54 protein-coding genes (1 of these 54 only partly in view) are annotated in these 57507 nt (G+C 64.2%); 25 read left to right on the top strand and 29 right to left on the bottom strand.

Annotated features, from left to right (window positions below; translation table 11 throughout):
• The 5 genes from WG907_RS00270 to WG907_RS00250 form a co-directional block, all read right to left on the bottom strand.
• Positions 1-1228: the 5' portion of a transglycosylase domain-containing protein gene (locus WG907_RS00270; protein ID WP_340230521.1), read on the bottom strand. 860 nt of this gene lie to the left of the window's left edge; 1228 of the gene's 2088 nt are visible here — the first part of the coding sequence; its start codon is at positions 1226-1228; the stop codon falls past the left edge of the window.
• Between the two features lie 225 nt (positions 1229-1453).
• The gene (gene holA, locus WG907_RS00265; RefSeq protein WP_340230520.1) at positions 1454-2491 is read right to left on the bottom strand and encodes a DNA polymerase III subunit delta; all 1038 of its coding nucleotides are present in this window, start codon (positions 2489-2491) and stop codon (positions 1454-1456) included.
• Complete coding sequence (lptE, locus tag WG907_RS00260; RefSeq protein WP_340230519.1) at positions 2488-3012, bottom strand: LPS assembly lipoprotein LptE; 525 nt, start codon at positions 3010-3012, stop codon at positions 2488-2490. The genes holA and lptE overlap by 4 nt, the downstream gene beginning before the upstream one ends.
• A gap of 106 nt (positions 3013-3118) precedes the next feature.
• A complete protein-coding gene (leuS, locus tag WG907_RS00255; RefSeq protein ID WP_340230518.1) occupies positions 3119-5647 on the bottom strand; it encodes a leucine--tRNA ligase in 2529 nt (842 codons plus the stop codon).
• 80 nt (positions 5648-5727) lie between these two features.
• The gene (locus WG907_RS00250) at positions 5728-6177 is read right to left on the bottom strand and encodes a DUF3576 domain-containing protein (protein WP_340230517.1); all 450 of its coding nucleotides are present in this window, start codon (positions 6175-6177) and stop codon (positions 5728-5730) included.
• Positions 6178-6422: 245 nt separating this feature from the next.
• Here WG907_RS00250 and WG907_RS00245 point away from each other — a divergent pair, with 245 nt between their 5' ends.
• Positions 6423-7154, top strand: coding sequence for a hypothetical protein (locus WG907_RS00245; RefSeq protein WP_340230515.1), 732 nt, complete (start codon positions 6423-6425; stop codon positions 7152-7154).
• Positions 7155-7328: 174 nt separating this feature from the next.
• Here the strand turns inward: WG907_RS00245 and WG907_RS00240 are convergent, their stop codons facing one another.
• Together WG907_RS00240 and WG907_RS00235 are read right to left on the bottom strand one after the other, a co-directional pair.
• Positions 7329-8039 carry an alpha/beta fold hydrolase gene (locus tag WG907_RS00240; RefSeq protein ID WP_340230514.1) on the bottom strand — a complete coding sequence of 237 codons (711 nt, stop codon included), beginning with the start codon at positions 8037-8039 and terminating at the stop codon, positions 7329-7331.
• 156 nt (positions 8040-8195) lie between these two features.
• Positions 8196-8750 carry a thiamine phosphate synthase gene (locus WG907_RS00235; RefSeq protein ID WP_340230513.1) on the bottom strand — a complete coding sequence of 185 codons (555 nt, stop codon included), beginning with the start codon at positions 8748-8750 and terminating at the stop codon, positions 8196-8198.
• A 23-nt stretch (positions 8751-8773) separates the two neighbouring features.
• Between WG907_RS00235 and WG907_RS00230 the strand changes: the two genes are divergently transcribed.
• Positions 8774-9508 carry a YggS family pyridoxal phosphate-dependent enzyme gene (locus WG907_RS00230; RefSeq protein ID WP_340230512.1) on the top strand — a complete coding sequence of 245 codons (735 nt, stop codon included), beginning with the start codon at positions 8774-8776 and terminating at the stop codon, positions 9506-9508.
• Here WG907_RS00230 and WG907_RS00225 read toward each other — a convergent pair.
• A complete protein-coding gene (locus tag WG907_RS00225; protein WP_340230511.1) occupies positions 9486-12320 on the bottom strand; it encodes a TonB-dependent receptor in 2835 nt (944 codons plus the stop codon). The two genes, WG907_RS00230 and WG907_RS00225, sit on opposite strands and share 23 nt — an antisense overlap.
• Positions 12321-12511: 191 nt before the next feature.
• On the bottom strand, positions 12512-13171 hold the full coding sequence (gene pdeM / locus WG907_RS00220) for a ligase-associated DNA damage response endonuclease PdeM (RefSeq protein ID WP_340230509.1): 660 nt from the start codon (positions 13169-13171) through the stop codon (positions 12512-12514).
• 64 nt (positions 13172-13235) lie between these two features.
• Between pdeM and trhO the strand changes: the two genes are divergently transcribed.
• Positions 13236-14087, top strand: coding sequence for an oxygen-dependent tRNA uridine(34) hydroxylase TrhO (gene trhO / locus WG907_RS00215; RefSeq protein ID WP_340230508.1), 852 nt, complete (start codon positions 13236-13238; stop codon positions 14085-14087).
• Here trhO and WG907_RS00210 read toward each other — a convergent pair.
• The 3 genes from WG907_RS00210 to WG907_RS00200 form a co-directional block, all read right to left on the bottom strand.
• Entirely contained in the window at positions 14084-14791 is a 708-nt protein-coding gene (locus tag WG907_RS00210; RefSeq protein ID WP_340230507.1) for a M48 family metallopeptidase, read from the bottom strand. The two genes, trhO and WG907_RS00210, sit on opposite strands and share 4 nt — an antisense overlap.
• 126 nt (positions 14792-14917) lie before the next feature.
• On the bottom strand, positions 14918-15343 hold the full coding sequence (locus WG907_RS00205) for a YcgN family cysteine cluster protein (RefSeq protein ID WP_340230506.1): 426 nt from the start codon (positions 15341-15343) through the stop codon (positions 14918-14920).
• Between the two features lie 3 nt (positions 15344-15346).
• A complete protein-coding gene (locus WG907_RS00200) occupies positions 15347-15997 on the bottom strand; it encodes an SCO family protein (protein WP_340230505.1) in 651 nt (216 codons plus the stop codon).
• A gap of 44 nt (positions 15998-16041) precedes the next feature.
• On the opposite strand from WG907_RS00200, the gene WG907_RS00195 reads away from it, so the two are divergent.
• On the top strand, positions 16042-16650 hold the full coding sequence (locus WG907_RS00195) for an ankyrin repeat domain-containing protein (protein WP_340231776.1): 609 nt from the start codon (positions 16042-16044) through the stop codon (positions 16648-16650).
• A 211-nt stretch (positions 16651-16861) separates the two neighbouring features.
• On the opposite strand, the gene WG907_RS00190 is transcribed toward WG907_RS00195, so the two are convergent.
• The 11 genes from WG907_RS00190 to WG907_RS00140 form a co-directional block, all read right to left on the bottom strand.
• Positions 16862-17356, bottom strand: coding sequence for an MmcB family DNA repair protein (locus WG907_RS00190; protein ID WP_340230504.1), 495 nt, complete (start codon positions 17354-17356; stop codon positions 16862-16864).
• A 97-nt stretch (positions 17357-17453) separates the two neighbouring features.
• On the bottom strand, positions 17454-18137 hold the full coding sequence (locus WG907_RS00185; RefSeq protein WP_340230503.1) for a cell wall hydrolase: 684 nt from the start codon (positions 18135-18137) through the stop codon (positions 17454-17456).
• 177 nt (positions 18138-18314) lie between these two features.
• Positions 18315-18665 (bottom strand): DUF1491 family protein, encoded by a 351-nt coding sequence (locus WG907_RS00180; RefSeq protein ID WP_340230502.1) that lies wholly within the window; start codon positions 18663-18665, stop codon positions 18315-18317.
• Positions 18655-19125 carry a PaaI family thioesterase gene (locus WG907_RS00175; RefSeq protein WP_340230501.1) on the bottom strand — a complete coding sequence of 157 codons (471 nt, stop codon included), beginning with the start codon at positions 19123-19125 and terminating at the stop codon, positions 18655-18657. Before WG907_RS00175 ends, WG907_RS00180 begins: the two co-directional genes overlap by 11 nt.
• Positions 19112-19579 (bottom strand): PTS sugar transporter subunit IIA, encoded by a 468-nt coding sequence (locus WG907_RS00170; RefSeq protein WP_340230500.1) that lies wholly within the window; start codon positions 19577-19579, stop codon positions 19112-19114. Before WG907_RS00170 ends, WG907_RS00175 begins: the two co-directional genes overlap by 14 nt.
• Positions 19580-19780: 201 nt before the next feature.
• Complete coding sequence (gene hpf / locus WG907_RS00165; RefSeq protein WP_340230499.1) at positions 19781-20374, bottom strand: ribosome hibernation-promoting factor, HPF/YfiA family; 594 nt, start codon at positions 20372-20374, stop codon at positions 19781-19783.
• Between the two features lie 73 nt (positions 20375-20447).
• Complete coding sequence (dnaQ, locus tag WG907_RS00160; RefSeq protein ID WP_340230498.1) at positions 20448-21149, bottom strand: DNA polymerase III subunit epsilon; 702 nt, start codon at positions 21147-21149, stop codon at positions 20448-20450.
• 35 nt (positions 21150-21184) lie between these two features.
• A complete protein-coding gene (coaE, locus tag WG907_RS00155; RefSeq protein ID WP_340230497.1) occupies positions 21185-21778 on the bottom strand; it encodes a dephospho-CoA kinase in 594 nt (197 codons plus the stop codon).
• A 4-nt stretch (positions 21779-21782) separates the two neighbouring features.
• On the bottom strand, positions 21783-22604 hold the full coding sequence (aroE, locus tag WG907_RS00150) for a shikimate dehydrogenase (protein ID WP_340230496.1): 822 nt from the start codon (positions 22602-22604) through the stop codon (positions 21783-21785).
• Positions 22601-23194: a Maf family protein gene (locus WG907_RS00145; protein WP_340230495.1), complete on the bottom strand. Its 594-nt coding sequence runs from the start codon at positions 23192-23194 to the stop codon at positions 22601-22603. The genes aroE and WG907_RS00145 overlap by 4 nt, the downstream gene beginning before the upstream one ends.
• Positions 23191-24018: a pyruvate, water dikinase regulatory protein gene (locus WG907_RS00140; RefSeq protein ID WP_340230494.1), complete on the bottom strand. Its 828-nt coding sequence runs from the start codon at positions 24016-24018 to the stop codon at positions 23191-23193. Before WG907_RS00140 ends, WG907_RS00145 begins: the two co-directional genes overlap by 4 nt.
• Positions 24019-24312: 294 nt before the next feature.
• Between WG907_RS00140 and hemE the strand changes: the two genes are divergently transcribed.
• Both hemE and WG907_RS00130 read left to right on the top strand, forming a co-directional pair.
• Positions 24313-25389, top strand: a complete 1077-nt coding sequence (gene hemE, locus WG907_RS00135; RefSeq protein WP_340230493.1) for a uroporphyrinogen decarboxylase — start codon at positions 24313-24315, stop codon at positions 25387-25389.
• A complete protein-coding gene (locus WG907_RS00130; protein WP_340230492.1) occupies positions 25389-25829 on the top strand; it encodes a CopD family protein in 441 nt (146 codons plus the stop codon). The genes hemE and WG907_RS00130 overlap by 1 nt, the downstream gene beginning before the upstream one ends.
• Before the next feature lie 320 nt (positions 25830-26149).
• Here WG907_RS00130 and panC read toward each other — a convergent pair whose 3' ends face one another.
• Positions 26150-26995 carry a pantoate--beta-alanine ligase gene (panC, locus tag WG907_RS00125; protein WP_340230490.1) on the bottom strand — a complete coding sequence of 282 codons (846 nt, stop codon included), beginning with the start codon at positions 26993-26995 and terminating at the stop codon, positions 26150-26152.
• Positions 26996-27104: 109 nt separating this feature from the next.
• On the opposite strand from panC, the gene WG907_RS00120 reads away from it, so the two are divergent.
• The 13 genes from WG907_RS00120 to WG907_RS00060 all read left to right on the top strand — a co-directional run bounded on the left by WG907_RS00120 (position 27105) and on the right by WG907_RS00060 (position 39249).
• A complete protein-coding gene (locus WG907_RS00120; protein ID WP_340230489.1) occupies positions 27105-27911 on the top strand; it encodes a division plane positioning ATPase MipZ in 807 nt (268 codons plus the stop codon).
• Positions 27911-28342: a J domain-containing protein gene (locus tag WG907_RS00115; protein WP_340230487.1), complete on the top strand. Its 432-nt coding sequence runs from the start codon at positions 27911-27913 to the stop codon at positions 28340-28342. The genes WG907_RS00120 and WG907_RS00115 overlap by 1 nt, the downstream gene beginning before the upstream one ends.
• Positions 28343-28344: 2 nt before the next feature.
• Positions 28345-29709: a phosphoglucomutase/phosphomannomutase PgmG gene (gene pgmG / locus WG907_RS00110; protein WP_340230485.1), complete on the top strand. Its 1365-nt coding sequence runs from the start codon at positions 28345-28347 to the stop codon at positions 29707-29709.
• 297 nt (positions 29710-30006) lie between these two features.
• The gene (gene ispG / locus WG907_RS00105) at positions 30007-31167 is read left to right on the top strand and encodes a flavodoxin-dependent (E)-4-hydroxy-3-methylbut-2-enyl-diphosphate synthase (protein WP_340230483.1); all 1161 of its coding nucleotides are present in this window, start codon (positions 30007-30009) and stop codon (positions 31165-31167) included.
• 10 nt (positions 31168-31177) lie between these two features.
• The gene (locus WG907_RS00100; RefSeq protein WP_340230482.1) at positions 31178-32074 is read left to right on the top strand and encodes a DMT family transporter; all 897 of its coding nucleotides are present in this window, start codon (positions 31178-31180) and stop codon (positions 32072-32074) included.
• Between the two features lie 8 nt (positions 32075-32082).
• The gene (locus WG907_RS00095; RefSeq protein WP_340230481.1) at positions 32083-32562 is read left to right on the top strand and encodes a GNAT family N-acetyltransferase; all 480 of its coding nucleotides are present in this window, start codon (positions 32083-32085) and stop codon (positions 32560-32562) included.
• Between the two features lie 86 nt (positions 32563-32648).
• Entirely contained in the window at positions 32649-34958 is a 2310-nt protein-coding gene (locus WG907_RS00090) for an FtsK/SpoIIIE family DNA translocase (RefSeq protein WP_340230480.1), read from the top strand.
• A 99-nt stretch (positions 34959-35057) separates the two neighbouring features.
• Positions 35058-35306 carry a hypothetical protein gene (locus tag WG907_RS00085; protein WP_340230479.1) on the top strand — a complete coding sequence of 83 codons (249 nt, stop codon included), beginning with the start codon at positions 35058-35060 and terminating at the stop codon, positions 35304-35306.
• Positions 35260-35703: an aspartyl protease family protein gene (locus WG907_RS00080; RefSeq protein ID WP_340230477.1), complete on the top strand. Its 444-nt coding sequence runs from the start codon at positions 35260-35262 to the stop codon at positions 35701-35703. The genes WG907_RS00085 and WG907_RS00080 overlap by 47 nt, the downstream gene beginning before the upstream one ends.
• Positions 35704-35970: 267 nt before the next feature.
• The gene (locus tag WG907_RS00075; RefSeq protein ID WP_340230475.1) at positions 35971-36609 is read left to right on the top strand and encodes a LolA family protein; all 639 of its coding nucleotides are present in this window, start codon (positions 35971-35973) and stop codon (positions 36607-36609) included.
• 272 nt (positions 36610-36881) lie between these two features.
• A complete protein-coding gene (locus tag WG907_RS00070; RefSeq protein WP_340230474.1) occupies positions 36882-37679 on the top strand; it encodes an exodeoxyribonuclease III in 798 nt (265 codons plus the stop codon).
• 11 nt (positions 37680-37690) lie between these two features.
• Positions 37691-38752: a GTP cyclohydrolase II gene (gene ribA, locus WG907_RS00065; protein ID WP_340230473.1), complete on the top strand. Its 1062-nt coding sequence runs from the start codon at positions 37691-37693 to the stop codon at positions 38750-38752.
• Positions 38749-39249 (top strand): L,D-transpeptidase family protein, encoded by a 501-nt coding sequence (locus tag WG907_RS00060; RefSeq protein WP_340230472.1) that lies wholly within the window; start codon positions 38749-38751, stop codon positions 39247-39249. The genes ribA and WG907_RS00060 overlap by 4 nt, the downstream gene beginning before the upstream one ends.
• A gap of 2 nt (positions 39250-39251) precedes the next feature.
• On the opposite strand, the gene WG907_RS00055 is transcribed toward WG907_RS00060, so the two are convergent.
• The gene (locus tag WG907_RS00055; RefSeq protein WP_340230471.1) at positions 39252-42014 is read right to left on the bottom strand and encodes a [protein-PII] uridylyltransferase; all 2763 of its coding nucleotides are present in this window, start codon (positions 42012-42014) and stop codon (positions 39252-39254) included.
• 9 nt (positions 42015-42023) lie between these two features.
• Positions 42024-44660, bottom strand: a complete 2637-nt coding sequence (mutS, locus tag WG907_RS00050; RefSeq protein ID WP_340230470.1) for a DNA mismatch repair protein MutS — start codon at positions 44658-44660, stop codon at positions 42024-42026.
• Positions 44661-44786: 126 nt separating this feature from the next.
• Here mutS and WG907_RS00045 point away from each other — a divergent pair, with 126 nt between their 5' ends.
• The 5 genes from WG907_RS00045 to WG907_RS00025 all read left to right on the top strand — a co-directional run bounded on the left by WG907_RS00045 (position 44787) and on the right by WG907_RS00025 (position 51689).
• Positions 44787-47048, top strand: coding sequence for an NADP-dependent malic enzyme (locus WG907_RS00045; RefSeq protein ID WP_340230469.1), 2262 nt, complete (start codon positions 44787-44789; stop codon positions 47046-47048).
• A 91-nt stretch (positions 47049-47139) separates the two neighbouring features.
• Entirely contained in the window at positions 47140-48831 is a 1692-nt protein-coding gene (locus WG907_RS00040) for an acyl-CoA dehydrogenase family protein (RefSeq protein WP_340230468.1), read from the top strand.
• 62 nt (positions 48832-48893) lie between these two features.
• Positions 48894-49397, top strand: a complete 504-nt coding sequence (locus WG907_RS00035; protein ID WP_340230467.1) for a flavin reductase family protein — start codon at positions 48894-48896, stop codon at positions 49395-49397.
• A gap of 91 nt (positions 49398-49488) precedes the next feature.
• Positions 49489-50481: a polysaccharide deacetylase family protein gene (locus WG907_RS00030; protein WP_340230466.1), complete on the top strand. Its 993-nt coding sequence runs from the start codon at positions 49489-49491 to the stop codon at positions 50479-50481.
• Positions 50478-51689: a carboxylate--amine ligase gene (locus WG907_RS00025; protein WP_340231775.1), complete on the top strand. Its 1212-nt coding sequence runs from the start codon at positions 50478-50480 to the stop codon at positions 51687-51689. Before WG907_RS00030 ends, WG907_RS00025 begins: the two co-directional genes overlap by 4 nt.
• On the opposite strand, the gene WG907_RS00020 is transcribed toward WG907_RS00025, so the two are convergent.
• On the bottom strand, positions 51610-52209 hold the full coding sequence (locus WG907_RS00020) for an arsenate reductase/protein-tyrosine-phosphatase family protein (protein ID WP_340230465.1): 600 nt from the start codon (positions 52207-52209) through the stop codon (positions 51610-51612). The genes WG907_RS00025 and WG907_RS00020 overlap by 80 nt on opposite strands.
• Before the next feature lie 299 nt (positions 52210-52508).
• Between WG907_RS00020 and WG907_RS00015 the strand changes: the two genes are divergently transcribed.
• A complete protein-coding gene (locus tag WG907_RS00015) occupies positions 52509-54629 on the top strand; it encodes a TonB-dependent receptor (protein ID WP_340230464.1) in 2121 nt (706 codons plus the stop codon).
• A gap of 521 nt (positions 54630-55150) precedes the next feature.
• Here the strand turns inward: WG907_RS00015 and WG907_RS00010 are convergent.
• Positions 55151-57160 carry a TonB-dependent receptor gene (locus WG907_RS00010; protein ID WP_340230463.1) on the bottom strand — a complete coding sequence of 670 codons (2010 nt, stop codon included), beginning with the start codon at positions 57158-57160 and terminating at the stop codon, positions 55151-55153.
• Positions 57161-57302: 142 nt separating this feature from the next.
• On the bottom strand, positions 57303-57507 hold a 205-nt coding region (locus WG907_RS00005; protein ID WP_522012755.1), incomplete at its 5' end, for a HupE/UreJ family protein.

Genomic DNA, 57507 nt, shown 5'->3' with positions numbered 1-57507 from the left:
GCACATCGATATCGCCCGAAAAATGCCCCGAACTGTTGCGCGGGCTCCAACCGTTGATGGTGACCGGCTTGTCCGTAACGCCGGTATCGGGCGTGTAGCCCGCCTCCAGCGCCGCCATATAGACGAACAGCTTCCACGCCGATCCCGGCTGGCGCGTGGCCGTTGTGGCGCGATTATAGTTGGACGTCACATAGTCGAGGCCGCCGACCATCGCCCGCACCGCCCCATCCCGATCGAGGCTGACGAGCGCGCCCTGCGTGCCGGCCGGGACATTGGCCTGGATCGCCGCCGTCGCCGCCTTCTGCATGCCAAGGTCGATGGTAGTGTAGACCTCCAGCGGCTCGTTAGGCTCGTCGATCAGCACATCGAGCTGGGGCAACGCCCAGTCGGTGAAATAACGCACGCTGTTCTGCGGCGGCTCGGGTGCCAGCTTGACGCTCGCCAGATCGGCGGATTGATGCTCGCTGGCGCTGATGACGCCATTGTCCTGCATCAGGTCGAGCACTACGCCCGCGCGCCCGATCGCGGCGTCGGCGTCGGCGGTCGGCGAATAGCTCGACGGGGCCTTGACCAGTCCCGCAACGATTGCCGCCTCGGGCAGATCAAGGCCGGTAGCGGGATGGCCGAAGAATTTACGGCTCGCGGCATCGATGCCATAGGCGCCGCCGCCGAAATAAACCTTGTTGAGGTAGAGTTCGAGGATCTGGCGCTTGGTGAATTTCCGCTCCAGCGCCATCGCCAGCACCATCTCGCGGACCTTGCGGCCCCAGCTATAGCTGTTGTTGAGGAAGATGTTGCGCGTCACCTGCTGCGTGATGGTTGACGCGCCCTGCATCCTTCGACCGCTGCCCCGATTATGGATCGCCACCCAGGCCGCGCGCGCCATGCCGATCGGATCGACACCGGGATGAAGATAGAATCGCTTGTCCTCGGTCGACACCATCGCGTCGATCATCACCTGCGGAATCTGGTCGTAGCTCAGCCACTGGCCGAAACTGGGCCCGAGCGACACGATCACCGATCCGTCGGCGGCGTGCACGCGGATCATCTGGCCATTGGGCGAGGATTTGAGGCTGTGATAGTCGGGCAGCGACTGCATCGCGACGACCACCGCGATGACGATGGCGATGACGCTCACCAGCGCGCCAAGCAACGCGGTCTTGAGGATGCGCCCCAGCCACAACCGGGCCTTGCCCGGCGGCTCCTTGCTCTTGCCCGATTTTGCCATGCAGTCTGTGCCGCCCCGAAAATGCGCCTCGATCCCGGCCTACAAGCCGATCGCGGCTTTATCACCCATGAATGATGCAGGATTTAAATGCAAAGGACGCAGAGAAGCACCGCAAAGGCTGTTTTTAACGCTCGCTCTCCACCATGGGCGGTAGCGGGCATGCGCGCTTGCGCCACCTTTATGCGCTCAGCGTCCTCTGCGCCAAATATTCGCGCGCGCCAACGCCTATCGCTCCCGCGCCGCCTGCCGCGCGATCGCCAGAAGCTCGTGCCGCACGAGCAGGTCGCCCATAGTACGCCCCGAACGGCTGGCCCGCTCGGCATGGGCAAGGCGCTGGATCACGCGCGCGATGCCGCTGGCATCCCACAACCGCACCTGCCGCGACACCAGCCCCTTTTCCTTCCAGAACACCGCCTTGCCCGCCGACTCCATGGCCGCTTCCAGCCTTCCGCTCCGATCGGCCTCCACCCGGATATGGGCCAGCAGCATCGCCCGTGTCAGCAGCGGCCGCAGCACCGATGCCATGCTCACGCCTGTCTGAGTCAACTGCCCCAGTTCGCGATGCATCGCGCCAAGGTCGCCGCCCAGCACCGCATTCACCAGCAGTGCAGCATCGCTGTCGGGATTGTCGGCGGACAGCGCATCCAGCGCCTCGCCGGTCGCTTCGGCCGGTCGCTCCGGCGCGGCGTCGAGATAAAGGATCAACTTCTCGATCTCGCCCGCCATCAAGGCCCGGTCACCATTGGCGAGCGCGACGATCCGCCGCGCAAGCTCGGGGGCCAGCCGCAGCCCGCCTTCCCGCGCGATGGCGATGGCGATCTGCTCGGCCTCGCGCGCGTCCGGCTGGTACGAGATGCAGGCCATCGCCGCGCGATGCTCCAGCGCGAGCTTAACCAGCTTGGACGTTGCCTTGAGCGCCCCCGCGACGGCGAGCACCGGATTGCCCGCCACTTCCGCCTCCAGCAATGCGCTCAGCGCCGGCACCGACTCCTCGCCCATACCGCTGACCCTGATCCAGCGCTTGTCCCCAAACATCGAAAAAGACGCGGCCTCGTCCGACAGCCTTGCCGGATCGTCGCGCAGCGTCCCGCCATCCAGGTCGACGCGCTCGGCGTCCGGTCCCATCGCCCGCTCCAGCCGTTTCGCGAGCGCTGCGCTGCCCGCCTCATCGGGTCCGTAAAGCAGGAAGAAACGAACATCGGCGGCCGATGCCTGTCCCGCCGCATCCAGCGCCTTTTCGATCTGGCCGCGATTGGCTTTCACGGCGCCGTCGTTTTCGGGACAGCCGTTTTTTGGCTATCCCGGCGCGCGAACAAGGCTAGGCGGGTGACGATCTGGTCCGCGACCGTCTGCGCGAGTCGTTCGAGCGCCGTATCCTCCGCCGCGATCGTCGCATATTCGCTCGACACCACGTCGATGCCAGCGTCGGACCCGGCCGTGTCGTCCAGCACCTGCGCGCCGGTCGTCTGGTCGATCAACTGATAACGCGCGCGCAGCGAGCGCCGCTCGCGCGTGATCGCGGCATCGGACCGCAGGCCGAAACCGCTGATCTGGTCGTCGAGCTTCACCACCAGCCGATAGCGCTTGCCACCACCGCCGTTCAGCGGCGCCAGCCGATCGTTGAGCGCATTGCGCACCAGCCAGCCGCCCTTCCCCTGAATCGCCACCACCTCGACATCGCCGAGCGCCTGCGCGACCACGCCATGACTGCCCCCGCCATAGACGGGCCGCAGCCCGCAGGCGGTGAGGGAGGCGAGAAGGATCAGAGGCAGAGCGGGCTTCATATGCTTCCTTTATCCCCTGTCGTTCTCCTGCGAAAGCAGGAGCCTAGGGTGAGGGGTAACTTGCCTTGACCCTAGGCTACTGCTTTCGCAGCAGCACCGAGATACGTCAAATCACCAGATTGACCAGCCGGTCCGGCACGACAATCACCTTCTTGGGCGTCGCTCCGTCCAGTATCCGTGCGACATTGGGCGCAGCCAGCGCCAGCCGCTCCAGTTCCTCTTTCGCCGTCCCCTTGGGCACGGTGATCGTATCGCGCAGCTTGCCCATCACCTGGCAAGCGATCGTCACCTCGTCATCGACCAGCAACGCCGGGTCGACCGGCGGCCAGGGGGCATCGGCGATAAGCCCGGTTTCGCCCATATCGGCCCAGGCCTCCTCCGCCAGATGCGGAGTCATCGGCGCGACCAGCAGCGCGAGCGCACGGATCGCCGCATTGCGGCTGACGGATGGAGCAGCTTTTTCGACCGCATTGGCCAGCTCATAGATCTTGGCGACCGCCTTGTTGAACGACAGCGCCTCGATATCGCGCGCAACGCCGTCGATCGTCTGGTGCAGCTTGCGGTCGAGCGCCCGATCCTGACCGGAAGCGTCCTGCCCCTGCGCGTCCGCTTCGATCTGACCGAACAACCGCCACAGCCGGTTCACGAATCGCCACGATCCCTCGATCCCGCTTTCGGTCCATGGCAGGTCGCGCTCGGGCGGACTGTCCGACAGCATGAACCAGCGCACCGCATCCGCACCATATTGCGCGATGATATCATCGGGATCGACGACATTCTTCTTGGACTTGGACATTTTCTCGACGCGACCGACAGAAACCGGCGCGCCGCTTTCGATGTGGACATAATCGTCGCCCGACTTCTTCACCTCGCCGGGGCTCAGCCAACTGCCATCGCCGGCCTTGTACGTTTCGTGCGTCACCATCCCCTGCGTGAAGAGTCCGGTGAAAGGCTCGGCAAAGCCCAGTTGCCCCATATGCTGGAGCGCGCGGGTCCAGAAGCGGGCGTAGAGCAGATGCAGGATCGCATGTTCCACGCCGCCGATATATTGGCCGACCGGCAGCCATTTCTCCACCGTCTCGCGGTCGAACGGCTTGTCCTGGGGCTGGCTGGCGAAGCGGATGAAATACCAGCTCGAATCGGCGAAAGTATCGAGCGTATCGGTCTCGCGCACCGCCGGCTTGCCGCAACTCGGACAATCGACATGCTTCCACGTCGGATGCCGGTCCAGCGGGTTGCCCGGAATATCGAAGCTGACATCTTCGGGCAGAACCACCGGCAAATCCGCCTTGGGCACGCCCACAACGCCGCAGCCTTCGCAATGGATGACGGGGATCGGCGTCCCCCAATAGCGCTGCCGCGACACGCCCCAGTCGCGCAGGCGGAACACGGTCTTGCCCGCACCCCAGCCGTCCGCCTCGGCACGCGCAATGACAGCGGCCTTGGCCTCCTCGATCCCCAACCCGTCGAGAAAACGCGAATTGACCAGCCGACCGGACCCGACATAGGCCTCGTCATGGATCGGCTTGCCCTCGTCCCCTTCGGCTGCAACCACGCGCTCGACTGGCAGCATATATTTGCGCGCGAAATCGAGGTCGCGCTGGTCATGCGCCGGCACGCCCATGACCGCGCCTGTGCCATAATCCATCAGCACGAAATTGGCGATGAAGACGGGCAGATGCCAGTCGGGATCGAACGGATGGACCATCGACAGGCCGGTATCGAAGCCCAGCTTTTCCGCCGTCTCCAGTTCCGCCGCCGTCGTACCGCCCGCCTTGCACTGCTCGATAAAAGCCGCTGCTTGCGGATTATCCGCCGCCACCGCCTGCGCCACGGGGTGATCGGCGGCGATCGCCACGAAACTCGCGCCGAAAATCGTATCGGGCCGGGTCGAATAGACGTCGATCGCCTGATCGAAGGGCGCGACCGGCTTGAACCCGAACTGCAGGCCCACCGACTTGCCGATCCAGTTTTCCTGCATCGTCCGCACCTTGTCGGGCCACTGGTCGAGGCCGTTCAGCCCCTCCAGCAGATCGTCGGCGAACTGGGTGATCTTGAGGAACCATTGGGAAAGCTTGCGCTTCTCGACCGTCGCGCCCGATCGCCAGCCCTTGCCGTCGATCACCTGTTCGTTGGCCAGCACGGTCATGTCGACCGGGTCCCAATTGACCGCCGACTCCTTGCGATAAACAAGGCCCGCTTCCAGCATGTCCAGGAACAAGGCCTGCTCATGGCCATAATAGTCCGGCTCGCAGGTCGCCAGTTCGCGGCTCCAGTCGATCGCGAATCCCAGCTTCTTCAACTGCGCGCGCATATTGGCGATATTCTCGCGGGTCCAGGTGCCCGGATGCACCTTCTTTTCCATCGCCGCATTTTCGGCGGGCATGCCAAAGGCGTCCCAGCCCATCGGATGGAGCACTTCATGCCCGGTCATCCGGCGAAACCGCGCCAGGACATCGCCCATCGAATAGTTGCGGACATGGCCGATATGGATGCGCCCCGACGGATAGGGAAACATCTCCAGCACATAGGATCGCGGCTTGGACGAAGCGTCGTCAGCCCGAAAGCTCTGCTTCTCGTCCCACACCGCCTGCCAGCGGGCGTCGGCCTCAAACGGGTTGAAGCGCCTTTGCATGTCACATCCTTACAAATGCATGCGGGCTGAGCTTTTCCAAGCCCAGCCCTTCATGCGAACCTAAAATGAAGACGCAGAACTTATCCGGCGATCGCCATGCGGCGCAGATCGCGCGCCTTGGTCAGGATCACTTCCTCCAGCTTCTGCACCGTCGCCGCCGCCACCGGCGCGTCGAGCCACTGACCGCCCTGCAACACCTGGCGGCTCGCCGCGACACGCAACGCATCGGCGCGCAGATCCTGATCGAGGATCGTCACGGTCAGCTTCATCCGCTCATTGGGGCTGTTGGGATTGGCATACCAGTCGGTGACGATCACGCCGCCGTTCGAATCGGTCTGCACCAGCGGCATGAACGAGATCGAATCGAGGCTCGCGCGCCACAAATAGCTGTTGACGCCGATCGTGGTGATCTTGGACGCGGCGAGATCCGCCTTGGGCCGCTCCTTGGCCCCGCCGCCGCAGGCGGCCAGCGGTAGGATCGCGGCCAGCGCGAGGCCGGCGGAAAAAGAGGCGGAAAAACGGCGGACCATCAGGCTATGTCCTGTTCGAAAATCGGGAAAACGCCCCGCTTCTATAATCGACCCGCGCCAATGGGCAAGGGGGACCGGCGGCGCGCGTCAGCGACGCTGCCAGTGCCCTTCCCAGTGACCGTGATCAGAAACCTGTGTGTTCCATGCAACAGCCCCCGACAAAACACCGATCCGCTCTAGCCAGTGGAGCATTTGCCAGTGTAGAACGTCCTGCAAATACAGGTGGGTGGGCGAGAGTCGGTATCATGCGTGTGAATAGGGGATTTTGGGCAGTATCAGGCGGGGCGCTTGCCGTCGCCGGTTTCCTGCTGTCCCCCGCCATCGGTGCCGCGACGGATCTGGTCCGGCTCCGCAGCGAAGCGCCGGTTTCATTGGGTGCGCTCGGCAGCATTTCCTCCTTCACCCCCACGACCAAGGACCCGCGTCTCGCGGCGGCCTATGCGAAGATCGCGCTGACGGCGAGTCGCCAGAATTTCCGCTTCACGCCCACCAGCGGCTCGCTCAGCGGCAAACGCTCGGTCACCGTCATGGTGCGCGCGGGCGACGATGATCGCGTGACGATCAGCCGTACGCTGGCGCCGGTCGCCATCGCGCCCGTCGGTTTCAGCCTGAATGGCGGTGCCCATGGCTGGCGCAAGTTCGCCCTGCCCGAATCGCTCGGCCGCAAGGCGCTTGATCCGGTCCCGGTCGAAACCATGGTCGACGCGAAGAATTTCTCGCTGGATCAGGGGCACAAGGATCGCTTCAGCACGAAGGTGCTGATCGAAAGCCGCCGCGACGCTGCGGTCGCCCTGCGGAATCCCTCGGCGGACAAGGATTACTCGCTGGATCTTGCCAGCTCCTACGCCCTTACGCGTAACCTCAACGTGACGGCTGGCGTGCGCTACAATAACAGCGCCGCTGGCCGCCTGACCCCGATGACCGACGATCGCGCCGATGCCCAGGCCGTCTATCTGGGCACGATCTTCAAATTCTGATCGGTTGAGGGCGGGGGCCTTATGGTGCCCATCCTCACTCTCGCGCAGTCAGGCCATCTTCTTAAGCGTCATTGAATGGCAAAAACGGCCAGGCAGCCATTTATCAGATTGATGTCATGCTCCAAAGCGCACGTTGACGGAAAACACCTGTTTTTCGACGAAGGACCGAAAGATCTAGGCGCAAAACTGCCGGGCAATTTGATCGATGTGACGAGCGAGTAATTTCGGTGCCGACAAGAATGGCGAATGATCGCCAGCCATTGTGACGACCGGATTGCATGGCAAAGCTGCCTGCATTCTCCGCTGAATAGACAGAGGCACGATGCCGTCATCGTCGCACTCGATATAGGCACGCGGAATGCGGCCATAATTCTCATCAGTAATCACGAGCGGCACGCTGACGACGCGCTCCGGTTGGGGTCTCAGTCGTTCGATTGCCTTGGCAGCAAGCTCGGGCGGCGTGTGTCCATAGAAGAGACGGATGGCGGCAGCGGCCGGATCGGGTGTCTCTTGCGCGGTCTTCCCGGCGATCTCCAATATCTCGGGGCACGCGGACAAGATCGTCTCGCCAGCGGGGATCATGATGGCGCTGATGTAGATAATGGCCTGCACCCGGTCGGACACGCGCTCCGCGGCTTGAGAAACGGCTGTACCGCCCAGGCTGTGGCCCACCAAGATCACGGAATTTTCGGCTGATCGCACAGCCGATGCGACTGCTTCGGCCCAATCATCAGCCGTCACTTCGTCCGCTGGCGTGGTGTCCGCGCCTTGCCCGGGTAGATCGATTGCCCGGGCTACATGCCCTAAATCGGCGAGCAGCGGAACCACAAGGTCCCAGCACCAGGCACCATGCATAGACCCGTGAACGAGAACAAGTTCAGCCATATCTCACCCCATCCGTTTAAGGGATCTTAGCATATTACTTATGGGAAGATCGGCATATCGGTTTCTGCACCTCACCTCACAGATGGCCTTTCCTTCACCGAACAACGACATGCCAGCGGGCGTGCCAGCCGTGAGTCGCCCGCCCGCCCGAAATCCTCAATCCACCAGCCCATCGACCGCCGCCCATCCATCAGCGCCGATCAAGCACAGCCCATGCCGATACGACGCCCTTAGCCCTCCCAAGGCGATCACGGGTGCCTCCGCCCTCCTTGCCAGTGCCGAAAACCGCACCCGCCCCAAAGCCGCCGCGCCCGGATGCGAACGCGTGGCAAACAGCGGCGACAGAAACATCAGGTCCACCCGCATCCTCCCGGCATTTACCACCTCCCGCGCATCATGCGCCGGCGCACTATGCAGCAGCGGCCGCCCAGCACGCCGCGCATGACGCCCGTGCCAGCCATCCGCGCCCCACGCCGCCGCCGCCCGCGCTGTCCCGCCCAGCATCAGCACCAACCGCCGCCGCCGTGCGATCCGCGCCACTGCCGCGAACAAAGCCCGCCGCGCTGCAGGCTCGGTGCGATAATGGCGAAACACGATACCCGCGCGGCCCTTCGGCAAGCATGCCGCCGCCGCCAGCAGCGCGTCGTCGCTTACCCGTTCGTCGGTCATCAGCCAGATCGTGGGCCGTTTTTTGGCATAGCGGCGGGTCATCGCCCTCGCCTATAGCAGCGCCCATGACTGACGACAGCATTCACGCCGCACAGCGGCTCACCAGCGTGCGCGCGGCGATCGATCGCGTCGCGCGACTCACCGACCGCAACGGCGATGCGATCAATCTGATCGCCATTTCGAAAACGCAGGATGCCGCCGCTATCCGGCCCCTGATCGCGGCGGGCCAGCGCGTCTTCGGCGAAAATCGCGTGCAGGAAGCGCAGGACAAATGGCCTGCGCTGCGCGAGGCGCATGCCGATATCGCGCTTCATCATGTCGGCCAGTTGCAATCAAACAAGGCCACCGAAGCCGTCGCGCTGTTCGATGTCATCCACGGCCTCGACCGCCCCTCGCTGCTGACCGCGCTCGCCCGCGCGATGGACGCCGCCGGCCGGCGCATCCCCTGCTATATTCAGGTCAATATCGGCGCGGAGCCGCAAAAGGGCGGCTGTGCCATTGCAGACACCCCGGCGCTGATCGCGGTGGCACGCAGCGCCGACATCCCGCTGCTCGGCCTGATGTGCGTGCCGCCCGCAGACGTCGAACCGGCCCCCTATTTCGCCCTGCTCGCCAAGATGGCGCGGGAGCAAGGCCTGCCTCGCCTGTCCATGGGCATGTCGGGCGATTTCGAAACCGCGATCATGCTGGGGGCCACCGATGTCCGCATCGGCACCGCCCTGTTCGGCGAGCGTCAGGCCCCGGCCCGCCCGGTCCCGGGCAGCGGTCGGGGCATGATCAGAAACGCCCCCGCAAGGTGATGCCATAGGTACGCGGTTCGGCGAGGTAGGAGGAGATCAATTGATTTGCCATCACCGCGCCGCTGGCGAACTGGCCGGTCGTCGATGTCGCCGGGCTGCTCGATTGCAGCGGGCTGCTGAACGACACCTGGGTATAATTCTGGTTGAAGATATTCTGGCCCCAGAACTCCACCGCCCAGCGCTGGTCGGGCCCGCGAATGCCGACGCGGGCATTGATGACCGCATAGCCATCCTGTCGCTTTTCGGGGAACAGGTCGGACCCGGTATTATAATCGCTGGTCATGCGTCCATCGACATAGAAGAGCGCCGACAGGCCGCTTGATCCGATGTCCGGTGTCCACGCCACGCTGGCGGTCTCCACCAGTTGCGGCGCATTGCTGTTGATCGATCCGGGGAGCAGGAACAGCGCTGGGTCGAGCGGCACCGCGCCACTGCTGCTGCCGACCAGCCGCTTGGCGAATTTCGCCCGCGCATAGGTCAGCCCGCCCGACACGCGGAAATTGCGCGCCGGCGCGGCGGTCAATTCCAGTTCGACGCCCTGGCTGATCAGCCCGGCGGACACATCATCCTTGGCGCACCGACCGCCGCCCGCCGCCAAAGAGCCGGGCGTCAGCGCTCCGTCGCACCCGTTGATATTCTGCACGACGAAGCTGGTGCCGTTGAAGGTATTGAGCTGAAAATTCTTGAACGCCTGATGGAAGACAGCGACGTTCGCGCTCCATTTGGGCTGGCTATATTTCAGGCCGATTTCGAACGCATCGACCTTTTCGGCGGCAAAGCGCAGGCTCGCGACATCGGCATTGCTGCGCGGCGAAAACACGGCGGGAACCAGATTCGTGCCCGTGCTGCCGAGCTGGAAGCGATCGAGATTATAGCCGCCCGCTTTATAGCCCTTCGAATAGCTGCCATAGAGCAGCAGTTCGTCGACCGGCTTCCACGACAGCACCGCTGTCCCGGAAAATTCGCCGTCGCTCATCTTGTCGTTGAGATCCAGCGCGTTCAGCGTGGTTGAGCCATTGCCCAGGCAGCCCAGTGTCAGGATACCGCCAGCCAGCGTAGCGGCGCTGCCGAGCGCCGGATTGGTGGCGAGCGGCGCGAGGCCGGGCTGCAACGCGGCGCAGGTCGCATTATTATTGTTGAGGTCGGCCGAAAAACGCTTCGATTCATGGGTGTAGCGAACCCCGACCGTCAGATCGAGCTGGCGCGTAATATGAATGATATTATGCGTGAACAGCGCCCAGTTCTTGCTCTTCTGATAATAGAGGGAGGCGACGTCGCCCGTGCCGGACGGCAGTCCCGCCAGCGCACGCAGCCCGTTGCCAAGGCCCGTCGAGATCGCGCCTGCCTGACCCGCCGCCACCGGCGCGGATAATCCGGCATTGAGAAAAGCCGTATTCAACCGGCCGTTCAACAGTCCCTGAAATCCCGTGATGAGCGGTTGGGTAGCGGCCCCGCTGCCGCATGCGCCAAGCTGCGCCGCCGAGAAATTGCTGTTCACATCCGCCCCAGCCATCAGGCGACAGGCCGCGAACCGTCCATAATCCGCGCCAAAGCGGATATTATCTTCCAGCGTCAGCTTTTCATTGGCGTAATAGCCGCCGACCAGCCAGTCGAGCACCCCGCCGAATGCAGACCCTTGCGCCCGCAATTCCTGGGTGAAGGTCTTGAACTGGCGGTAGGTGTTGGGATCACGATAGAGGAGGTCAGCACCCGAATAATCATAATCGCCATAATCCTGGCTCTTATAATTGCGATAGGCGGTGATGCTGGTCAGCTTGGCGTCGCCCAGATCATAATTGATCTCGCCCGACACACCCCAATCCTTGAGCTTGCTCACATAATTGCGGCCCGGCGTGATCGTCAGTTCGCGGTCATAGGGGTCGGCCGGAAAGACGCTGCCCTGACCCGCCAATATCGCGGCGATACGATTGAACGGCGCGGTCGAATAGCCGCCGCCGGGCAAGGGCCGGCGCTCGCGGCTTTCGGTATAGGTAGCGCCGCAACAGCTTTCGTCGCGATGGGTATAATCGCCGATCAGCCGGATCGACAGCGCGTCGTTGGGTTCGATCAGCGCCTGCCCGCGCAGGAAATAGCGGTCGCGATCATTGGTGTCGCCGACTTTGGCGCCAGTCCGGTCGACCAGCTTGTAAAAGCCGTCGCGCTTGCTCCACACGCCGTCGAGGCTGAGCGCCACGCCTTGCGCGATCGGGCCGGTGACTCGGCCCGACAGGCGCCAATAGTCATAATTGCCATAGGTGACCTCACCCTTCGCGCCAAAGGTGAATTCGGGCGCTTTGCTGATGATGTTGATCAGGCCAGCCGACGCATTGCGGCCAAACAGCGTGCCCTGCGGCCCGCGCAGCACCTCGACCCGCTCGATCTCGCCAAGATCGGTCAGGCCAGCGCCGGTGCGCGAGCGATAGACGCCATCGATGAACACCGCGACCGAGCTTTCAAGGCCCGGGTTATCGCCGACCGTGCCGATGCCCCGGATGCGCGCCGACGCATTCGCTTCCGTTCCGCTCGACGACACGAGCAGGGACGGGGCAAGCTGGTTGAGCGTGCGGATATCGCTCGCGCCGCTATTCTGCATCGCCTGCGCCGTCACCGCCGACACCGCGATCGGCACGTCGGACAGCGGGCTCGCGCGGCGGGTGGCGGTGACGATAATCTGGACGTCGTCCTGGTCGGCGGCCTTATCGACCGCCGCCTGCGGGCTGGCGGGCTCGCCCTGCGCATGGGCCACTATCGGCAAGCCGCCCGTCAGTGCGACGAGGCCGGCAGACAGCAACCAAAGGCTTTTCTGTGTCATGATCTCGCTTCCTCTCCTGCCCCGCATGGCTTTGGCCACGTCGGAATGTGCGTTACGCGGTTATGCGGCCACACCCTGACAATGGCAAGAGACTCCCGCTTTTCTGCGCTTTTCAGCTTTGGAGTGGCCATGAATCTCATGGTCCGTTGCTTAGGCGCAACAGCTTAACTTCCGGTTTCCGTAACGTCGCCTTACGTTAGCGGAAACCGCAACAACCGGTCGGCGACCGGCACCAGCGCCGTTGCTCCGGGACCAACCGCGCGCCGAATCTCGCGATGGCCCGCATCCAGGCCCCCGGTCAACGTGCCCAGCGCCGGCAGAATCAGCTTGGCCGATGACCCCACGAAGCAAGGGCGCGACACGCGGCGGCCGCGCAGCGACAAGCGCAGCTTCGGGTGGAAATGCCCGGATATTTCGGGTCGCTCATCGCCCCGCGCCGCCTCGTGCCGCAGCCAGATGCCATCGACCTCGGCTTCCACGACGCGCCGCCCGCCGGGCATCTGCGCCACCCCCGCATCATGATTGCCCGTGATCCACAGCCAGTCGACCCGCGCCGTCAGCGCCATCAGCCGCTCGCGCGTCTGCCGGTCCAGCCGCGCCGCGCCATCGGCGTCATGAAAACTGTCCCCCAGCGACCACACCGCCCGCGCGCCCGTGCGCGCCACCAGCGCCTCGATGATGTCCAGCGTCGCCTCGCTGTCGTGCGGCGGCAGGAACTGGCCGAAGCGCGCGAACCAGCTCGCCTTTTCGAAATGGAGATCGGCGACCAGCAGCGCCTGCCGCGCGGGCCAGTAAAGGGCTGCTTCGGGCAGCGCCAGAAAATCCTGGCCGGCGAACGAAAGGGGAACCATGGCCTGCCTATGCGCCGGCGCGCCGACGCTTTCAAGAGCGTAGCGAAACGCTTATAGGGCCGCCATGGCCGAAACTGCCCCTTCCACCGGTCACCCGTTCACGGTTGCCGCTCTCTACCGCTTCGCCACTTTCGTCGATCCGCAGGTTCAGGCGACGCATTTGCGCGCGCTCTGTGCTGACCTTGAAACCTGCGGCACGATCATCCTCGCGCATGAAGGCATTAACGGCACGGTCGCGGGCGGCGAGGCGGCCATCGCCACGCTGATAGCGCACATCCGCGCCCTGCCCGGCTGCGCCGATCTCGACGTCAAATATTCGACCGCCAAATCCGCCCCGTTCGGCCGGATGAAGGTCAAGGTGAAGGCAGAGATCGTAACGCTGGGCGTGGGCGATCTTGACCCCGCGACGCAGGCCGGCGTCCACCTCGATCCCGCCGCGTGGAACGCGCTGATCGCCGATCCCGACACGATCGTCATCGACACCCGCAACGCCTATGAGGTAGCGATCGGCTCGTTCGACCGCGCGATCGACCCCGGCACCCGCGCCTTTCGCGACTTTCCCGGCTGGTTTGACGCGTTCGCGGAGGATCTGCGCGCCCAGGGCCGCTCGCCCAAAATCGCTATGTTCTGCACCGGCGGCATCCGCTGCGAAAAATCGACGGCGCTGGTCAAGGCGCGCGGCTTTGACGAGGTCTATCATCTGGACGGCGGCATATTGCGCTATCTGGAGGAAATGCCGGAGGCGGAAAGCCGCTGGCAGGGCGACTGCTATGTGTTCGACGAGCGGGTTGCCGTCGGCCACGGACTGGCGCTCGGCGACTATCTCACCTGCCGGGACTGCGGCCTGCCCTATGCGCGCGATGCGACCCATGCCTGCGCGCCCGATTCAACGGGGGCATGGCCACACCGCAGCTAATCCCGATAGCGATGCAGCCCCGCGCCATGCACCCTCAGCCAGGCGCGCGCAGGCTTCGGGTCCGCCCCGTAGATCCGGGCATGGGCGGCGTGGAAGGCGGCGCTGTGATCCATATGCAGCAGATGCGCCAGTTCATGCGCGACCGTCGCCCGCCGCACATCGGGCGGCGCGAGAATCAGCCGCCAGCTATAGCGGATCGCCCCGTTCGACGCGCAACTGCCCCAGCGGCTGCGCGGATCGCCCACCCCCACCGATGCGACGATCAGCCCATGTTCGCGCGCCAGTTCCTGTGTCTCAGTCTCCAGCACCGCCCGCGCCCGCGCCCTGAGCCAGCGCAACATCCGCACGCTCACCGATTCGGCCGCCCCGCCCAGCACCAGGCGGTCATCCTCCAGCCTTATTGTCCTGGTGGCGCCCGCCATCCAGCAGATGCGCACGTCGCGCCCCTCCAGCGGAAAGACCGCGCCGTCGCCCAGCATCGTGATCGCCGGTTGCGCCGCCATCTGCGCGCGCACCCAGGCTTCATGCCCCTGCGCCCAGCCGATCGCCCGCTTCAGGCTCGCCCGCGCCGGCAGCGACAGCCGCAACTCGCCCCGCGTCGAATCGATGGACAGCTTATAGGCCCGCGCCCGCGCCGACCGCCGCACCCGCACCGGCATGGCGATCCCGTCGATCAGGATCGCGGCGTCAGGATCGGTGGCCATTCAGCTCAGGCCGGAGCGAAAATATTATATTTCGAGAACCGGCGCGCAGCGTGCAAAAGCACGTGAGCACCGGAAGCGCAGAAAGACGATATTTGCAGCCCGGCATCAGCTGAATGGCCGTCGATCCTAGATGTCCCGGTCGACAAGATGGTTCTCCCAGTCGCCGGCATCGGCTTCGGCGACAGTCCATCCGCGCACAGATTCCTGCGCCCGGTGCACCGCCTCGCGATCGCCGCTGCGCAGATAATGCCATTCGGGCAGGGGCTTGCCTTCTCCGCGCAGGCGATAGGCGCAGGTGCGCGGCAGCCAGCTGATGGTCCTGACCTTTTGCGGCGTCAGCCGCACGCAGTCGGGCACGAAGCTGCGCCGTTGCGGATAGTTAGAACATTGGCCGCTATGCCGGTCGAGCAAGCGGCAGGCGACATTGGTCGGATAGATACGGCCGCTATCTTCATCCTCGGCCTTGTGCAGGCAGCATTTGCCGCAGCCATCGCACAATGCTTCCCACTCCGCGCGGTCCAGCTTGTCGAGGGGCTTGTCCCAGAAATCCAACCGTCACTTGACCCATTTTTCGAGCGCGGCGAGCACGGCATCGGGCCCGCCCTCATCGACGCCAGGCGTCCCCGGATCGTCCACCGGCACCAATGCGATCGGCTTGCCGTCCGGCCCGAACAGATAGGGCGTCCGGCTGTGGCTGACCATATAGCCGGCCCCACCCTTCGCCTCTTCGCGATGATACATCACCGCGAAATCCTTCGCCACCCTGCCGATTTGCGCGGGCGTGCCGGTCAGGCCGATCAGGCGCGGCGAAAAGGCCGCGACATAGGGTTTGAGCACCGCCGGCACATCGCGCTCGGGGTCGATGCTGATGAAGATCGGCTGCAGTTTGGCGGCGAGCACGGGCTTTTCCTTCTCGAACCGGCCAAATGCCTGCATGATGCGTTGCAGGTCCATCGGGCAAACGTCCGGGCAATAGGTATAGCCGAAATAGACGATGCGATATTTGCCCGCAAAATCGTCCCAGCGCACCGACTTGCCATCCTGATCGGTGAGCGTGAAGGGCGCCCCGATCCGCGCGCCGACCAGTTCGCCCTGCGCGCCGTTATCCGCGTCGCTGCCGGCGCCTGGCTGACATCCGCCCAGCAACGCGAGCAGGGGCAGGATCAGCAGGGCCGGGGACGCTTTGTTCATGGTGCCGCCAGCCATGCCCTGCTAAGGGGCCATTTGCAAATGCCAACGGGGCGACGATGATGAAGCGAGCGATTTCAGCCTGGATGAGCGCAGCGGCCCTGACCCTGCTCATGCCCGCTGCCGCACAGGCGCAATTTTCCAACAATTATAACTTTCTCAAGGCGGTAAAAGACGTCGATGCCCAAAAGGCGACTGACCTGCTGCAAAAACCGGGCTCGACCGTCATCAACAGTCGCGACGTGTCGACCGGGGAGACGGCGCTGCACATCGTCATCGCCCGGCGCGACTCCAGTTGGCTGGCCTTCCTGCTAGCCAAGGGCGCCAATCCCAATCTTGCCGACAATCAGGGCAATACGCCCCTGTTACGAGCGGTGCAGGGCCGGTTCGAGGATGGCATCCGCACGCTCGTCACCTACGGCGCTCAGGTCGACAAGACCAATGGCAGCGGCGAAACCCCGCTGATCCGCGCCGTGCAGTTGCGCGATATCGGCCTCGTCCGCCTGCTCGTGGCCAATGGCGCCAATCCCGACAAGCGCGACACCATCGCGGGAATGTCCGCGCGCGATTATGCCATCCGCGACGCGCGCATGCCCGGCATCATCGAAGCGCTCAGTGCCGCCAAGGTGAAGGCCGCACCCAAAGGCCCGGTGCAGGGGCCGAGTTTCTGATTTTCGGGCAGCGGGTCGATCGGCCGGATCGGAAAAACCCACCTTCCAAGCAAAGTTTGCGGGATGAACGTTTAACGCTATCCTTTAACGTTCCCCGGCGCATGCCGGGGTCCAGGAGTCCCAAAGAGCTGCGCTTCGCGGCCTTGGCCTCGTCATTCGCCATAACCAACGACGATCCACCCGATCATTCCGCTATAAATAGTCCACCGGCCTACCAGCCGATCTCCGCCGCATGCTCCGGGTCCGCCAGCGCCGTCAGCCGGCGCGCCGCACGCCGTGCGAATCGCAACGTCTCCGCCTTGCGCCGGGCCGCCGCCAGCGGCTCGATCGGCGCGGGCCGCACCAGCTCGGCATCATATTGGTCGGCAACGATCAGGCCGGTGCGTTCGGGCCACAGCGCCTCACTCTCGAACAGGCTGAGATCGAATCCCGCCGGCACCGCCCAGAAGAAACGATCGCAATAATCGAAATAATCGGGCCATTTCATGTCGCCCAACAGGTCCGCGCGGCTGCACTTGATCTCGACGATCGTCAGCCGGCCAGCGCCGTCGATCGCCATGATATCCGCGCGCCGCCCATTGGGCAGGGGCACTTCCAGCACCCCGGACATGTCGTGTCGGAAAAACAGGCGCAGCGTACCGCGCGCGACCGCAAGGGCGGTGCCGTCGGTCAGGGGAGAGCAGCGGTCGGCGGTCGCGGGCGTCATACCGCTACTCTAGAACAGGAAGAGAACAAAAGAAAAGGCCGATTCGGATACTCTCCGAACCGGCCTGACTCACAGCATGACGGCGCGGCAGCGCGCGTCAGCGATAAAAGATATGATTGTCGATCGCGGCCAGCTGGCGCTTGCCCCAGCCCGGCGAGACGCGGCGAGCGTGGAAGAAAAGCGCGCCCTCGGCCTTGCTGTTCCAGCGGCCTTCGGTCGCGATCTGCGCGATCGCCACCGCCTGGCGCCAGCCGCGGCTGGCCTGCGGAACGGCCGGCATGCCGCCACCGCGCACGAAGCTGAACTGGCCGCGCTGATGGATGACACCGCACAGGCTGTCGGCGAACCGGCCGGACTTGGAACGGTTGATGATGACCCGCGCGACGGCGAGCTGCCCTTCCAGGCTCTCGCCCTTGGATTCGAAATAAATGCCGCTTGCCAGGCACTGCATGTCGCCGGCCAGCGCCTCGGGCGCGCCATGCGCGTCGACCAGGGCGTCCAGGCTGTCGGCCTTCGCCTCGGAACCATCGGCAGGGGACAGGGGTTCATTCCCTGTGGAAGTTGGCGTGGAAGTCGTCAGGGGCTGCGCGATCTCGCGCGGCGCGGCAAAGACGACGGGCTTGTTGCCCAATTGCGGCGCTGGAGTCAGCGCGGCGCCGTAAGGAATGGATGTCAGGGACATGGTCGCCTCGCTGGCGATCGACATGTCGGTTGCCGCGACCGCCGCTGCGGCCGAACAGGCAAATGCCGCGCATATGGCGGCCTTCAAACGAAAACTCATCGAAACTCTGGACCATGCGGTTCTTGGCCGATGACGTCGTGTTAACTCTTATTCTGCCGACGTCCGGCCGCCCCCCGTCTGCGTGTTTACCGCGCCCGCCCCCCTTGGGCGATCAGCGGCAACCTGCGCGTTAAGCGTGGCCGCGCCTCTGCCCGACCCGTTACAGCCTGTCAACGATCAGCAGATCGTTTCAGCGGCGAACCGTTCTCCATCCGGGATGTCAAGTTCGATTACCCACAGGTCGGGGTCCGACCGTCGCCGACGCGCTATATATTGAGACAGGGCCTCCGGCCCCTCGTCAGGGGCCGGCCCACAGCGGTCCAGCCGATAGCGCCCGTCAAGTCCGGCCATTCGTTCGAAAAGACCGATTTCCTGTCCTTTTTCAACCAGTTGCACGAGGATCACGCCGCTCGTCGCATCGCCCCTCATCACCACCGTCGCAAAGCCCCCGGCTGCGGCCACCCGGCGCGCCAGCACGCCGATCAACAGCGCGCTGGTCAGCCGGCCCGGGCCTGCGTCAGGCCCCATAGCCGGGCAGTGACGACAGGGCATATTGCGACCGCATGAAGGTGCCGGTGCCGCGTCCGACTTCCTCGTCCTCCGGATCGATCAGGCTCGATTCGGCGACATAGACACGGCGCTTGCCGCTGATCCACCGGCCCTCGGCACGCAGCCGGCCGGGCCCGATCGGCCGGGTGAACAACAGGTTGAAGGCCGTGGTCAGCAGGAATCGATCACTCACCAGGCTGTTGGCGGCATAAAAGGCGGCATCGTCCAGCATTTTGAAGTAGACCGTGCCATGGACCGCGCCTGCCGCGTGGAACAGGCTTTCGTCGACCTCGAAATCGATCACCGCGTGGCCCGCTGCGACGATGCGGAGTTCGGACCGGAACAGCCGGTTGATCGGCGCGGATCGATACAGCGCTTCGAGCGCACGGAAATGCGCTTCCTCGCCGCTCGCGGCGGGCGCGGGATCAGGCGGCGTCACGCGCCTCGCTGCCGGCGATCAGCGCGAACAGCGCTTCGGCGGACTGCGCCCCGCGCAGCCGCGTGATCTGGCCATCGTCGCGCAGATACCGCGATACCCGCGCCAACGTCTTCAAATGCTCCGCACCGCTGTCGAGCGGCGAAAGCAGCGCGAAGACGATATCGACCGGCGCCTCGTCCACCGCATCGAATTTCATCGGCGGATCGAGCAGCACGACGACCCCGCGCATCTGCAGCAGGCCCGCCATCTTGGCATGCGGAATGGCGACACCGCCGCCAAAGCCGGTGGACCCCAATCGTTCGCGCTCGAACAAAGCATCGGCGACATCGCCAGCGACCAGCCCATAGGCGCTGGCGGCAAGCGCCGCGATCTTCTGGAAAAGCTGCTTCTTGCCGTTCGCCGAAAGCCGGGTGGCAAGCGCGTCGGCGGAAACGATGTCGTTGAAATGAACCATGGTCAATCCGGCGCAGCCGAGCCGCGCCAGCTCCGACCTTGCGCGCACCCGGTCAAATGAAGCCCGGCCCCATAAGCCGCCCGCCGACCTAGGTCAACCGCAGCCGGGGGGCCGGACCGTAAAGGTCAGGCGTGCGGCTCTGCCCAACCTCCCACCGCGTGCCTTACGCACGCGGCTCTGCCCAACCGCCCACCGCGTGCCTTACGCACGCGGCTCTACCCAGCCTATTGTCCCGTCGTGCCGGCGATAGACCATATTATAGGCGGCGGTTCCTGCATTCAGGAACAGCAGCGCATTGGTGTTGCGCAAGTCCAGCATCATCACCGCGTCCGATACGCTGGCTTCGGGAATATCGACGCGCGTTTCCGCCACGATCAGCGGCGCATCATGGGGCTCCTCTTCCTCCTGCGCGCTTGCAAAGATGGTATAGCCCGCGCCATCGACGGCCTCGGGATCATAACTGCCCGTGCGCTGCGCCTCGGCGGCCACCGCCTGACTGTGACGGTCCTTCAGCCGCCGCATGTAGCGGACCAGTTGTCGCTCGATCTTCGTCGCCGCCTGGTCAAAGGCGGGATGCGCCTCCTGCGCCTCGCCCGCGCCTTTCAGGATCAGGCCGGTCATGACATGGCAGACGATATCACAATGAAACGCGCCATGCGGGGCGGGTCGAAAGGTGACATGCGCGGAAATCGTGCGGGAAAAATATTTGTCGGCCATCGCCTCGAGCCTGGTCCGCACATGCTCCTTGAGCGCCTCGCCAGTGTCGACCTGATGCCCGGAAACACGAATATCCATATGCTTGGCTCCTTGTTCTTGCCGGGTCGCCGGATCAGCGGCCCGGTTGGCATGGGTTCCGGCCCGGCCCTTGTCAGGCCGCCCGGCTCCCCTCAAGCCAGAGCGGCTTGTCGAGCGTCGCGATGAACGCTGCGTGCCGTTCCAGCTCTTCCGCGCTCGCCGCGAAGACGCGCGCGGGACGTAAGGGGCGAACAGCGGCCAACGCCACCGGTTCCCCACCGAACTGCGCTTTCTCCTCCTTCTGTGCGAGACCCAGGCCGATCTGACGGCCGCCGGTCAATTCGATATAAAGCTGCGCCAGCAATTCGGCGTCGAGCAGCGCGCCATGCTTGATGCGATGGCTGCGGTCGATGCCATAACGGGTGCACAGTGCATCCAGACTGTGCTTGGCGCCGGGATGCATGGTCCGCGCGATCGCGACGGTGTCGATCATCCGCGTCATGCATATGTCGGGGCGCGCGCACAGGCGCAGTTCATGATTGAGGAAGCCGAAATCGAACCGCGCATTATGCGCGACCAGCGGGCTGTCCCCCAGAAAATCGAGCAATTCCTCGACACCGTGCAGAAACAATGGCTTGTCGGACAGGAACAGGCTCGACAGGCCGTGCACCGCCTCGGCGGCGGAGGGCATGTCGCGCTGGGGATTATAATAAGCGTGGAAAGTCCGGCCGCTCGGCACGCGATTGATCAGTTCCACACATCCGATTTCGACCATCCGGTCGCCGGAAGCAGGATCGAACCCGGTCGTTTCGGTATCGAATATGATCTCGCGCATGGACCTCTTCGTGCGATTCTGGTCTGGACCTTCTCTTATCGGCCTGTCTTGCGGCCAAGGCAAGCGACGAGCGCCCTCACCTGCCCTCTTGTCGCGGCAAATGTCGTCCCGGTGCGGATGATATGATCGGCCAGCCGGCGCTTTTGCGCATCGGGCGTTTGCAGGTCGACGATGCGGCGAAACTTGGCCACCGTCATGCCCGGCCGCGCCAGCACCCGTTTGCGCTGCTTCCATGCCGGCGCAGTGACCACGATCACCCCGTCGAGCCGCCGCTGCCCATGCTTTTCGAACAGCAGCGGAATATCCAGGATGACGAAGGCGCGCGCCCGGTTGCGGCGCAGGAACCGCCGCCGCGCAGCCTGCACCGCCGGATGGACGATCGCCTCCAGCGCCTTCAATTCCTGCGGATGGCCGAACACCGCGGCGCCCAGCTTCGCCCGGTCGACGCCCTTTGCCCCGGTCGTGCCGGGAAAGCGCGCCTCGATCGCGGGCAGCAGCGCGCCGCCCGGCCCCTGCAACAGATGGACCTGCGCATCGGCATCGAACAAGGGCACGCCCTCCCGCCGCAGCATCGCGGCGACCGCCGATTTGCCCATGCCGATCGACCCGGTCAGCCCATAGATCTTCACGACTTCAAGCCGCCATCAGCAACGCGCGCAATTCCTCGTCCCGCTCGCGCGGCGCGGTCGCGTCGAAGAAAATGTCGAAGGCGAGCGCCGCCTGCCCGATCAGCATTTCAAGGCCATCGAGCGTCTTCAACCCCCGCCCCCGCGCGGCCTTGAGCAACCCCGTCTCCAGCGGCGCATAGACGATGTCATAGACGGTCGCCCCCTCGGGCAGCGGCGACAGGTCCAGTGCCAACGGCGCTTGCCCGACCATGCCGAGCGGGCTGCTGTTGACGAGCAGATCGACCGGCGGCAGCGCGTCGCCCATGCCGATCACGCGCCCCTTGACCCCGGCGCGATCCAGCAGCGCCTGTCCCTTGGCCGCATCGCGCGCCATCACGACGATGTCGGGCACGCCCAGGCTCGCCAGCGCGAAGAGCAAGGCCCGCGCCGCCCCGCCCGCGCCGATCAGCACCGCGCTCTTGCCGCGCCACTTGTCGCGCAACAGCGGCTGGAGAAAGCCGCCCGCATCGGTATTGGTGCCGACCAGCGGCCCGCCGGTCTCGCAGGCGATCGTGTTCATCGCCCCGATCCGCGCCCGCACCCCGCCCGGATCGTCGGTAAAATCCATCACCGCGATCTTGTGCGGGATGGTGACGTTGCAGCCGAGCCAGTCGGGATCGCCGCGCCGCTCCAGAAAATAGGCGGCCAGCCCGTCCGGCGTCACATGGGTCTTGCGATATTCCGCCTCGATATCGAGCGCATTCAGCCAGAAATTATGAATGAGCGGCGATTTGCTGTGCGCGATCGGATCCCCGATCACTTCTGCATAGGGAAGTCCTTTACTCATGCCGCCAAAACGCCGCGCACACGCAAAAAGTCAAGCAGCGGCAACAGCGGCAACCCCTGAATCGCAAACTGGCTGCCCTCGATCTTGCTGAACAATTGCGCCCCCGGACCCTCGATCCGGTAACAGCCCACGCACCAGCGGCAATCGTCCCAGTCGCCCTCCAGATAATCAGCGATGAACCCGTCCGACAGCGGCCGCACGGTCATCCGCACCCGCTCGACATGCCGCCAGATCGGGTCGCCATTGAGCACGATCACCGCCGCGCTGTGCAGATGGTGCACCCGTCCCGACAGAAGCCGCAAGATCCCTGCCGCATCGTCGCGATCGACCGCCTTGTCGATCTGCGTCCCATCATCCAGACTCAATGTCTGGTCACAGCCAAGGATCAGCGCGCCCGGCACCCGGCGCGAAACCTTGAGCGCCTTCAACTCCGCCAGCGCATCGGCGAGCGCGCGTGCGTCGAGGCCATCGGCGCGCAGCGCATCCTTCGCCGCCTCCTCATCGACGCCGGGCGACAGCGCCTCGAACGGCACCTTCGCCGCCGCCAGCAACGCCCGGCGGCTCGCGCTCTGCGACGCCAGCACGATCATGTGGCGCTTCCTTCGGCCAGCACATGATCGTTGAACAGGTTGATGATCGCCGCCGCCGCTTCTTCGATCGACCGCCGCGTCATGTCGATCACCGGCCAGCCATTATCGGCGAACATGCGCCGGGCAAAGGCCAGCTCCGCCTGCACCTTCTCATTGTCGACATAGGCGGTCTCGGGCGCCTGGTTGAGCGAAAGCAGCCGGTTGCGCCTGATCTGGATCAGCCGGTCGGGACTGACGGTCAGGCCGACGATCATCGGATGCTTCAAGGTGAACAGGTTTCGCGGCGGCGGCGATTCCGGGACCAGCGGCATATTGGCGGTCTTGTACCCGCGATTGGCGAGATAGATGGAGGTGGGCGTCTTGGATGCGCGCGATACGCCCGCCAGCACGATGTCGGCCTCTTCCCAATTTTCATAGCCCACGCCATCATCATGGGCGATGGTGAACTGGATCGCCTCGATCCGCGCGAAATAGGCTTCGTCCAATATATGTTTGCGCCCGGGCCGGGTCCGCGTCTCCTGCCCCAATATGTTCGACAGGGCGTCGGTCACGCTGTCGAGCGCGGCGACATGGGGCAGGCCGAGCGCCCGGCACCGCGTTTCCAGCCGCCGGCGCAGCGGCTGGTTGGTCAGGGTGAACAGGACCAGCCCCGGATTCTGCGCGATCTCCTCCATGATTCGGTCGAGGTGGACATCGGATCGCACCATCGGCCAGAAATGGCGGATCGCCTCGACATTCTCGAACAGGCCGATCGCCGCCTTGGCGATATTTTCCAACGTCTCCCCGGTGGAGTCCGAAAGCAGGTGAAGATGGATGCGTGACACCTGCATATCTCTGTTAGCCCGCTGTGGATAAAGCAAGGGACGAGAGGGGCAAAAAAACACCCGTTTCGCTCCATCCCCATTCGCCGGATTCTTGTCCACAACCCCCCAACAGGGCTACGATTCCATCCACAGCCTGTGAATAGCAGGGATAAGACACCTGACTCGGACGGCAATCCGCGCCCTTGCGGAGTCAAGCTGTTGGCAAATCGGGGCGCAGCGCATAAGCCCCGTTGCCAACCGCCCTACTATCTCCATCATCCTATGAATCTTAAGTTTAAGAGTATTAGAGTCATTATGACGGGACCCGATATTTTAGCCGAAAGCTTTGCCCCCAAGCCGCTGCTCAGCGTCCTGGCTGGCGAGGTCGTCATGCCGCCGCCGGTCTGGCTGATGCGTCAGGCGGGCCGCTATCTGCCCGAATATCGCGCCTTGCGGGCCGACAAGGGGGGCTTTCTCGAACTCGTTTATGAAAGCCCGTCCGCCGCCGAGGTCACGCTTCAGCCCTTGCGCCGCTTCGGCTTCGACGGCGCGATCCTCTTTTCCGACATATTGATCGTGCCCTATGCCATGGGACAGGATCTGTGGTTCGAGGCCGGCGAAGGCCCCCGCCTCGCGCCGATCCTCAGCGAAACGGACCTGTCCGCCCTCACCCCCGATTTCAGCCGGTTCGAGGCGGTGTACGAGACCGTCCGACAGGTAAAGGCCGCGCTGGACCCCGACGTCACCTTTCTGGGCTTTGCAGGCAGTCCCTGGACGATCGCCACCTATATGGTCGCGGGCCAGGGCAGCAAGGATCAGGGCGCGGCCCGTCGCCTCGCCTATGGCGACCCCGCCCGGTTCGGCGCGCTGATCGACGCCATCGTCGATGCGACCGTCACCTATCTCGACGGCCAGATCAAAGCGGGCGTGGAAGCCGTGCAATTGTTCGACAGCTGGGCCGGCAGCCTCGCCCCGCTCCAGTTCGAGCGCTGGGTGGTTCAACCCAACGCCGCCATCGTGCGCAAATTGAAGGCGCTACACCCGCAGGTGCCGATCATCGGCTTTCCCAAAGGCGCCGGCGCGAAACTTGCCCGCTATGCCGAAGGGACCGGCGTCGATGCGATCGGCGTCGATGAAAGCGTCGATCCGCACTGGGCGAACGCGGTCTTGCCCAGGGGCCTGCCGGTACAGGGCAATCTCGATCCGCTCGCGCTGATCGCGGGCGGGGAAGCAGTCCGCCAAGCCGTCGACAATATCCGCGCCGCCTTTGCCGGCCGGCCCCATATCTTCAATCTGGGCCACGGCATCCTGCCCGACACCCCCATTGCGCATGTCGAAGCGCTGCTTAGCTATGTGCGGAACGCTTATGGTGGGGGCGAGGAGACCGACTAATGGCTTATCTTGGGGCCGCTTATCTGTGGGTGAAGGCCGCGCATCTGATTTTCGTCATCTTTCTGATGGCGGGCCTGTTCATGATGCCGCGCTTCTTCGTCTATCATCAGGAATCACCGGTGGGATCGGACGAAGACCGCAAATGGATCGACCGCGAAGCCAAGCTGTTGAAGATCATCCTCAACCCGTCGCTCATATTGGTGTGGGTTCTGGGCCTGATGCTGATGGTGGAAATCGGCGCATGGGCTTATAGCTGGTTCCACCTGAAACTGTTCTTCGTCCTGGGTCTCTCGGCCTATCATGGCTGGATCGCGAGCTATGCGAAGAAACTCGCGCGCGGCGAGCGCGCCCTGCGCGACAAGCAACTGCGGCTGCTCAACGAAGTCCCCGGCATCGTCGTCGCGGTCGTCGTGATACTGGTGATCGTCAAGCCGTTCTGACGCGGTGCGATGGGCCGCGCCAAATGTCCCTCCATCGTCACCCCGGACTTGGTCTGGGGTCCCGCTGCTTTCCTCGCGATTTGGCCATGGACCAGTGCAACGATGATGGCAGATGTCGGCTAACGACTATGGCCAGCATATCTCAAGCCCTCTCCCGCGAAAGCGGGAGAGGGCTAAAAGGCCACCCTGTCCTACATCCACAGGCTCTGCTAAAACCCAGCCCGGCTCCTTCACATCGTCCGCTTGCTCCTGGCATCCGGCAGGCGAATAGGATCACGCTCGCGCAACAAATGAAAACGATGGGCGGGAAATATGCGAAGTTAAGCCGGATCGACCGCGATATTGTCGATCAGCCGTGTCTTGCCGATCCGCGCCGCGCCCAGCAGTCGCGCCGGCCGGTCGAGCACCGCCATCGGCTCCAGACTCGCCGCATCGCACAGGCTGACATAATCGACCGGATCGAACCCGTGCGCCGCCAGCGTCGCGATCGCCCCGGCGATCACCCCCTCGACGCCCGTCCCCTTCTCGATCTGCCGCTTCGCTTCGCCCAGCGCGCGCGGCAACGCCAGCGCATCCTTGCGCTCCTGATCGGTCAGATAGGCGTTGCGTGACGACAAAGCGAGGCCGTCCTCCGCTCGCTGCGTCGGCAGGCCGATAATCTCGATCCCCTGATCGAGGTCCGCAACCATCCGGCGGATCACGGCGAGCTGCTGATAATCTTTTTCCCCGAAGATCGCGATATCGGGCCGCACCTGATTGAACAATTTGGTCACGACGGTCGCGACCCCGTCGAAATGGCCCGGCCGCGCCGCGCCGTCCAGTCCCTCGGTCACGCCCACTACCGATATGGTGGTCGCGAAACCCGCCGGATACATCACCTCCACGGGTGGTGCCCACAGGATATCGACCCCCGCCGCGCCCAGCATCTGCGCATCCTTCGCCTCGCGCCGTGGATAGGCGGCCAGGTCCTCATTGGGACCAAACTGCTTTGGATTGACGAAGATCGACACGACGACATGCGCCGCCCGCCGTTTCGCCTCCTCGACCAGCGCCATATGCCCGTCATGCAGCGCCCCCATGGTCGGCACCAGCGCCAGCGGCTTGCCCTCGCTGCGCAATGACCGGAGAGCAGCGCGAAGGGCGGGCAGGTCACGGAGGGTTTGCACGGGACGAGGGGCTCCGATAAGGGCAGGGGGCAAGGCGACCACTCGGCTGGCATGGCCCGGCGCGAGCGTCAACGATCATTGCGACAATGAAGGGGTTATCAGGGGTCCGATGGCGAACGCACAGCCGCATATGATCGTGTTCGCCAATGAAAAAGGCGGCACCGGCAAATCGACGACGGCGGTCCATACCGCGATCGCGCTGACCGTGCTTGGTCACCGTGTCGGTATGATCGATCTCGATCCGCGCCAGCGCACCGTGACTCGCTATATGGAAAACCGCGCCGAAACCGCCCGCCGCCGGTCTGTGCCGCTTCCTGCGCCCGATTTCGCGGTGCTGCGCGGTGACAGCATCGCTGCGCTGGAGGACGAGGTGGCGACGCTTTCCGACGGGCAGGACTTCCTGATCGTCGACACGCCCGGCCGCGACGACGACTTCGCCCGCCACATGGCCGCCCGCGCCCATACGCTGGTGACGCCCATGAACGACAGTTTCGTCGATTTCGACCTGATCGGCCAGGTCGACGCTGAAACCTTCAAGGTCAAGCGCCTGTCCTTCTATTCCGAACTGATTTTCGAGGCGCGCAAGTCCAGGGCCAAGGCCGATGGCGTCTCGATCGACTGGGTGGTGCTGCGCAACCGCGTCCAGCATCATGATGCGCGCAACAAGAAGCGGGTCGGCGACGCGCTTACCGAACTGTCGCGCCGCGTCGGCTTCCGCGTCATTCCCGGCCTGTCCGAACGCGTCATCTTCCGCGAACTTTTCCCTTCGGGCCTGACGTTGCTCGACAAGGGCCAGCTCGGCGACCTGGGCGTCAGCCACATCGCCGCGCGGCAGGAATTGCGCGAAATGGTCGCGGGCCTCGCCTTGCCGCTCCGCTCGGACGCCGTGCCGATGGACATGGCCGGCGCGGCCTGATGGGTCTGCTCGCCCTGCTTCTGGCCGGGCTTGCGGGCTGGTTGATCTGGACCGGCCGCCTGCAACGCATGACGGCGAAGGACGGGATGACGCTGGGCATCGCGCTGGTGGGCGCGGTGATGGCGGCCAAGGGCAAACCGCTGGTGGGGGCGCCGATGCTGCTCGGCGCGACGCTCTTTTTTCTGGCGCAGGCGGGCCGCCGCGCAGGCAAGGCCCGCGCGGCGACGCAGGTCGCGCCTGGCGATGATCTTGCCCGCGCCCGCGCGCTGCTGGGCCTCGCCGCAGGCGCCGATGCGGACGCCATTCGCGCCGCTCATCGGCGGCTCATCGCGTCGGTCCATCCCGATCGCGGCGGCACGGAGGCGCTCGCCGCCCAGATCAACGCGGCGCGTGATTTGCTGCTCAGGGCGGATGCCGCCCGCGAGGGCTGATCATGGCGCATCGCTTCGACCCCAGCCTCCTGCGCGAATATGATATGCGCGGCGTCGTCGGCGCAACGCTGGGGGATGCGGACGCCTATGCGGTAGGACGCAGCTTCGGAAGTTTGATCCGGCGCGCCAGCGGATCGAAGATTGCGGTCGGCTATGATGGACGCCTCAGTTCCCAAGCGCTTGAGGCGGCGCTGGTGCGCGGGCTCAACGACAGCGGCGTGGATGCACTGCGCATCGGGCTGGGTCCGACCCCGATGCTATATTATGCCGAGATGGTGGCCGGCGTAGATGGCGGCATCCAGATAACCGGCAGCCATAATCCCGCCGACCATAATGGCTTCAAGCTGGTGTTTCAGCATCGTCCCTTCTTTGGCGCGGACATCCAGGCGCTGGCCGCGATGGCCGCGGCCGGCGACTGGGAGGAGGGGGCCGGCCTCGACGAGTCGATCGATATCATGGATCGCTATGTTGCCCGCCTTCTGGAACGATTTGACGGCGGCGCGTTCCGCATCGGCTGGGACGCCGGCAATGGCGCGGCCGGCCCGGTCGTCGAAAAGCTCACCCAATTGCTTCCGGGTGAGCATCATCTGCTGTTCACCGACATAGACGGCCATTTTCCCAATCATCATCCCGATCCCACCGAAGAACGCAACCTGGCGGACCTCAAGGCGCTCGTCCTCGATAAAAAGCTCGATTTCGGCGTGGCTTTCGATGGTGATGGCGACCGGATCGGCGTGATCGACGGGCAGGGGCGGGTCATCTGGGGCGACCAACTATTGGGGATCTTCGTTGAACTGGTGCTGAAAGACGCGCCCGGCGCGACGATCATCGCCGATGTAAAGGCCAGCCGGGCGCTGTTCGACCGCGTCGCCGAACTGGGCGGGCAGCCGCTGATGTGGAAGACCGGCCACAGCCTCATCAAGTCCAAAATGAAGCAGACGGACAGTCCATTGGCCGGCGAGATGACCGGCCACATCTTCTTTGCCGACGAATATTACGGCTATGACGACGGTCTCTATGCGGCCGTCCGCCTGATTCGCGCTGCAACGGCGCTCGGCCGAAGCCTGACCGCGCTGCGCGATGCGATGCCCACCTTGATAAACACACCCGAGCTGCGCTTTCCCGTCGAAGAAAGTCGCAAGTTCGCGGTGATCGAAGAGGTTCTGGCGCGATTGCGCGCTGAAGGCGCGGACATGGCCGATGTCGACGGGGTGCGCGTTCGCTCGCCGGATGGCTGGTGGTTGCTGCGCGCTTCCAACACGCAGGACATGCTCACCGCTCGCGCCGAATCGATCAGTCAGGCCGGGTTGGATCGCCTGATTCACCAGCTGGATTCTCAGCTCGGACGATCCGGCGTGCGGCGATAAGAGCAGCTTCGGTCCTCGCCAAATATATTTCTCCCCGATCCAGGCCTTACCTTCCCTTACGGAAAGCAGCGATCTACCGGGCGACTGCATTTTTTGCAACTGCATGACAGTTTTTCGCATTTGCGAGAGGCGTTGCTGCATTGCAAAAGAAACTCGCCTTTCAGGCATCCTCTCCTAAAACTTATCAGGCCGTCTCTTGGGACGGTCTTTTTTTTTGCCTGATGCTGGTCGGACGGCACGCTTCTAACCGACGCAATTAGGCTTTATAGACGCTGCCGAGCATCTGGAGCCCCTTTCATGTCCGATCATAATCCCGGCCTGCGCCCATGGCGCGACATTGCGCGGCGGCAATCGCGGCAGATCATGGTCGGTAACTTGCCCGTGGGCGGTGGCGCGCCGGTGACGGTGCAGACCATGACCAATACGCTGACCCACGATGTCCGGGCGACGATCGACCAGATCCGGCGGTGCGAAGAGGCGGGGGTCGACATCATCCGCGTTTCCTGCCCCGACGCGGAATCGACCGTCGCGCTGAAGCAGATCGTCCGCGCAGCGCGCGTCCCGATCGTGGCCGACATCCATTTCCATTATAAGCGGGCGCTCGAAGCCGCCGATGCGGGCGCGGCGTGCCTGCGCATCAACCCCGGCAATATCGGGAGCGAGGCACGTGTCAAAGAGGTGGTCGATGCGGCCAAATCCAATGGCTGCGCGATCCGCATCGGCGTGAACGCCGGCAGCCTCGAAAAACACCTGCTCGAAAAATATGGCGAGCCGTGTCCCGAAGCGCTGGTGGAAAGCGCGCTCGATCATATCAAGCTGCTCCAGGACCAGGATTTCCACGACTATAAAGTCGCAGTGAAAGCCAGCGACGTGTTCCTCGCCGTCGCCGCCTATATGCAACTGGCGGAAGCGGTCGATTGTCCGCTGCACCTTGGCATTACGGAAGCCGGGGGCCTGATCGGCGGTACGGTCAAAAGCGCGATCGGCATCGGCAATCTGCTCTGGGCCGGGATCGGCGACACGATCCGCGTATCCCTGTCGGCCGAACCGGAGGAAGAGGTTCGCGTCGGCTACGAGATATTGAAGTCGCTCGGGATCCGCACACGCGGCGTCAAGGTGATTTCCTGCCCCAGTTGTGCGCGGCAGGGCTTCGACGTCATCCGTACCGTTCAGGCGATCGAGGAACGGTTGCAGCATATCAATACCCCGCTGTCGCTCTCGATTCTGGGCTGCGTGGTCAATGGCCCTGGTGAGGCGCGCGAAACCGATATCGGCCTGACGGGCGGCGGGGCGGGCAAGCATATGGTCTATCTGTCGGGCATCACCGATCACACGATTCACGATGAGGGTCTGGTCGACCATATCGTCGATCTTGTCGAAGCCAAGGCGGCGGAGATCGAAGCGGCGGCGCTGGAAGCGCAAACTACGGACGCAGGACAGGCGCAGGCGGCGGAATAGCCGCGCCCTGATGAAATCAGCATCACGATCTTTCGCCATTCCTTTCGCCGTCTGCTGCGTCGGCGTGGCGCTTTTTTCCGTCATGGATGCGGCGATGAAGGGGCTTAGCCTTGCCATCGGGCTGTACAACGCGCTGTTCTGGCGTGCGCTGGCGGGGTCGATCCTCGGCATCGTCCTGATGCGCGCTACCCATCGGCCCTGGCCCTGCGGCACCGTGCTGCGCCTTCATCTGCTGCGCGGAAGCGTGGTCGCGCTGATGGCGGGTCTGTTCTTCTGGGCGCTGATGCGGCTGCCCATGGCGGAAGCCATCGCGCTGTCGTTCATCGCGCCGCTGGTCGCGCTCTATCTGGCGGCGCTGTTGCTCAAAGAACGGATCGGGCGGCAGGCGATCGGCGCGTCAGTCCTGGGCCTGATCGGTGTCGGCATCATCCTTTCGGGGCGGCTGCGCGGCAATTACGACGTCGACGCGCTGCTGGGCGCGGGCGCGGTGCTGCTGTCCGCCATCCTCTTCGCCTGGAACCTGGTCCTCCAGCGTCAGCAGGCGCAACTCGCCTCGCCCGTGGAAGTCGCCTGCTTCCAACATCTGGTGATGCTGACAATTTATGCGATTGCAGCGCCCTTTTATGCCGTTTTGCCCGCGGCCCACGCGATCCCGCTCATCATCACCGCTGCGGTCCTTGCCTTCACCTCGCTCGCGACGCTCGCCTGGGCCTATGCGCGGGCAGAGGCACAGCGGCTGATCCCCATCGAATATAGCGCGTTCGTCTGGGCGGCGCTCATGGGTTGGCTGGCGTTCGGTGAAAGGCTGACGCTTGCCACAATGGCCGGCGCTGCGCTGATCGTCGCCGCTTGCCTCATCGCCGCGCGCCTTGGCCGGGCCCCCCATATCGAAGCCGCCATTGCCTGAAAGACTCCATGACCCTCACCATCCGCGAAGCCGCACCCGCCGATATCGAGACCATCCACGACTTCATTCTGGCGCTCGCCGACTATGAAAAGCTGCGCCACGAAGTACGCGCGGACCGCGAGACTCTCGCGAAATATCTGTTCGGTGCGCGTCCCATGGCAGAAGTGCTGATCGCCGAAACGACCGCGGGGCCGATCGGCTTCGCGCTCTTCTTCCATAATTTCTCCACCTTCGAAGGGCGGGCGGGCCTCTATCTGGAGGATTTGTTCGTCCTGCCGCAGGCCCGTGGCTCCGGCGCGGGCAAGGCCCTGCTCGCCCGGCTCGCTCAGCTTGCCATCACGCGCGATTGCGCCCGCCTCGAATGGTCGGTGCTCGACTGGAACGCGCCGGCGATCGCCTTCTATCGATCGCTGGGTGCGCGGCCGATGGACGAATGGACGGTGCAACGGGTCGACGGCGCGGCGCTCGAAGCGCTGGCGCAAGGCTGAGGTGAGCCGAAACGCGGCGGGCTTGACGTGGACTCGCCCCCGGAGGCATTGTGCCGAAACGGAACATTTGGGGGACAAGAGTGACGATGGCTGTCAGCCGCGGAGTGAAGCGCTCGCCGGAATGGCGCGAAATGCTCAAGCGCAGCCTGATGCGCAGCGGCGCGCTGATCGGTGCGATCGCGCTCATTCTGGCGACCCTGTTCCTCGCGCTGGCGCTGCTGACCTATGCGCCGAGCGACCCGTCGCTGATGACGGTCGCGGGTGATCATGTCAGCAATATCATGGGAGCCGCCGGCGCCTGGGTAGCCGATGTCCTGCTTCTGCTGCTCGGAGTCCCGGTCGTTTTGATTCTGCCGTTGATGGCGATCACCGCGCGCCGCCTCTGGGGCGATCAGGACATGGGAGGCTGGCTCGGCCAATATGGAAAATGCCTTTTGGGCGTCGCGCTGATCGGCATTGCACTGGCATTGTTTCAGCCCGAACCGCTGGTGGGCTTGCCTTCGGGCTGGGGCGGCATGATCGGTCTCGCCAGCGCCAAGGGAGTCATCAGCCTGACGGCGCAATCGCATAATGCCGGCCCGTGGATTCGGGGAGCACTCATCCTCGTGCTGCTGATCGCTGGCCTTTTCGCCTGCTATCGCAGTCTGGCGCTGGAAAAGCCCATTCTCACCCTGCGCAGGCCCAGTCTGCCGCGCCTCACCCTGCCGCGCCCGACGCTCGCCTTCGCCGGTGCCGAGCAGCAGGAGGACGAACCGGAATCGGAACGCGTCATCACCCCGCGCAAGACCGTGTCGAACGAACCCAAGCCGCCGATCACGATCCAGACGCCAAAGCCAGCCCCGGCGCAGCGCCCGATGGCGCCGGTGTCGCAGGACGATCTGTTCGGCAACAGTTCACTACCCTCGCCCGATCTGCTCAACCCGGTTCCGCCGCCACAGGGCGGCAAGATCGACAAGGCCGCACTTGAACGGAATGCCCGCCTGCTCGAATCGGTGCTCGACGATTTCCATGTGAAGGGCAATATCGTCGAGGTCCGGCCCGGCCCGGTCGTCACGATGTACGAGCTGGAGCCTGCGCCTGGCATCAAGGCGAGCCGGGTAATCGCGCTGGCCGACGATATCGCCCGCAACATGTCGGCGCTCTCGGCGCGCGTTGCGACGATCCCCGGACGCACGGTGATCGGCATCGAACTGCCCAATGCCCATCGCGAGGGCGTATCCTTCCGCGAACTGATCACCAGCGAAGAGTTTGGCGCGGAAGCGACGCTGCCGATCATTCTGGGCAAGAATATTTCGGGCGAACCGATCATCGCCGATCTTGCGCCCATGCCGCATCTGCTGATCGCGGGCACGACCGGCTCGGGCAAGTCGGTGGGCCTCAACGCCATGATCCTGTCGCTGCTCTATCGCATGACGCCCGATCAGCTGCGCCTCATCATGATCGATCCCAAGATGCTCGAACTGTCGACCTATGACGACATCCCGCATCTGCTCTCGCCGGTCGTGACCGAGCCGCAAAAGGCGATCCGCGCGCTTAAATGGGCGGTCGAGCAGATGGAGGACCGCTATCGCATGATGGCGTCGATTTCGGTGCGCAACCTTGCCAATTACAACGAAAAGGTCCGCGCCGCGAAGGCCAAGGGCAAGCCGCTCGGCCGCCGCGTCCAGACCGGCTACGATCCCGAAAGCGGCAAGCCGATCTATGAAGAGGAGCAGCTCGATTTCCAGCCCTTGCCGCAGATCGTGGTGGTCGTGGACGAACTGGCCGACCTCATGATGACGGCCGGCAAGGAGGTCGAATTCCTGATTCAGCGTCTGGCGCAAAAGGCGCGCGCGGCGGGCATCCACCTGATCCTCGCCACCCAGCGCCCCTCGGTCGACGTCATCACCGGCGTCATCAAGGCGAACCTGCCCACGCGGATCAGCTTCTTCGTGACTTCCAAGATCGACAGCCGCACCATATTGGGCGAACAGGGCGCCGAACAACTGCTCGGCAAGGGCGACATGCTCTATATGCACGGCGGCAAGGGCCTGACCCGCGTGCACGGCCCATTCGTGTCGGACGACGAAGTGCGGGTGGTCGCCGATCACTGGCGCGCGCAAGGCCAGCCGGATTATATCCAGGCCGTAACCGAAGAGCCCGAGGAAGGCAGTTTCGCGCTGGACGGCGTGGATCTGGGCGATGACAGCCCGGACGCCCAGCTGTTCCGCAAGGCGTGCCAGCTGGTGTTCGAAAACCAGAAAGCGTCGACGAGCTGGCTCCAGCGCCAGCTGCGTGTCGGCTATAACAGCGCCGCGCGGCTGATCGAGCGGATGGAGGAGGAGGGCCTGGTCGGCGCCCCCAACCATGTCGGCCGCCGCGAGGTGCTGCGCGACGAAAATGGCAATCCGCTTTGATTCGGCTGGACTCAAAAAATACTCATTTTACCGTAATTATCATGTCACGGACTGGTTGGATTTTGTTCCAGCGTTAGAGTCTGCCGGGAAGGACGAGATATGGGCAACCCGCTGACATCCGAAATTGACGCGAATTATGATTATTTCATGCGCAATCTCGCCAAGTTTCTGGTGGATCATAAGGGGCAATATGTTCTTTTGAAGGACCGAGACGTGGTTAGTTTTTTCGACGAACCGGGCACGGCCTATCGTTTCGGAAGGAGCAAGTTCGTCGATGGCGTATTTTCAATTCAGGAAGTGATTGAAGAGCCAATTGATCTTGGCTTCTTCTCACATGTTGCAAATTAAATGGCGGCATGACGGCAAAAGAATAGTTTTGCCTGTCAAGATTTTCGGTGCCGACAATCTGACAGATATGACAAGTATAGACGCAATCGCCCTTTTGGATACCGGTGCGACGGTCAGCGGTATCAATGCCGATGTTGCAGCCAGGCTTGGTCTCAGGCCGATCGGAAAACGACCTATCCTGACCGCCCACGGTCTTGCCCATATCGACCATTTTCTCTTTCGGCTAGGCGCTTTCCCAGACGATTGGGCGTCTCCCTATCCCTTCATCTTCCCCGAAATCATCGGCTTGTCGTTATCGAGTAGCGAACATTTCAGCGCTTTGTTAGGCATGGACGTTCTGCGACATTGTGATTTCGCGATGGATAGATCAGTGACATGCCGATTGATTTTGGGATAAATCTCAATCTGGGAATATTCTCGATTGCGAAAAGCGCAACTGCTTATGAGTTGTTCGCATTTGCAGCACGCGAACGGATGCGGCATCAGGATCAGGCCTTTCAGGCATCCTCTCCTAAACTTTCATAGGCTGGTCTTCGGACCGGCCTTTTTTTGGTCCCGGGGCAGTGAGCCGCTGCACAGTAGTTGCTTTCCCGGAACGAGCGGGTTCACAGCGGGTTCAAACCCGACCGTCTACCTCATTGCTGAACAAACCGGAGAAGACTGCATGAAGCGCATCCTTGCGTGGCCTGCCTTGGCCAGCGCCTTTGCCATGACCCCGCTGCCGATCGGCCATGCCGTGGCGCAGCAGGCCGCGCCTTCCGACATTGGTCAGGTCAACGCCTATGTCCGCGCGGTCAAATCGATGACGGCCGATTTTGTGCAGACGGATCGCAACGGCCAGACCCTGACCGGGAAGCTGACCCTGCTCCAGCCGGGCAAGATTCGCTTTCAGTATCAAAAGGGCGTGCCGCTGCTCATCGTTGGCGACGGTAAGGCGCTGATCATGATCGATTATGAAGTGCGTCAGGTGCAGCGCTGGCCGATCGGCAGTTCGCCGCTGGGTGCGCTTCTCGATCCGTCCAAGGATCTTACCCGCTTCGCCAAGGTCGTGCCGACCGGCGACCCCACGGTGTTGAGCGTTCAGGCCCGCGATCCCAAGCGCCCCGAATTCGGGACGATCACCCTCATCTTCAAACGAGTGGCCGCGGCTCCGGCGGGTCTTTCTCTTTACGGCTGGGTTGCACTCGATTCTCAGAATAATCGCACTGCAATACGACTGTCCAACCAGCGCTATGGCGTGGCGATCCCTGATTCGGCATTTCGCTGGACCGATCCGCGACCAAGGGGGCGTCCGGGTGGCTGACGAACCGGGCGGCTCGCGCGACGGGCCGAAAAATGGCGGAAATCGTTCATCTGCCGCTCATATGGCGATCGCTATCTAAAACTGGACGACGCGGACGATCACCGGAATTTCCCCCCTGTTATCCGGTTGCAGTCCGTTTCGCAAAGCGCTTCAAGGGCGCGATCGAGACCCCCGTTCCATGCCCCCGGAGCGGGGGTCTTTCCTTGTCCGGCGATCGTCGCGCCGGTTTGCGGAACCTTGCGCGGCCAGTTCACGGCTTCTAGGGGAGCGTCATGCCTCAGTCTCTTCGCGTCGCATCCTGGAATATCAACAGCGTCCGCGCCCGGGTCGACATCGTCGACCATTTCCTGGTCGAAGAAGCGCCGGATATCCTGTGTCTTCAGGAAACCAAGGTGGTGAACGATATCTTTCCCGCCGACCTGTTTCGCAGGCGAGGCTATAGCTACCAGATGTTGAACGGGCAGCGGATGCACCATGGCGTCGCGATCGTCAGCAAAGTGCCGATGCACGAGGACGACAGGTTCGACTGGCAGGCCAATGGCGAGGCGCGCCATATCGGCGTGCGCCTCGACAATGGCCTGCGGATCGAGAATGTCTATGTGCCCGCCGGCGGCGATATTCCCGATCGCGACCTCAACCCCAAATTCGGCCAGAAGATCGATTTCCTCGAACGGATGATCGAGTGGTCGGCAGCGCTGGACAAACAGCCCACCATATTGACCGGCGATTTCAACATCGCGCCAATGGAATGCGACGTTTGGAGCCACAAGCAATTGCTCAACGTCGTCAGCCATACTCCGCTCGAATGCGAGATACTCGGCCGGTTGCAGGCGTCCAATGATTGGGTCGACATCGGCCGTCATTTCTTCCCCGCACCCGAACGGCTTTATACCTGGTGGAGCTATCGCGCGAAGGATTGGGTCGAATCGGACCGGGGCCGGCGGCTCGATCATATGTGGATGACCGCCGACGTCGCGCAGAAAGCGATCAGTCATCGCGTCGTCGAGCCGGCACGCGGCTGGACCCGCCCTTCGGACCATGTGCCGATCATCACCGAATTTGCTTTCTGATGGAGCGCCGAATGAACGGCCGCGACGCCGCCCGCGCGATCGATGCGCTTCGCCGCGGCTGGACCGTGACGGTTTGCGCGGGTGACGGGTCGTTGCGCCTGATGGCCGTGGAGGGCGCGGACGCGGTGACGCTGGCGGATTTCGATCCTGCCGGGGCGGCGGACATACTGATTTCGGCCAGCAGGGCACAGACGCTCAAACTCGCCAATCAGCGTGCGGCTGCCGATCCGGACATGCCGGTGCTGATCGCCCGATCCCCCTGGATCGACGGCGATGTCGCGACGGCCATCGCCGACCCGGTGCGCGATCTGGGTTCGCCGCTCAAGGGACCTTTTACCGCGAAGGTGATTGCCGCGCCCGCGGCCGCTAAGGCGGCGTTGCGGCTGGCCCGGCTGGCCGGCATCCTGCCCGCATTCTTCGTATCGGGCGACGCCGGTCCCCATGAGGCGGAGGTGAGCGCCGACGCCATCGCCGCCTATGACGACGCCATCCACCTGTCGATCGCCACCCGCGCGCAATTGCCTGTATCGGCGAGCGAGAGCGCGGAAATCATCGCCTTCCGCAGCCCCGAAGAGCCGCGCGAGCATGTCGCGCTGATCGTCGGCCGACGCGATGCGTCGCCCCCGGTCGTCCGGCTGCACAGCGAATGCCTGACCGGCGATGTGCTGGGCAGCCTCAAATGCGATTGCGGGCCGCAACTGCACGAGGCGCTGCACAGGATCGCCGGCGCGCCGTGGGGCGTGCTGCTCTATCTGCGGCAGGAAGGGCGCGGCATCGGCCTCGTCAACAAATTGCGCGCCTATGCGTTGCAGGATCAGGGGTTCGACACGGTCGACGCCAATGTCCGGCTGGGCTTTGCGGTGGATTCGCGCGATTTCTCGGTCGCGGCGCGGATGCTAGACCTGCTCGGCATTGATACCGTGCGGCTGCTGACCAACAATCCGAACAAGGTCGCAGGGCTGGAAGCCGCCGGCGTTCATGTGCAGGAGCGGCTGCCGATCATCCTGCCGTCCAACCCGCATAATGAACGTTATCTCGCCACCAAGCGCGACCGGACCGGCCACCAGTTATGAGCGTGATCCATGTCGAGGGCAGCGCGGGCCGCCTGCGGCTTGGCCATCTCGACATGGCGTGCACGATCGGTCGCGGCGGGCTCTGCGCGGCGGCGGACAAGCGCGAGGGGGATGGATGTACGCCCGTCGGCGTCTGGTCCTTGCGGGGCGTGCTGCTTCGTCCCGGCAAAGTCGAGCCTGTGGGTCTGCGGCTGCCATGGCGCTGGATTCGTCCGGGCGACGGCTGGTCCGACGACCCGGCCGACGCGGCCTATAATCGTCCGGTCCGTTTGCCCCGGGGCTTTTCCGTCGAATCGCTGCGCCGCGCCGACGGCGCGTACGATGTGATCGTGGTGCTCGGCCATAATGACGCGCCGCCCGAACCGGGCCGGGGCAGCGCCATCTTCTTCCATCTGTCAGAGGGGCGTCCCACGGCCGGCTGCGTCGCGGTCGAGCGCGATGACATGCTTCGCCTGTTACCGCTGCTCGCGCCCGGCGACGTGATGGCGATTGCCTGAAATCAGGCGCGTTCGAGCGATTCGCTGACCTCGCCACCCGCCGCCTCCAGCATCCGCCGCTCCAGCGTATGGAGCCGCGCCTTGCTCTCGATCTTTCCGCCCAGCAGATCGGTGACGTAGAAGGTGTCGACCGCGCGCTCGCCATAGGTGGCGACATGCGCGCTGTGCACCGTGACCTTGGACTGGAACAGCGCATTGGCGAGGCTGAAAAGCAGGGCAGGGCGGTCCCGCGCATTGATTTCCAGCACGGTGAAGCGGTTCGACGCCTTGTTGTCGATCAGCACATTGGGAACGATGTGGAAGGCTTCGGCGCGGGTGCGGGGCAGGGGGCGCGCTTCCAGCCTTGTTATCATCCGATGCCGGTTGGCAAGCGAATCCGCGATGCCGGTCTTGATCCGCGCCAGCTGATCGGGGCTGTGAAAGGCGCCGCCCAGCGGGTCCTGCACCAGGAAATTGTCGATCGCCACGCCGTCGCGCGTCGTATGAATGCGCGCGTCGATGATATTGCCGCCGGCAAGATGGATGGCGCCCGCGATCCGGTAGAACAGCCCCGGATGGTCGGCGGCATAGACTGTGACCAAAGTCGCGCCGCGCTGCGGATAATATTGCGCGGCGATCGCCAGCGGGGAGTCGCCGGACGCCAATATATGCTGGGCATTGTGGATGAGAATATCTTCGGGCTCCGCGATCCAGTAGGATTCGGGCAATCGCCGCCGCAGCGTCTCGAAATCCGCGTCTGCCAGGCCGATCGCATCGCGCAATGCCTGCTGCTTGGCGGCAACCCTGTCGCTGCGGCCCCGCTGCTTGTGGCCAAGGCGAAGCAATTCCTCGGCCGCCTCATACAGATCGCTCAGCAATTGCCGTTTCCAGCTGTTCCATACGCCCGGCCCTACCGCGCGGATATCGACCACGGTCAGGCACAGCAGCAGGCGCAGTCGCTCCGGGCTCTGCACCACTTCGACGAAATCCAGGATCGTCTTATAGTCGGAAAGGTCACGTTTGAACGCCGTGGCCGACATCAGCAGATGATAACGCACCAGCCAGCCCACTGTCTCGGTCTCAGCAGGCGTCAGGCCGAAGCGCGGGCACAGGTGCAGCGCGACCTCCTCACCCAGCAGACTGTGATCGCCGCCCCGCCCCTTGGCGATGTCGTGCAGCAGGACCGCGACATAGAGTACCCGGCGCGACAGCAACTTGCCCATCAGTTCGGTCGCCATCGGATGATCCTCGCGAAGATCGCCCTTCTCGATCCGCGCGAGCAGGCCGACCGCGCGGATCGTATGTTCGTCCACCGTATAGTGATGATACATGTCGAACTGCATCTGTGCGACGACGCGGCGGAAATCTGGCACGAAGCGGCCGAAGACCGAGGATTCGTTCATCCAGCGCAAGACCGTTTCCGGGTCGCGCGGCGATGTCAGTACCTCCATGAAAGCGGCGTTCGCGCGCGCATCCTTGCGGACTTTCGCGGTGATCAGCCCGGCGTCGCGGCTGGCGGCGCGCATCGCACTGGGATGGATCGACAGGCCATGCTTGTCGGCCAGCGCGAAAATTTCGATCAGCCGCACCGGATCGGCCCGGAAGAAATCGTCGCTCGGCAGGGACAGGCGGCCACGGTCGAGCGTGAAGCCATCGAGCTTCTTGGGCCGGCGCAGAAATTCGGGAATATACCGCCGCCCGCGCGCCGCCATCTGATCGTCCAGATGTGCAAGGAACACCGCCGTCAAATCGCCCACGATCTTCGCGTTGAGGAAATAATAGCGCATGAAGCGCTCCACCCCCGACCGCCCATGGCGACCGATGAAGTGCATCCGGGTCGCGGTTTCGAGTTGCAGATCGAAGGTCAGCCGATCTTCCGCTCGCCCGGTGATCATGTGCAGATGGCACCGCACCGCCCAGAGAAAATCCTCGGCCCTTTGAAACTGGCGCAGTTCGCTGGTGGTCAGCAGGCCGACATCGACCAGATCCGCAACGGAGCGGACGCGATTCACATATTTGCCGATCCAGAACAGCGTGTGCAGATCGCGCAGCCCGCCCTTGCCTTCCTTGACATTGGGCTCGACGACATAGCGGCTGTCGCCCATGCGCTTGTGCCGTGCTTCGCGCTCGGCGAGCTTTTCGGTCACGAAGGCCCGGGCGGTGCCCTGCATGATCTCCGCGTCGAACCGGGTCGCGACATCCTCGTACAGTGCGCGGTCGCCCCAGACATAGCGCGCCTCCAGCAGCGCGGTGCGCACCGTCAGGTCGGCCTTCGCCATCCGCATCGTCTCGTCGATCGACCGGCTCGAATGCCCGACCTTGAGGCCGAGGTCCCACAGCGAATAGAGCATCGATTCGATGATCTGTTCGGTCCAGCCGGTGGGCTTCCAGGGGGTGATGAACCCGATGTCCACGTCGCTGTGCGGCGCCATTTCGCCACGGCCATAGCCGCCGACCGCGATCAGCGCGATCCGCTCGCCCGTGCTGCGGTTGCCGGCAGGGTAGAGATGATGGGTCGTAGCGTCATAGAGCAGGCGCAATATCTGGTCGATCAGGAAGGCGAAGGCTGTCACAGCCTCGCGCCCGCGCGTCGGCTTGGCGTCCAGCCGTCGCGCGACCTCCACCCGTCCCTCGTCGAGCGCCGCCTTCAACTCCTTGACGATCAGCCCGCGCAACAGCATCGGATCGCCCCTGTGCGTCTGGGCAAGGGCGTTGATACTGTCGGATATCGCGCGGCGATCGATGATCGCGCGGCGCGACCCCAGAGCGGGGAATTGCATGACCATCGGGCTTATCTAGTCGTCGCGTGCCGCTGCGGCCAGTTGTTTCAGCCGATAGAGATGATCGAGCGCCTCGCGCGGCGACAGCGTATCGGCGTCGATCAGGTCCAACGCCGTGCGCAGCGGATCGACCGGCTTTTCGGTCTGGGCCATGGCGGCGGCGAACAGCGGCAGATCGTCGAGGCCCGCGGCGATACCCCCGGTCTTGGCCTTGCCGGCCTCCAGCCGCGCCAGCACGTCCTTCGCGCGCGTGAGCACGGCGGGCGGCACGCCCGCGAGCCGCGCGACGGCAAGGCCGTAACTGCGGTCGGCCGGTCCCTGCGCGAGCTCATGGAGCAGCACGAGATCACCCTTCCATTCGCGCGCACGCACATGATGCAATGACAGGGCGTCGAGCGTTTCGGCGAGCCGGGTCAGCTCGTGATAATGGGTCGCGAACAGGCATCGGCACTGGTTCACCTCATGCACCGCCTCCACCACCGCCCAGGCGAGCGCCAGCCCGTCATAGGTCGACGTGCCGCGCCCGACCTCGTCCAGAATGACGAAGCTGCGGTCCGTCGCCTGCGCGAGGATCGCGGCGGTCTCCACCATCTCGACCATGAAGGTCGATCGCCCGCGTGCCAGATTGTCGGATGCACCGACCCGGCTGAACAGCCGGTCGACCAATCCCAACGTCGCTTCCTGTGCCGGCACGAAGCTGCCCGCCTGCGCCAGCACGACGATCAGCGCATTCTGTCGCAGGAACGTCGACTTGCCGCCCATATTGGGGCCTGTGACGAGCCACAGCCGATCATCCTCGCCCAGCCGGCAGTCATTGGCGACGAAGGGCTGGCCTTGTTTGCGCAAGGCATCCTCGACCACCGGATGGCGACCGCCGATGATGTCGAGGCAGCGGCCCGGCACGAAGCGGGGCCGCGCCCAGCCGCCCTCCGCCGCCCGCTCGGCCAGCGCCGTCGCGACATCCAGCCGGGCGAGCGCGGCGGCGGCCTGTGCGATCTCGGCTTTGCGCGTCAGAACGTCGCCGATCAGTTCCTCCAGATGCGCGGCTTCCGCCACCAGGGCATGCGCCCCCGCCTGCGCCACTCTGCTGGCCTGTTCGTGCAGGTCGATCGAGTTGAATCGGACGACGCCCGCCAGCGTCTGACGATGGGTGAAGCCGCTGTCGGGCCCCATCAAGGCATCCGCCGCGCGCGCGGGCACTTCGACATGATAGCCGAGCACGCCATTGTGGCGAATCTTCAGTGCGGCGATGCCGGTCTGCTCGCGATAGCGGGCTTCCAGCGTGGCTATCGCGCGGCGGCCGTCGCCGCCAAGCCGGCGCAATTCGTCGAGCGCGGCATCATAGCCATCGGCGATGTAGCCGCCGCTCGCGGTTTCCGTCGGCGGCGTCGGCACCAGCGCGCGCGAAAGTGAGTCGACCAGCGCACCATGGCCGTCGAGCGCCGGCAGCAGCGCGCGCAGCAGCGGTGGCTGCGCCGCCATCCGACCCAGTCGCTCACGCAGCAGCCGCGCTTCGCCCAGGCCGTCGCGCAACGCGCCCAAATCGCGCGGGCTACCCCGGTCGACGGCGATCCGCCCCAGCGCGCGGCCGATATCGGGCAGCGCGCGCAACGCGCCGCGCAACTGATCGCGCAGTCCGCCATCGTCGTGGAACAGCTGGAGCAGGTCCAGCCGCTCTTCGATCTGCGCCTCGTCCATCAGTGGTGCCGACAGGTCCTGCGCCAGCAGACGCGCGCCCGCTCCCGTCACCGTGCGGTCTATGGCGAACAACAGACTGCCTGCTCGCGCGCCGCTCATGGTGGCGGTGATTTCCAGACTCTCGCGCGTCGCCGCGTCGATCGCGACATGGCCGCCCCGGCTCTTGCGGACGGGCGGGGCCAGGAACGGCAGCGTGCCCTTTCCGGCATGATCGAGATAGCCGATCAGGCCACCCATCGCGGCCAGTTCCGCGCGGGCGAACTGGCCGAAGCCTTCAAGCGTCGCGACACCGAACAGGCGCTTGAGCGCCGTTTCGCCTCCGCCGCTGGAAAAGGCCGCGCGATCGAAGGGATAGGCTTCGTCCAACGCAAAGTCCGCGCCCTGCGCAACGATGATCTCGCTCGGGCGCAGCCGCGCCAGCTCGGCGGGCAGGTCTGCAAGGGCCACGGTCACCGTCTCGAACTTACCCGTGGAGATATCGGCGGCGGCTATACCGATCTCGTCTAGGTCAGCGCCGACGCGCGCGAGCGCGACCAGCATATTGTCGCTGCGCGCGTCGAGCAGCGTATCTTCGGTCAGCGTGCCGGCGGTGACGTAGCGCTTGATCGCGCGCGCCACCAGGGTCTTGCCGCCACGGGCCTTGGCCTCGGCGGGCGTTTCGACCTGTTCGGCGATAGCGACGCGGTGCCCCGCCTTGATGAGCCGTGCCAGATAGGCTTCGGCGCTATGGACCGGCACGCCGCACATCGGGATCGGCGCGCCGTCATGTTCGCCCCGGCTGGTAAGCGCTATGTCCAGCGTAGCCGCCGCCGCCTTCGCATCGTCGAAGAACAGCTCGAAGAAATCGCCCATGCGGTAGAATAAAAGGCATCCATCGGCCTGCGCCTTCAGCCCCAGATATTGCGCCATCATGGGCGTCGGCGGGGCGGAAGCGGGATCGGACGGCGCTGGCATGATGGTTGTGGCGATAGCGGCAAGCGGCACGCGAGGAAAGAGCGCGAAAAAAGGGCTTCTCGCGCTTGCCCACAAGCCCTGCTTGCCGCTAGGGCCAGCCTCAAACCATCGATCAGGGGATGCGCGGTGAGCGACAAGTCGAATGTGGAATTTTCCGAGCGCGAAGCGCTGTTCTTCCACTCGACCGGACGGCCGGGCAAGATCGAGATCATCGCGTCCAAGCCGATGGCGACGCAACGTGACCTCAGCCTCGCCTATTCGCCCGGCGTTGCGGTGCCCGTGCTCGCCATCGCCGCCGATCCGGCGACGGCCTATGACTATACCGCCAAAGGCAATCTGGTCGCGGTCATCTCCAACGGGACGGCGATCCTCGGCCTCGGCAATCTCGGCGCGCTGGCCTCCAAGCCGGTGATGGAAGGCAAGGCCGTCCTCTTCAAGCGCTTTGCCGATGTCGATTCGATCGATATCGAACTCAATACCGAAGATGTCGACCGGCTGATCGACGCGATCGAGCTGATGGAGCCGACGTTCGGCGGCATCAACCTTGAAGATTTCAAGGCGCCCGAATGTTTCATCATCGAACAGACGCTGAAAGAACGGATGAATATTCCGGTCTTTCACGATGACCAGCATGGCACGGCGATCATCGCGGCGGCAGGCGTCATCAACGCGGCGATGCTCACCGGCCGCGAGCTGAAGGATCTAAAAGTCGTCGTGAACGGCGCGGGGGCATCGGCCATCGCCTGCACCGAACTGATCAAGTCGATCGGCGTCGCACACAATAATGTCGTCATGTGCGACAGCAAGGGCGTGATCTATCAGGGCCGCACCGAGGGCATGAACCAGTGGAAGTCGGCGCATGCGGTCAAGACAGACCTGCGCACGCTGACCGAGGCGCTGAAAGGCGCAGACGTGTTCCTGGGGCTTTCCGTCGCCGGTGCCGTCACGCCCGAAATGGTCAAGGATATGGGCGAAAAGCCGATCATCTTCGCCATGGCCAATCCCGATCCCGAGATCACGCCGCCCGACGCCAAGGCCGTCCGTCCCGACGCGATAGTCGCCACCGGCCGTTCGGACTATCCCAATCAGGTCAATAATGTCCTTGGCTTCCCGTTCATCTTCCGGGGCGCACTCGATGTGCGCGCAACCACTATCAACGAGGCGATGAAGATCGCCGCCGCCCGCGCCATCGCCGAACTGGCGCGCGAACAGGTGCCCGAGGAAGTGGCCAAGGCCTATGGCAAGTCGCAGAGCTTTGGCCCGGAATATATCATTCCCGCGCCCTTCGACCCGCGCCTGATGGAGGTCGTGCCGGCCGCCGTCGCGCAGGCGGCGATGGACAGCGGCGTCGCGCAAAAGCCGATCACCGACATGGCCGCCTATCGCCAGTCGCTCAAGGCCCGGCTCAACCCGACGACGACCGTTCTGACCACCGCCTACGAGACGGCGAAGGCCAATCCCAAGCGGGTCGTCTTTGCCGAAGGCGAGGAAGAGGTGGTGCTGCGCGCCGCGATCCAGTTCCAGAATCTGGGCTATGGCACGGCGGTGCTGGTCGGTAGGGACGGTGTGCGCGACCAGCTAAAGGCGCTGGGCGTCGCCGATCCCGACAGTTTCGAACTGCACAACAGCGTTAATTCGCCGCTGGTCGAGAAGATGGTCGACCTGCTCTATGCGCGTCTCCAGCGGCGCGGTTATCTGCGCCGCGACTGCGAACGCATGGTCAATCGCGATCGCAACATCTTCGGCGCACTGCTCGTCAAGATGGGCGTCGCCGACGCGATGATTTCCGGCATGACCCGGCCCTATGCGCAGACGCTGCGCGAAGTGAAGCGCGTCATCGATCCGGCGGCGGGCCGCACGCCCTTCGGCATCCATGTCATGGTCACGAAGAGCCAGACCGTCTTCATTGCCGACACCACCGTCAATGAACGGCCCAGCCCCAGCGAGCTGGCCGATATCGCCGAGGGCACCGCTGCCGTCGCCCGTCGCATGGGGCATGATCCCCGAGTCGCGTTTCTGTCTTTCTCCAGCTTCGGCAACCCCCCCGGCGCGTTTCTTGAAAATATCCGGGAGGCCGTCGCCATTCTCGACGGCCGCAGCGTTGACTTCGAATATGAGGGCGAGATGGCGGCCGACGTCGCGCTCAATCCGGCGGTGATGAAAAGCTATCCGTTCAGCCGGCTGTCCGGCGCGGCCAATGTGCTGGTGATGCCGGGGCTTCAGTCGGCCAACATCTCCGCCAAGCTGCTGCGCGAACTGGGTGGCGCTTCGCTGATCGGGCCGATGCTGGTCGGCATGGAAAAATCGGTGCAGATCGCGACCATGGCCTCGAACGCGTCCGAATTGTTGACGCTCGCCGTGCTGGCGGCAGGAGGCATCGCCCTTTGACGGGCGGATGGGCGATTGGCGTAGCGCGATAGAACAAGACTCTGTATCGCGGGTGAGTTGACGTTCACGTCAATACGCCGGAGTCCTGTCGATGACCTTTGTCCCGCCCTTTGCCGAACAGCGCTTCGTGCTCAAGCATATCGTTGGGCTGGAAGCGCTGGATGATGATCTGGTCGAAGCGGTGCTGGAAGGCGCCGGACAGATCGCGACGGACCAATGGGCGCCGCTGCGCCGCGTCGGCGACGTGCAGGGCGCGCGCTGGACACCCGATGGCGTGGTCACGCCACCCGGCTTTGCCGGGGCCTATCGTGATTTCGTCGCCGGAGGATGGAGTACGATCGGCGTGCCGGAAGCGCTGGGCGGGCAGGGGCTGCCCTTCGCCTTGCAGATCGCTGTCTACGACATGCTGGGCAGCGCCAATACGGCGCTGATGCTATGCCCTATCCTCAGCAGTGGAGCGGTCGAGGCGCTGTCGCGTCATGGCAGCGCGGACCAGCAGGCACGGTATCTGCCAAAGCTCGTGACCGGCGCGTGGACCGCGACGATGAACCTGACCGAACCGCAGGCGGGATCGGACGTTGGCGCATTACGGACGCGGGCCACGCCGCGACCCGATGGCGGCTGGTCGATCAAGGGAACGAAGATTTTCATCTCGTTCGGCGATCATGACATGGCCGATAATATCATCCACCTCGTACTGGCCCGCACGCCGGACGCGCCCGAGGGAACACGCGGCATATCGCTGTTCCTCGTCCCCAAATATCGCCTGGACGACGACGGCGCGCCCGGCGTGTTCAACGATGTCCGTGCGGTCTCGATCGAACATAAGCTGGGCCTTCATGGCTCGCCCACCTGCGTCATGAGCTTCGGCGAGGCGGACGACTGTATCGGTGAGATGATCGGCCCGCTGCATGGCGGGATGCGCGCCATGTTCACGATGATGAACAATGCGCGGCTGTTGGTCGGGCTTCAGGGCGTGCATGTGGCCGAAGGCGCGACGCAGGCCGCCATTGCCTATGCCAAAACGCGCATCCAGTCGGCGCGCGCGGGGTCTCCCGATCGCGCGCCGGTGGCGATCATCGAACATCCCGATGTGCGCCGCATGCTGCTGCGCATGCGGGGCCTGACGGATGCGGCCCGCGCATTGGTCTATTACACCGCCGGCCAGACCGACCGTGCGCTGGGCGGGGATCAGGCGGCAGCTGACCGGGTCGCGCTGCTCACCCCGCTGGCGAAGGCCCATGCGACCGATATCGGGTGCGAAGTCACCTCGATCGGCATTCAGGTTCATGGCGGCATGGGGTTCATCGAAGACACGGGCGTCGCGCAATTCTATCGCGATGCGCGGGTGTTCCCCATTTATGAGGGAACGAACGGCATCCAGGCCGCGGATCTGGTCGGCCGCAAGCTCGATCTTGGGGGTGGCGAAGTCTTCGCCAGCCTGATCGCGGCGATCGATGCAGAGGCGCGACATCCGGCGTTGCGGGCTCTTGTGGCGCAGTGCAGGGCCATAGGCCAAACGCTGTCTCGCGCAGATATGCCGGACCGGCTGGCAGGGAGCGCGGCGTTCCTCACCATGGTCTCGACCGCGGTGTGCGGCTGGCTGCTCGAACGCGAGGTGGCGGCGTTGCCTTCCGGGACAATGGATGATTTCGCCGCGCGCAAGCGGGCGACGGTAAGCTTCTATCTCGACCAGGTGGTGCCGCACGCGCAGGGGTTGGCAGCGTCGGCGTCGGCTGGAGCCGCCAGCCTCTATCTATTACCCGCCGAAAGCTTCGCTTGAGAAATGCTGCAACCTGCGCTGAAGACTTGCAACCCGCGCCCAAGTCTAGAATGAAGCGGTGCATGACCATCGCACCGCAAATCGACAGCGCGACCTTCCGGCATGTGCTGGGCCATTATCCCACCGGCGTTTGCGTCGTGACGGCCATGGCGCCTGAAGGTGAGGCTCTGGGCATGGTCGTTGGCTCGTTCACGTCGGTCTCCCTCGACCCGCCGCTCGTCGCCTTCTTCCCGGCGAAAAGCTCGTCCAGCTGGCCCCCGATCGCGGCGGTGGGCAAATTTTGTGTGAACGTCCTTACCAATGAGCAGCAGGCGCTTTGCAGCCAGTTCGCCACGCGCGGCGGGGACAAATTCGCCGGGGTTTCGCACCGCGCTTCGGCCAATGGGTCGCCTATATTGGATGGCGGTCTGGCGTGGATCGACTGCTCGCTCGATGCCGTGCATGATGCCGGCGATCATTATATAGTGGTTGGCCGCGTGCTCGCGCTGGGCGTGGAAGCGCCCGGCCGCCCGCTGCTGTTTTTCCAGGGCACTTACGGCCAGTTTGCAGCGTTTGATCCGCTTTGACGGCAGAAAGCGAAGCGGCTTGAGAATGGGACAGCAATGTTTCTTAACGCCTGAGCCATAAAACTGCGCCGTCCCTGCCACCGGATCGCCCATGACTGCGTTGCTCATCACCGTCGATACGGAATTGTCCGCCTTGCTGCATCAGCGCGGCGTGGCGCTTGACGCCAATGTGGCCAGCTCCATCTGGGGGAGGCATGGACAGGCATCCGGTCAGGATGTCGGCATCGGGTGGCAGATGGACATGCTCGACCGCCACGGTCTCAAGGGCGTATTCTTTCTCGATCCATTACCGGCGCTGGTTCATGGCCCCGACTTCCTGCGCCCGATCGTTAGCGCGATCTTGGGGCGCGGGCATGAGGTCCAGCTTCACGCCCATACCGAATGGCTTGCCTGGGCAGACAAGTCCCCCGTGAAAGGACGCCAGGGGCGGAATATCGGCGATTTTTCGCTGGACCACCAAATTGTGCTGCTCGATCTGGGCCGAACGATGCTGGAGCAGGCGGGCGCAGCCTCGATCACCGCGTTTCGCGCCGGCAATTATGGCGCGAATGACGATACGCTGCGCGCACTCGCCGCGATCGGCCTGTCATGGGACAGCAGCGTCAATCCGGCTTATCTGGGTTCCGGGTGCGATATCGGCCTGCCGTCCGACCTGATCGGACCCACGCGCAGGCTTGGCGCAGCCGAACTGCCGATCTCGGGCATTGCCGATCGGCCGGGCGGCTTCCGGCCCGCGCAAGTGTGCGCCATGTCCGCGCGCGAGATGGCGGCGGGCCTGCGCCACGCCGCCCGCCACGGCCACGATAGCTTCGTCGTCGTGACGCACAGTTTCGAAATGCTGTCGCGCGACCGGAAGCGGCCCAACCGCACCGTCATGCGCCGGTTCGAACAACTGTGCCGTCTTGCGCAACGATTGCCCGAGGTTCGTTCATCCGGGTTCGCCGACCTGCCGCCCGACCTGCCGGAGCGGGGCGCGGCGCGCGAATTGACTCGGGTAGCGCCCGATCGGCTGAGGACTGTCCAGCGCATGGTGGAACAGGCATGGGCCACATGGCGCTACGAGCGCAGGGCCGCCCCTGCATGACGGCCTTGCCCGGCGCGCTGATTCTCGGCGCCGACAGCGCGATCGGCCTTACCCTCGTCCGCGAGCTTGGACAGCATGGCGTGCCGGTGCATGCCGTCATGCGCGAAGGTGGCATTGCGGGAGCTTCACGCTTTTGCACTACGGCGCAGCGACGGCCGGATGGCCCGCTTTCGCTCTGGCTGCCCGGCATGATCGCTCTCACTGGTGCCCGCGCGGTGTTCGCCATATCGGAAACCGACCTCGTCGAACTGGCGAAGTTGCCGGCGAGGATCGGCGATTGCCACATATTGACGCCGCGCGCCGAGCCGCTCGGGCGAACGCTCGACAAAAGCCGCACGCTGGCCATCGCCGCCGATGCCGGCCTGCGCGTGCCGCGAAGCTGGCAACCGCGCGCCGGCGATGATTTCTCCGCGCGCGCGGCGGTCGAGGATTATCCGCTCGTCGCCAAATGGTCCAACCCGCCAGACGTCATTCCGCTGCTCGAACGCGCCGGGCTGGAGTGGATCAAAGCCGAATATGTCCGCTCGCCTCAGGAACTACTGGCGCTGATCGAGCGCTATCGTCCGATCGGGCGCTGGCCGCTCATTCAGCAATATTGCCGCGGTGTCGGCATCGGTCAGATGCTGCATATGGAATCGGGGCGCGCTACGCTGCACTTTCAGCACCGGCGGCTGCACGAATGGCCGCCCGAAGGCGGGGTGTCCACCCTTTGCCAGGCCGAACCGCCCGATCGCCATCAGGTGCAGATGCTACTTTCCGAAACACTGCTGCGAGCGCTCGACTGGGAAGGGCCGGCGATGGTGGAATATCGGCATGAGCCGGGCACCGGCCATTATTGGTTGATGGAGGTCAATGGCCGCTTCTGGGGCAGCTTGCCGTTAGCCCTGCACTGTGGCGCGCATTTCGCATGGGAAAATTACCGGCGTACTGTTCTGGGCCACAATGCGCCTGCGCCTCGTCCCCGGCATGATCTGCGCGCCCGTTATATGGTGCCGGAAACCAAGCGGCTCGTCCGGCTGTGGCTTGCGCGCGGCCGGATTCGCGATCCCTTTTTCCGGGCCCGTCCGTTAAGGGACCTTGTGAGCTATATTCTTGGCTGTTTCGACCCGCGCATGCGCTATTATGTGTTCATGCTTTCGGACCCGCGTCCCTGGGCGCGGGATCTGATCCAGATGGCGCGGAAAGCCGTGCGGCTGGGAAAGCGCTGAAAAGCCCCGGGATGGCCCCGTCGATGCGGGCGAGGCACCGCGCCATGTAGCGACCGTCCAGCCCATAGGGATCGTGCAGATGGGGCAGCATCGGCCGCGCGAAGCGTCCGAGCAGCATCCGCGGCAGATGGGCGAGCCGAGGGTCGGCGGCGAGGCGGTGCAACTGGCGCACCTCCATGGCGAGCAGCAGGTCCCCCTGTTCCGGCGTGTAGTTGGCCATATCGACCGCCCGATGCGCGGACAAGTCATGACCCATCGCACGCGCCGCGACGATCGCCGGATCATGCGCGGGACACCCGGTCGTGGTGGACAGGCCGAACGACGCGGTGCGCAGCCCCGCCTTGCGCGCGACGAAATCGGCAAAGGGGCTGCGGCAGATATTGCCCTGACACACGAAGACCAGCCGCCGTACGGCGCCGGCATCCGGCCTGCGCGACGCCGAGAGGCCCAACGCCAGTTGGGGATAGGACAGGCCGAGCCGGACGAGCCCACGGATGGTGCCGAAGCGAGCGCGGATCATGGGCGGAATCGCGGAAAAAGAAAGGGGCGGCGGGACATGGCCTGTCTTTGTCGCACAGAGTTCTTGACGAAACCTATCCCTGACCGTCCCCAGCCAGCGGGAAAATATTTCCACGACGAAACGACAGCGAAATAAGATATGATATCTTGTCTCTTTTATTCGGTCCGGCTAAGCACGCCCCACGGGGATAAAGCGCCCAAAGGCGTCATGGGAGAGGACCCAGGTAAAAACAAAAATCTGGAGCGGGGATCCGATGTAATCGGATTGCAAGCCGCTCCAGGGTTGCAAAGGGTCTGTCTATGCGTCGTTGGATTTTCCTCTCAAGCTGTTCGTTGTTTGCTGCCGTGGGCTTAGCGGCTCCGCTCGTCGCCATGGGCGCGGATGGCGCGCCGGATACCGCCGACGGGCCATATCATGCACCGCCTTCGTCTGAGATTATCGTGACCGCACCGTTCCAGCGGGCGCGCACTGATGTGCTGTCGAGTGTGTCCGTCGTCCAGGGCGCCGCCTTGACCCAGCAATTGCGCCCTTCGATCGGCGAAACGCTCCAGCATCTTCCCGGCGTTTCGGCCACGTCCTTTGGCCCCAACGCCTCGCGGCCGGTGCTGCGCGGGCTTCAGGGCGAACGGGTGCGCATGCTGACCGACGGCATTGGTTCGATCGACGTGTCCAACACCAGCGTCGATCATGCCGTGGTCGTCAATCCGCTGTTGGCCGAACGGATCGAGGTGCTGCGTGGTCCCGCCTCGCTCCTGTTCGGATCTTCGGCGATCGGCGGCGTCGTCAACGTCATCGACAAACGCATTCCGCGCTCGGTGCCCGACGAGCCTGTTCACGTCGACATGACCGGCACTTACGGCAGCGCCGCCAATGAACGTTCGGGCGCTGGCGCGGTCGATGTGCCGATCGGCGACAGATTCGTCATCCACGCCGATGGCAGCTATCAGAAGACCGATGACCTGCGCATCGGCGGTTATGCCCTCGCCCCCGGCTCGCGGGAGCAGGCGCTGGCTTCCAGCGGGCTTACGGGAGAGGCCGACGCGGCCGACTTTGTCACCGCCGCCGGCATAAAGGGGCGGCTGCCCAACAGCGCGGGCAAGACATGGACGGCGGGCATTGGGGCGGCGCTTATTACCGAGACCGGCAATCTGGACGTGTCCTACAGCCATTATGACAGCCTCTATGGCGTCCCGGTGCGGTTCGCCACCTTACCGGGCCAGACCCAGGAAGCACCCCGCCTCGATCTCGCGCAGGACCGGCTCGATCTGCGCGCCGAAGTGACCACCGGCGGCTCGATCCTCAAAGCCATCAGGGTGCGCGCGGGCTATGCCAGCTATCGCCACTTCGAACTGGAGGAGGACGGAGCCGTCGGCACCGCCTTTTATAATAAGGGTATCGAAGCCCGTCTGGAGTTGGTGCAGGCCGATCATGGCGCGTGGAAGGGTGCGACCGGCATCCAATATTTCTCGCGAGATTTCGACGTCGTGGGAGATGAGGCTTCGCTGCCCAAAAACAGCACGCAGCAATTCGGCCTCTTCACCCTCCAGACGTTCGATTATGGGGCCTTCAAACTGGAGGCAGGCGGGCGTTACGAACATAGCGAACTCCAGGCGAGTCCACAGGCTGCTCAGCCGCAATTCTTCTCGGGCAAGCGTCTTTTCGACACTGTTTCCCTCTCTGGCGGGGCGTCCTACAGCGTGACCCCGGCGTGGCGGGTCGGCGTCAATCTGTCGCATACGGTGCGTGCGCCGTCCGCCGAAGAATTGTTCGCCAACGGGCCGCATGGCGGCACTCAGGCATTCGAAGTCGGCAATCCCGATTTCAAGGCGGAACGCGCCTACGGGCTTGAAGCGGTCGTCCGGGGCAAGGGCGATAGCTACAGCTTTGAAGCGTCAGCCTATCACAACTGGTTTTCGAACTTCATCTATGAAGGACCGACCGGCGGGCAAGAAGACGGGCTTCCGGTCTATCGGTTCGGACAAGCGAAGGCGCGCTATTACGGGTTCGAAGCGCAGGGGTCGCTGACGCTCGCGCGCATCGGTGACGTCCAGATCGTGACGGATGCGCTCGGCGACTATGTCCATGCGGATATTTCCGGCGAAGGCCCCGCACCGCGCATCCCACCGCTCCGCCTGCTGGGTGGCCTGGGTGTCAACAGCCCCAGGGTAGACGTGCGTGGCGAGGTCGAGTGGACAGATGCGCAACGGCGGGTCGCTGCCTTCGAAACGGCGACGGGCGGCTTCACTATCGTCAACGCCCAGGTCAATGTTCGGCCATGGGGTATGGAAAGGCCCCTCAGCTTTGCCTTGTCGGCCAATAATATCTTCGACGTCGACGCACGCCGCCACGCGTCTTTCCTCAAGGATTTCGCACCGCTCCCGGGCCGTGACGTACGCGTGACCGCCCGGGCGAGTTTTTAGTCCGGTACAAAAACCTGGAGAGCGCGGCTTCACAAACAGCACGGGCGTGACCCAGGAGCCCGATCCTGCACGAATATCGCGAGCGGACGTAACGTGGCGTGCGCCCGCCCGAGCCCACATCTTCGCTCACCGAGGACTGCGACAGCGCTGTAAAGACTGGAAGAATGTGGCGGAGACGGAGGGATTCGAACTGTTCCTCCAAACTATTGATTTATCGTCGCGAGGAGTTGTAACCCTTCTTTGCACGCCACGAAATTAGCCACATCGACAATTTCTCGTGAAAACCGGTGTTTGTTGCCAGCATTCGACAGCGTAAACCTCTATCGAATTCACATTGCATGATCAAGGCCGACGGTCGCCGGCACGCTGTGTTCAAAAGATATCCTACCGGCCGCCTTTGGGACAAAGCCGACGCCATGAGTGGACCGTAAAGCGTCGGCTTCCGCCGGAGTCCGCCATTCGTGGGTTTGAATGCCGCTAACATCGTTGAGCCATTCTTCGTCATCAAGTTAAAGCGGTCACTACCAAGCTATTCTCAGCGACACGCGCACCTGCCGTGGTTCGACGGGGTGGATGTGCCGGTCCTCCACGCCTTCTGCGGGTTCGCCGCGAAGGCGGGAGGCATAGAAATAGCTGATGTCGGCGTCGCTGGCATCGAACAGGTTTAGCACATCCAAACCCAGTTTTACGCGCCCGACGCGGTAATAGGCACCCAGGTTGACGAGCGTCGTCGGATAGGACCGGACGCTGCCGTCTTCGATGAGCGGAGATGCGCCGAAATGGCGGAGGCGTAGCGAGCCGCTGAGGCCATGGCCCAGTTCGATGGCCGCGCCCGCCGAGATCACCTCGCTCACCGAATTGGGAATGCGGTCCTCGCCGGATGGAACGTGATGAAAACGGGCATGGGTGACGGCGGCGGCGGCATCGATCGTGAGCCAGTCGGTCGGACGCCAGAACAGGCTCGCTTCCGCGCCTTGGCGGCGGGTCGCGTCATTGGGTTCGGTGCCGCCGCCATCACCCACGAACACCAGTTCGGACGCCAGATCGAGATAGAAGCCGACCAGCGACAGGGTCAAACGCGGCGTTTCGACGCGCCCGCCGATTTCGGCGCCACGGGCCTTGACCAGCGCCTGCACCCGGTCGACCGGATCGCCGGTTACCGGATCGATGCTGATCGTCGCCCCGCGCACGTCGTTGGAATGGAAGCTCTCGCCATAATTGGCATAAAGTTCAAGCCGGTCCAGCGCGCGCCATGCCAGCGCCACCTTGGGGCTGGGCATGAAGTCCGAACCCTTGCCGCTATTGGCGGCGAAAGTCTGTGCGGCCACGTCATAGCCATAGAGATCGCCACGCAGGCCAAGGGTGAGGCGTAGCCGATCGGTCAGCGATGCGGTGCCCTCGACGAACAGGGCACCGCTATATTCATCGACCTTGTCCTGACGGATCGTCCCGCTGGCCACGCCGCCGACCGAGCTATACAGGCCGATTTTCCCGATATGATCCCAGCGCACGTCCCCGCCCACGGTCAGGTCGACCGGCAATCCGGCGATGCGCGCGGCCCAGTTGCGCCGCACCGATCCGCCGAAAACGCCGCGCTGGTCGCGTTGGCGAAACTGGTCGCCATTGACGGGATCGTTGAGGAAGAAGGTGAAGTTGGACGTCAGCGCGAAGCGATAATAGAGTCCGTACAGACTGACCTGCATATCCCCCAGCGTGGCGCCGGCATTCAATCCCAGCCGGGTGGTTTCGCCGCCCAGCGTCGGGTCGATATTCCCCCAGCGGCTGATGAGACCACTGGCGATGGCACGTTCGGGCACCTGATCGGTCGCGTTCCAGCGTGCACGATAGCCTGTAAAGCCGAGATTCCAGCCATGATCGGGCGTGCCTTGAGAATATTTGACCAGCGCATTGATCTTCTGCAGATCCTCGTCGAGCGTCCAGGGTCCGTTGGACAGCGTGCCATCCAACGCGACGAGCAGGTCCCCTTTTCCCACGGCGGCGCTCCCCGCGGCGAGCGCGCGATAATAGCCATAGCTGCCCGTGGTCGCCTCGACGATCGGTCTTTGAAGCCTGTCCATCGTCTTGAACATCACCGTGCCGGCCGCCGAAAAATCGCCGACATCGGCAAAATAGGGGCCTTTGCGATAATCGATCCGTTCGACCAGTTCCGGGATCAGGAAGTTGAGATCGAGATAGCCCTGCCCATGCCCGTGGCTGCGCATATTGATCGGTACGCCGTCCACGAACGCGGCGAAATCGGTGCCATGATCCAGATTGAAGCCGCGCAGGAAATATTGGTTCGCCTTGCCGGTGCCGCTATGCTGGGTGGCGATCACACCGGGCACATTTTCGACCAGTTCGCCGACGCGGGACAAGGGCTTGTCCTCGAAATCACGATAGCCAACGACGCCTTGCGATCCGGAGATCGCGGAGCCGATCTGGGGAAGGGAACGGCCGTAGACGATGATGTCATGATCGTCGTCCCGCACCTGATCCTGTGCCGCGGCCAGGGGAGAAGCGGCCAGAATCATGATCCCGGCGAGTGTCGAAATATGACGACCCAGGATAGGGCGCCCTTGGGATGGCTTCATCGATCGCATGCTCCGGGAGTTCGTTTCCTCTGCGCGGCGCGTGTCGGCGCGCGGCTTATCAGTCTTCCGCGATCCTGCGGGATCAGCCGAACAGGGCGACCGTGCGCTCGGCCAGCCAGTAGGAGGCGAGCGTTCCGACGAGCGCCGCGCTGGCATGGCGGGCCCTCACCGGTGCATCGGCGCCCAGGCGCAGATACGCCGAGGCTTTGCGCAGGATCAGGTACAGCGCAATCGCAGCGATCACGAAGATCAACTGGCCGATCTCGACGCCCAGGTTGAAGAACAGT

It is taken from the genome of Sphingobium fluminis (assembly GCF_037723805.1).
Lineage (GTDB): Bacteria > Pseudomonadota > Alphaproteobacteria > Sphingomonadales > Sphingomonadaceae > Sphingobium.
Note: the sequence above shows the minus strand (reverse complement) of the source record. Positions and strands in the feature narration are given on the sequence as shown.

What these genes read in the sequence shown, in the direction of transcription:
- lptE (WP_340230519.1), bottom strand. Translation starts at nt 3,012, where the DNA reads ATGAAGCCCGCTCTGCCTCTGATCCTTCTCGCCTCCCTCACCGCCTGC.
- leuS (WP_340230518.1), bottom strand. Translation starts at nt 5,647, where the DNA reads ATGCAAAGGCGCTTCAACCCGTTTGAGGCCGACGCCCGCTGGCAGGCG.
- WG907_RS00250 (WP_340230517.1), bottom strand. Translation starts at nt 6,177, where the DNA reads ATGGTCCGCCGTTTTTCCGCCTCTTTTTCCGCCGGCCTCGCGCTGGCC.
- WG907_RS00245 (WP_340230515.1), top strand. Translation starts at nt 6,423, where the DNA reads ATGCGTGTGAATAGGGGATTTTGGGCAGTATCAGGCGGGGCGCTTGCC.
- WG907_RS00240 (WP_340230514.1), bottom strand. Translation starts at nt 8,039, where the DNA reads ATGGCTGAACTTGTTCTCGTTCACGGGTCTATGCATGGTGCCTGGTGC.
- WG907_RS00235 (WP_340230513.1), bottom strand. Translation starts at nt 8,750, where the DNA reads ATGACCCGCCGCTATGCCAAAAAACGGCCCACGATCTGGCTGATGACC.
- WG907_RS00230 (WP_340230512.1), top strand. Translation starts at nt 8,774, where the DNA reads ATGACTGACGACAGCATTCACGCCGCACAGCGGCTCACCAGCGTGCGC.
- WG907_RS00225 (WP_340230511.1), bottom strand. Translation starts at nt 12,320, where the DNA reads ATGACACAGAAAAGCCTTTGGTTGCTGTCTGCCGGCCTCGTCGCACTG.
- pdeM (WP_340230509.1), bottom strand. Translation starts at nt 13,171, where the DNA reads ATGGTTCCCCTTTCGTTCGCCGGCCAGGATTTTCTGGCGCTGCCCGAA.
- trhO (WP_340230508.1), top strand. Translation starts at nt 13,236, where the DNA reads ATGGCCGAAACTGCCCCTTCCACCGGTCACCCGTTCACGGTTGCCGCT.
- WG907_RS00210 (WP_340230507.1), bottom strand. Translation starts at nt 14,791, where the DNA reads ATGGCCACCGATCCTGACGCCGCGATCCTGATCGACGGGATCGCCATG.
- WG907_RS00200 (WP_340230505.1), bottom strand. Translation starts at nt 15,997, where the DNA reads ATGGCTGGCGGCACCATGAACAAAGCGTCCCCGGCCCTGCTGATCCTG.
- WG907_RS00195 (WP_340231776.1), top strand. Translation starts at nt 16,042, where the DNA reads ATGAAGCGAGCGATTTCAGCCTGGATGAGCGCAGCGGCCCTGACCCTG.
- WG907_RS00190 (WP_340230504.1), bottom strand. Translation starts at nt 17,356, where the DNA reads ATGACGCCCGCGACCGCCGACCGCTGCTCTCCCCTGACCGACGGCACC.
- WG907_RS00185 (WP_340230503.1), bottom strand. Translation starts at nt 18,137, where the DNA reads ATGAGTTTTCGTTTGAAGGCCGCCATATGCGCGGCATTTGCCTGTTCG.
- WG907_RS00180 (WP_340230502.1), bottom strand. Translation starts at nt 18,665, where the DNA reads ATGGGGCCTGACGCAGGCCCGGGCCGGCTGACCAGCGCGCTGTTGATC.
- WG907_RS00170 (WP_340230500.1), bottom strand. Translation starts at nt 19,579, where the DNA reads ATGGTTCATTTCAACGACATCGTTTCCGCCGACGCGCTTGCCACCCGG.
- hpf (WP_340230499.1), bottom strand. Translation starts at nt 20,374, where the DNA reads ATGGATATTCGTGTTTCCGGGCATCAGGTCGACACTGGCGAGGCGCTC.
- dnaQ (WP_340230498.1), bottom strand. Translation starts at nt 21,149, where the DNA reads ATGCGCGAGATCATATTCGATACCGAAACGACCGGGTTCGATCCTGCT.
- aroE (WP_340230496.1), bottom strand. Translation starts at nt 22,604, where the DNA reads ATGAGTAAAGGACTTCCCTATGCAGAAGTGATCGGGGATCCGATCGCG.
- WG907_RS00145 (WP_340230495.1), bottom strand. Translation starts at nt 23,194, where the DNA reads ATGATCGTGCTGGCGTCGCAGAGCGCGAGCCGCCGGGCGTTGCTGGCG.
- hemE (WP_340230493.1), top strand. Translation starts at nt 24,313, where the DNA reads ATGACGGGACCCGATATTTTAGCCGAAAGCTTTGCCCCCAAGCCGCTG.
- WG907_RS00130 (WP_340230492.1), top strand. Translation starts at nt 25,389, where the DNA reads ATGGCTTATCTTGGGGCCGCTTATCTGTGGGTGAAGGCCGCGCATCTG.
- WG907_RS00120 (WP_340230489.1), top strand. Translation starts at nt 27,105, where the DNA reads ATGGCGAACGCACAGCCGCATATGATCGTGTTCGCCAATGAAAAAGGC.
- WG907_RS00115 (WP_340230487.1), top strand. Translation starts at nt 27,911, where the DNA reads ATGGGTCTGCTCGCCCTGCTTCTGGCCGGGCTTGCGGGCTGGTTGATC.
- pgmG (WP_340230485.1), top strand. Translation starts at nt 28,345, where the DNA reads ATGGCGCATCGCTTCGACCCCAGCCTCCTGCGCGAATATGATATGCGC.
- ispG (WP_340230483.1), top strand. Translation starts at nt 30,007, where the DNA reads ATGTCCGATCATAATCCCGGCCTGCGCCCATGGCGCGACATTGCGCGG.
- WG907_RS00100 (WP_340230482.1), top strand. Translation starts at nt 31,178, where the DNA reads ATGAAATCAGCATCACGATCTTTCGCCATTCCTTTCGCCGTCTGCTGC.
- WG907_RS00095 (WP_340230481.1), top strand. Translation starts at nt 32,083, where the DNA reads ATGACCCTCACCATCCGCGAAGCCGCACCCGCCGATATCGAGACCATC.
- WG907_RS00090 (WP_340230480.1), top strand. Translation starts at nt 32,649, where the DNA reads ATGGCTGTCAGCCGCGGAGTGAAGCGCTCGCCGGAATGGCGCGAAATG.
- WG907_RS00085 (WP_340230479.1), top strand. Translation starts at nt 35,058, where the DNA reads ATGGGCAACCCGCTGACATCCGAAATTGACGCGAATTATGATTATTTC.
- WG907_RS00075 (WP_340230475.1), top strand. Translation starts at nt 35,971, where the DNA reads ATGAAGCGCATCCTTGCGTGGCCTGCCTTGGCCAGCGCCTTTGCCATG.
- WG907_RS00070 (WP_340230474.1), top strand. Translation starts at nt 36,882, where the DNA reads ATGCCTCAGTCTCTTCGCGTCGCATCCTGGAATATCAACAGCGTCCGC.
- ribA (WP_340230473.1), top strand. Translation starts at nt 37,691, where the DNA reads ATGAACGGCCGCGACGCCGCCCGCGCGATCGATGCGCTTCGCCGCGGC.
- WG907_RS00060 (WP_340230472.1), top strand. Translation starts at nt 38,749, where the DNA reads ATGAGCGTGATCCATGTCGAGGGCAGCGCGGGCCGCCTGCGGCTTGGC.
- WG907_RS00055 (WP_340230471.1), bottom strand. Translation starts at nt 42,014, where the DNA reads ATGGTCATGCAATTCCCCGCTCTGGGGTCGCGCCGCGCGATCATCGAT.
- mutS (WP_340230470.1), bottom strand. Translation starts at nt 44,660, where the DNA reads ATGCCAGCGCCGTCCGATCCCGCTTCCGCCCCGCCGACGCCCATGATG.
- WG907_RS00040 (WP_340230468.1), top strand. Translation starts at nt 47,140, where the DNA reads ATGACCTTTGTCCCGCCCTTTGCCGAACAGCGCTTCGTGCTCAAGCAT.
- WG907_RS00035 (WP_340230467.1), top strand. Translation starts at nt 48,894, where the DNA reads ATGACCATCGCACCGCAAATCGACAGCGCGACCTTCCGGCATGTGCTG.
- WG907_RS00030 (WP_340230466.1), top strand. Translation starts at nt 49,489, where the DNA reads ATGACTGCGTTGCTCATCACCGTCGATACGGAATTGTCCGCCTTGCTG.
- WG907_RS00025 (WP_340231775.1), top strand. Translation starts at nt 50,478, where the DNA reads ATGACGGCCTTGCCCGGCGCGCTGATTCTCGGCGCCGACAGCGCGATC.
- WG907_RS00020 (WP_340230465.1), bottom strand. Translation starts at nt 52,209, where the DNA reads ATGATCCGCGCTCGCTTCGGCACCATCCGTGGGCTCGTCCGGCTCGGC.
- WG907_RS00015 (WP_340230464.1), top strand. Translation starts at nt 52,509, where the DNA reads ATGCGTCGTTGGATTTTCCTCTCAAGCTGTTCGTTGTTTGCTGCCGTG.
- WG907_RS00010 (WP_340230463.1), bottom strand. Translation starts at nt 57,160, where the DNA reads ATGATTCTGGCCGCTTCTCCCCTGGCCGCGGCACAGGATCAGGTGCGG.